This is a genomic window from Rhodomicrobium sp. Az07 (assembly GCF_018619475.1).
Classification (GTDB): Bacteria; Pseudomonadota; Alphaproteobacteria; order Rhizobiales; family Rhodomicrobiaceae; genus Rhodomicrobium.
This window is the reverse complement of sequence record NZ_JAHFZG010000008.1, coordinates 57,672-114,996: the sequence shown is the minus strand read 5'-3', so window position 1 is coordinate 114,996 and position 57,325 is coordinate 57,672. Positions and strand designations below refer to the sequence as shown.

At 63.4% G+C, this 57,325-nt stretch carries 49 protein-coding genes (1 of these 49 running past the window's edge); 25 read left to right on the top strand and 24 right to left on the bottom strand.

Annotated features, from left to right (window positions below; genetic code table 11):
• Positions 1-17: 17 nt before the first annotated feature.
• Both KKP04_RS08000 and KKP04_RS07995 read left to right on the top strand, forming a co-directional pair.
• A complete protein-coding gene (locus KKP04_RS08000) occupies positions 18-1,154 on the top strand; it encodes an efflux RND transporter periplasmic adaptor subunit (RefSeq protein ID WP_215028964.1) in 1,137 nt (378 codons plus the stop codon).
• Complete coding sequence (locus KKP04_RS07995) at positions 1,151-4,318, top strand: efflux RND transporter permease subunit (RefSeq protein ID WP_215028961.1); 3,168 nt, start codon at positions 1,151-1,153, stop codon at positions 4,316-4,318. The genes KKP04_RS08000 and KKP04_RS07995 overlap by 4 nt, the downstream gene beginning before the upstream one ends.
• Before the next feature lie 42 nt (positions 4,319-4,360).
• Here KKP04_RS07995 and KKP04_RS07990 read toward each other — a convergent pair whose 3' ends face one another.
• From KKP04_RS07990 to KKP04_RS07970, 5 genes are all read right to left on the bottom strand, one after another.
• A complete protein-coding gene (locus KKP04_RS07990; RefSeq protein WP_215028958.1) occupies positions 4,361-5,230 on the bottom strand; it encodes a murein L,D-transpeptidase family protein in 870 nt (289 codons plus the stop codon).
• A gap of 117 nt (positions 5,231-5,347) precedes the next feature.
• Positions 5,348-5,830 (bottom strand): Dps family protein, encoded by a 483-nt coding sequence (locus tag KKP04_RS07985; protein WP_215028955.1) that lies wholly within the window; start codon positions 5,828-5,830, stop codon positions 5,348-5,350.
• A 271-nt stretch (positions 5,831-6,101) separates the two neighbouring features.
• Positions 6,102-6,932: a HesA/MoeB/ThiF family protein gene (locus KKP04_RS07980; RefSeq protein WP_215028953.1), complete on the bottom strand. Its 831-nt coding sequence runs from the start codon at positions 6,930-6,932 to the stop codon at positions 6,102-6,104.
• Positions 6,933-7,075: 143 nt separating this feature from the next.
• Positions 7,076-7,603 carry a PAS domain-containing protein gene (locus KKP04_RS07975; protein ID WP_215028950.1) on the bottom strand — a complete coding sequence of 176 codons (528 nt, stop codon included), beginning with the start codon at positions 7,601-7,603 and terminating at the stop codon, positions 7,076-7,078.
• 196 nt (positions 7,604-7,799) lie between these two features.
• On the bottom strand, positions 7,800-8,213 hold the full coding sequence (locus KKP04_RS07970; RefSeq protein WP_215029090.1) for a MucR family transcriptional regulator: 414 nt from the start codon (positions 8,211-8,213) through the stop codon (positions 7,800-7,802).
• A gap of 633 nt (positions 8,214-8,846) precedes the next feature.
• Here KKP04_RS07970 and pxpB point away from each other — a divergent pair.
• On the top strand, positions 8,847-9,602 hold the full coding sequence (gene pxpB / locus KKP04_RS07965) for a 5-oxoprolinase subunit PxpB (RefSeq protein ID WP_215028947.1): 756 nt from the start codon (positions 8,847-8,849) through the stop codon (positions 9,600-9,602).
• A complete protein-coding gene (locus KKP04_RS07960; RefSeq protein WP_215028944.1) occupies positions 9,599-10,627 on the top strand; it encodes a biotin-dependent carboxyltransferase family protein in 1,029 nt (342 codons plus the stop codon). Before pxpB ends, KKP04_RS07960 begins: the two co-directional genes overlap by 4 nt.
• Positions 10,628-10,677: 50 nt before the next feature.
• On the opposite strand, the gene tesB is transcribed toward KKP04_RS07960, so the two are convergent.
• A complete protein-coding gene (tesB, locus tag KKP04_RS07955; protein ID WP_215028941.1) occupies positions 10,678-11,544 on the bottom strand; it encodes an acyl-CoA thioesterase II in 867 nt (288 codons plus the stop codon).
• Positions 11,545-11,632: 88 nt separating this feature from the next.
• Here tesB and KKP04_RS07950 point away from each other — a divergent pair, with 88 nt between their 5' ends.
• The gene (locus KKP04_RS07950; protein ID WP_215028938.1) at positions 11,633-12,889 is read left to right on the top strand and encodes an FAD-dependent monooxygenase; all 1,257 of its coding nucleotides are present in this window, start codon (positions 11,633-11,635) and stop codon (positions 12,887-12,889) included.
• Positions 12,890-12,910: 21 nt separating this feature from the next.
• On the opposite strand, the gene KKP04_RS07945 is transcribed toward KKP04_RS07950, so the two are convergent.
• The gene (locus tag KKP04_RS07945) at positions 12,911-13,924 is read right to left on the bottom strand and encodes an alpha/beta fold hydrolase (protein WP_215028925.1); all 1,014 of its coding nucleotides are present in this window, start codon (positions 13,922-13,924) and stop codon (positions 12,911-12,913) included.
• A 158-nt stretch (positions 13,925-14,082) separates the two neighbouring features.
• Between KKP04_RS07945 and KKP04_RS07940 the strand changes: the two genes are divergently transcribed.
• The gene (locus KKP04_RS07940; RefSeq protein WP_215028922.1) at positions 14,083-14,892 is read left to right on the top strand and encodes a TetR/AcrR family transcriptional regulator; all 810 of its coding nucleotides are present in this window, start codon (positions 14,083-14,085) and stop codon (positions 14,890-14,892) included.
• Here the strand turns inward: KKP04_RS07940 and murJ are convergent.
• Together murJ and KKP04_RS07930 are read right to left on the bottom strand one after the other, a co-directional pair.
• Positions 14,823-16,379, bottom strand: coding sequence for a murein biosynthesis integral membrane protein MurJ (gene murJ, locus KKP04_RS07935; protein WP_215028920.1), 1,557 nt, complete (start codon positions 16,377-16,379; stop codon positions 14,823-14,825). The genes KKP04_RS07940 and murJ overlap by 70 nt on opposite strands.
• A 106-nt stretch (positions 16,380-16,485) precedes the next feature.
• Positions 16,486-16,899, bottom strand: coding sequence for a hypothetical protein (locus tag KKP04_RS07930; RefSeq protein ID WP_215028917.1), 414 nt, complete (start codon positions 16,897-16,899; stop codon positions 16,486-16,488).
• 245 nt (positions 16,900-17,144) lie between these two features.
• Between KKP04_RS07930 and KKP04_RS07925 the strand changes: the two genes are divergently transcribed.
• From KKP04_RS07925 to KKP04_RS07910, 4 genes are all read left to right on the top strand, one after another.
• On the top strand, positions 17,145-22,478 hold the full coding sequence (locus KKP04_RS07925) for an alpha-2-macroglobulin (protein WP_215028914.1): 5,334 nt from the start codon (positions 17,145-17,147) through the stop codon (positions 22,476-22,478).
• Positions 22,479-22,691: 213 nt separating this feature from the next.
• Positions 22,692-24,743 (top strand): penicillin-binding protein 1C, encoded by a 2,052-nt coding sequence (gene pbpC / locus KKP04_RS07920; RefSeq protein WP_251133974.1) that lies wholly within the window; start codon positions 22,692-22,694, stop codon positions 24,741-24,743.
• Positions 24,744-25,231: 488 nt separating this feature from the next.
• Positions 25,232-26,851 carry a glucan biosynthesis protein gene (locus tag KKP04_RS07915; RefSeq protein WP_215028908.1) on the top strand — a complete coding sequence of 540 codons (1,620 nt, stop codon included), beginning with the start codon at positions 25,232-25,234 and terminating at the stop codon, positions 26,849-26,851.
• 369 nt (positions 26,852-27,220) lie between these two features.
• Positions 27,221-29,866, top strand: a complete 2,646-nt coding sequence (locus KKP04_RS07910) for a PAS domain-containing protein (RefSeq protein WP_215028905.1) — start codon at positions 27,221-27,223, stop codon at positions 29,864-29,866.
• Between the two features lie 3 nt (positions 29,867-29,869).
• Here KKP04_RS07910 and KKP04_RS07905 read toward each other — a convergent pair whose 3' ends face one another.
• Positions 29,870-30,244 carry a response regulator gene (locus KKP04_RS07905; protein ID WP_215028902.1) on the bottom strand — a complete coding sequence of 125 codons (375 nt, stop codon included), beginning with the start codon at positions 30,242-30,244 and terminating at the stop codon, positions 29,870-29,872.
• 248 nt (positions 30,245-30,492) lie between these two features.
• Complete coding sequence (locus KKP04_RS07900) at positions 30,493-31,383, bottom strand: polyprenyl synthetase family protein (RefSeq protein ID WP_215028899.1); 891 nt, start codon at positions 31,381-31,383, stop codon at positions 30,493-30,495.
• A 97-nt stretch (positions 31,384-31,480) separates the two neighbouring features.
• Here KKP04_RS07900 and mtgA point away from each other — a divergent pair, with 97 nt between their 5' ends.
• The gene (gene mtgA, locus KKP04_RS07895) at positions 31,481-32,272 is read left to right on the top strand and encodes a monofunctional biosynthetic peptidoglycan transglycosylase (protein ID WP_215028896.1); all 792 of its coding nucleotides are present in this window, start codon (positions 31,481-31,483) and stop codon (positions 32,270-32,272) included.
• 104 nt (positions 32,273-32,376) lie between these two features.
• Here mtgA and fdxA read toward each other — a convergent pair whose 3' ends face one another.
• Together fdxA and rpsD are read right to left on the bottom strand one after the other, a co-directional pair.
• Positions 32,377-32,721 carry a ferredoxin FdxA gene (gene fdxA / locus KKP04_RS07890; RefSeq protein ID WP_215028893.1) on the bottom strand — a complete coding sequence of 115 codons (345 nt, stop codon included), beginning with the start codon at positions 32,719-32,721 and terminating at the stop codon, positions 32,377-32,379.
• Between the two features lie 155 nt (positions 32,722-32,876).
• Positions 32,877-33,494 (bottom strand): 30S ribosomal protein S4, encoded by a 618-nt coding sequence (rpsD, locus tag KKP04_RS07885; protein WP_215028890.1) that lies wholly within the window; start codon positions 33,492-33,494, stop codon positions 32,877-32,879.
• Positions 33,495-33,857: 363 nt separating this feature from the next.
• Between rpsD and crtY the strand changes: the two genes are divergently transcribed.
• The 3 genes from crtY to KKP04_RS07870 all read left to right on the top strand — a co-directional run bounded on the left by crtY (position 33,858) and on the right by KKP04_RS07870 (position 36,867).
• Positions 33,858-35,048, top strand: a complete 1,191-nt coding sequence (crtY, locus tag KKP04_RS07880) for a lycopene beta-cyclase CrtY (protein WP_215028875.1) — start codon at positions 33,858-33,860, stop codon at positions 35,046-35,048.
• Positions 35,049-35,061: 13 nt separating this feature from the next.
• Positions 35,062-36,036 (top strand): phytoene/squalene synthase family protein, encoded by a 975-nt coding sequence (locus KKP04_RS07875; RefSeq protein WP_215028872.1) that lies wholly within the window; start codon positions 35,062-35,064, stop codon positions 36,034-36,036.
• Positions 36,037-36,219: 183 nt separating this feature from the next.
• On the top strand, positions 36,220-36,867 hold the full coding sequence (locus tag KKP04_RS07870; protein WP_215028870.1) for a GNAT family N-acetyltransferase: 648 nt from the start codon (positions 36,220-36,222) through the stop codon (positions 36,865-36,867).
• Positions 36,868-36,891: 24 nt separating this feature from the next.
• Here the strand turns inward: KKP04_RS07870 and KKP04_RS07865 are convergent, their stop codons facing one another.
• Positions 36,892-37,434: a sterol desaturase family protein gene (locus KKP04_RS07865; RefSeq protein ID WP_215028867.1), complete on the bottom strand. Its 543-nt coding sequence runs from the start codon at positions 37,432-37,434 to the stop codon at positions 36,892-36,894.
• Between the two features lie 22 nt (positions 37,435-37,456).
• Positions 37,457-38,383, bottom strand: coding sequence for a polyprenyl synthetase family protein (locus KKP04_RS07860; protein ID WP_215028864.1), 927 nt, complete (start codon positions 38,381-38,383; stop codon positions 37,457-37,459).
• Between the two features lie 186 nt (positions 38,384-38,569).
• On the opposite strand from KKP04_RS07860, the gene KKP04_RS07855 reads away from it, so the two are divergent.
• Together KKP04_RS07855 and crtI are read left to right on the top strand one after the other, a co-directional pair.
• On the top strand, positions 38,570-38,863 hold the full coding sequence (locus tag KKP04_RS07855; RefSeq protein WP_215028861.1) for a DUF1330 domain-containing protein: 294 nt from the start codon (positions 38,570-38,572) through the stop codon (positions 38,861-38,863).
• Positions 38,864-38,881: 18 nt separating this feature from the next.
• Complete coding sequence (gene crtI, locus KKP04_RS07850; protein ID WP_251133973.1) at positions 38,882-40,414, top strand: phytoene desaturase family protein; 1,533 nt, start codon at positions 38,882-38,884, stop codon at positions 40,412-40,414.
• A 115-nt stretch (positions 40,415-40,529) separates the two neighbouring features.
• On the opposite strand, the gene KKP04_RS07845 is transcribed toward crtI, so the two are convergent.
• Positions 40,530-41,087, bottom strand: a complete 558-nt coding sequence (locus KKP04_RS07845; RefSeq protein ID WP_215028858.1) for a hypothetical protein — start codon at positions 41,085-41,087, stop codon at positions 40,530-40,532.
• Positions 41,088-41,305: 218 nt separating this feature from the next.
• On the opposite strand from KKP04_RS07845, the gene KKP04_RS07840 reads away from it, so the two are divergent.
• Positions 41,306-41,542: a DUF2842 domain-containing protein gene (locus KKP04_RS07840; RefSeq protein WP_215028855.1), complete on the top strand. Its 237-nt coding sequence runs from the start codon at positions 41,306-41,308 to the stop codon at positions 41,540-41,542.
• Between the two features lie 19 nt (positions 41,543-41,561).
• Here KKP04_RS07840 and KKP04_RS07835 read toward each other — a convergent pair whose 3' ends face one another.
• Positions 41,562-42,161, bottom strand: coding sequence for a hypothetical protein (locus KKP04_RS07835; protein WP_215028852.1), 600 nt, complete (start codon positions 42,159-42,161; stop codon positions 41,562-41,564).
• A 492-nt stretch (positions 42,162-42,653) separates the two neighbouring features.
• Here KKP04_RS07835 and KKP04_RS07830 point away from each other — a divergent pair, with 492 nt between their 5' ends.
• Positions 42,654-42,929, top strand: coding sequence for a hypothetical protein (locus KKP04_RS07830; protein ID WP_215028849.1), 276 nt, complete (start codon positions 42,654-42,656; stop codon positions 42,927-42,929).
• Between the two features lie 259 nt (positions 42,930-43,188).
• On the opposite strand, the gene KKP04_RS07825 is transcribed toward KKP04_RS07830, so the two are convergent.
• A complete protein-coding gene (locus KKP04_RS07825) occupies positions 43,189-44,808 on the bottom strand; it encodes a CorA family divalent cation transporter (protein WP_215028846.1) in 1,620 nt (539 codons plus the stop codon).
• Positions 44,809-45,138: 330 nt separating this feature from the next.
• On the opposite strand from KKP04_RS07825, the gene KKP04_RS07820 reads away from it, so the two are divergent.
• Entirely contained in the window at positions 45,139-45,870 is a 732-nt protein-coding gene (locus KKP04_RS07820; RefSeq protein ID WP_215028843.1) for a DUF1614 domain-containing protein, read from the top strand.
• A gap of 17 nt (positions 45,871-45,887) precedes the next feature.
• Here KKP04_RS07820 and KKP04_RS07815 read toward each other — a convergent pair whose 3' ends face one another.
• The 3 genes from KKP04_RS07815 to KKP04_RS07805 form a co-directional block, all read right to left on the bottom strand.
• Positions 45,888-46,103, bottom strand: coding sequence for a hypothetical protein (locus KKP04_RS07815; RefSeq protein ID WP_215028840.1), 216 nt, complete (start codon positions 46,101-46,103; stop codon positions 45,888-45,890).
• 178 nt (positions 46,104-46,281) lie between these two features.
• Positions 46,282-46,920, bottom strand: a complete 639-nt coding sequence (locus tag KKP04_RS07810) for a TIGR02281 family clan AA aspartic protease (RefSeq protein WP_215028837.1) — start codon at positions 46,918-46,920, stop codon at positions 46,282-46,284.
• A 48-nt stretch (positions 46,921-46,968) separates the two neighbouring features.
• Positions 46,969-47,679: a TIGR02281 family clan AA aspartic protease gene (locus KKP04_RS07805; RefSeq protein ID WP_215028834.1), complete on the bottom strand. Its 711-nt coding sequence runs from the start codon at positions 47,677-47,679 to the stop codon at positions 46,969-46,971.
• A gap of 166 nt (positions 47,680-47,845) precedes the next feature.
• Between KKP04_RS07805 and dnaG the strand changes: the two genes are divergently transcribed.
• Complete coding sequence (dnaG, locus tag KKP04_RS07800) at positions 47,846-49,729, top strand: DNA primase (protein ID WP_215028831.1); 1,884 nt, start codon at positions 47,846-47,848, stop codon at positions 49,727-49,729.
• Positions 49,730-49,992: 263 nt separating this feature from the next.
• Positions 49,993-52,080 carry an RNA polymerase sigma factor RpoD gene (rpoD, locus tag KKP04_RS07795; protein WP_215028828.1) on the top strand — a complete coding sequence of 696 codons (2,088 nt, stop codon included), beginning with the start codon at positions 49,993-49,995 and terminating at the stop codon, positions 52,078-52,080.
• A gap of 108 nt (positions 52,081-52,188) precedes the next feature.
• On the opposite strand, the gene KKP04_RS07790 is transcribed toward rpoD, so the two are convergent.
• The 3 genes from KKP04_RS07790 to KKP04_RS07780 all read right to left on the bottom strand — a co-directional run bounded on the left by KKP04_RS07790 (position 52,189) and on the right by KKP04_RS07780 (position 53,905).
• Positions 52,189-52,659, bottom strand: a complete 471-nt coding sequence (locus KKP04_RS07790; protein WP_215028825.1) for an MgtC/SapB family protein — start codon at positions 52,657-52,659, stop codon at positions 52,189-52,191.
• 116 nt (positions 52,660-52,775) lie between these two features.
• The gene (locus KKP04_RS07785; protein ID WP_215028823.1) at positions 52,776-53,393 is read right to left on the bottom strand and encodes a hypothetical protein; all 618 of its coding nucleotides are present in this window, start codon (positions 53,391-53,393) and stop codon (positions 52,776-52,778) included.
• Entirely contained in the window at positions 53,390-53,905 is a 516-nt protein-coding gene (locus KKP04_RS07780; RefSeq protein ID WP_215028821.1) for a GcrA family cell cycle regulator, read from the bottom strand. Before KKP04_RS07780 ends, KKP04_RS07785 begins: the two co-directional genes overlap by 4 nt.
• A gap of 304 nt (positions 53,906-54,209) precedes the next feature.
• Between KKP04_RS07780 and KKP04_RS07775 the strand changes: the two genes are divergently transcribed.
• From KKP04_RS07775 to pgeF, 4 genes are all read left to right on the top strand, one after another.
• Positions 54,210-54,941, top strand: a complete 732-nt coding sequence (locus tag KKP04_RS07775) for a S24 family peptidase (protein WP_215028819.1) — start codon at positions 54,210-54,212, stop codon at positions 54,939-54,941.
• 121 nt (positions 54,942-55,062) lie between these two features.
• Positions 55,063-55,599 carry a CoA-binding protein gene (locus tag KKP04_RS07770; protein WP_215028817.1) on the top strand — a complete coding sequence of 179 codons (537 nt, stop codon included), beginning with the start codon at positions 55,063-55,065 and terminating at the stop codon, positions 55,597-55,599.
• Between the two features lie 9 nt (positions 55,600-55,608).
• Complete coding sequence (locus KKP04_RS07765; protein ID WP_215028815.1) at positions 55,609-56,730, top strand: class I SAM-dependent methyltransferase; 1,122 nt, start codon at positions 55,609-55,611, stop codon at positions 56,728-56,730.
• Positions 56,731-56,742: 12 nt separating this feature from the next.
• Positions 56,743-57,325, top strand: partial view of a peptidoglycan editing factor PgeF gene (gene pgeF, locus KKP04_RS07760; RefSeq protein WP_215028812.1) — the 5' portion only. It continues 194 nt past the right edge of the window; the window shows 583 of its 777 coding nt (coding positions 1-583); the start codon lies at positions 56,743-56,745; the stop codon falls past the right edge of the window.

Here is a 57,325-nt window from a genome sequence, read left to right as displayed (position 1 = left end):
TCTTGATGGTTCGTAAAGTGTTAGTGGGCATTGCGCTTCTCGCCCTCGCGGCGGCCGTCGCGCTGATGGCGGAACCTTCGCCGAAATCCGCCATGAAGGCTGCGACGGCGCCCGCCGCCGTCGTCGTCTCCACCGTGCCCGCGCGCGTCCGCGACGTGCCCGTTCTCTTGTCCGGTATCGGCGCGGTCGAAGCTTTCCAGACCGTGCAGATCCGCTCGCGGGTCGACGGCACGCTCAACAAGGTCAACTTCGCGGAAGGCCAATTCGTCAAGAAGGGCGACGTGCTTGCCATCATCGATCCGCGCCTCTACCGCGCGGCGCTCGACTCGGCCAAGGCAAAGCTCGCGCAGGACAAGGCTCAACTCGCATCCGACGAGAAAGACCTCAGCCGCAGTGTCCAGCTTTCGACCCAGCGCTTCGCCTCGCAGCAGACGGTGGATCAGCTCACCGCGAAAGTCGGCATAGGACGCGCGCTCGTGCAGGCCGACGAAGCCGCCATCCGAACCGCTGAAACCAACCTCAGCTATACCACGATTGCCGCTCCCTTTGACGGGCGTATCGGCATCTCGGCGGTTCACGTCGGCAATATCGTCCGCGCAAGCGACCAGAGCTTCATCGCGGAACTGACGCAGGTCGATCCGATCTCGCTCGTCTTCACCCTGCCGGAGGCGAGGCTGCCTTTGATCCGCGAGGCGCAGAAGGCGGGGCCCGTTTCGGTGGTCGCTCTCGATCACGATGCGAAAAAGCCGGTGGCGACTGGCAAGCTCACGGTCATCGACAACAAGGTCGATCAGACGACGGGCACGATCCGCCTCAAGGCGAAGTTCGACAACAAGAACGATGCGCTGTGGCCGGGCCAATATGCGCCCGTCCTCGTCGAGGCAGATATCCGCAGGAACGCAGTCACCGTGCCCTCCGCCGCGGTCCAGCGCGGGCCGAACGGCCTTTACGTCTGGGTTGCCACGCCTCAGGGGCGCGCCGAGATGGCCGCCGTGGAAATCGGGCCGAGCCATGAAGACGAAACGGTGATCGCCAAGGGCGTGACCGAAGGCGATGTCGTCATCGTGTCGAACCAGTATCGCCTCCGCCCCGGCATCCAGATCGAGCAAAAGACAAAGCCCGTCGCCGCGAACGACGCAGCGGGCCGCACATGAGCATTTCCACGCCTTTCATTCTTCGCCCGGTCGCGACCACTTTGATGATGGCGGCCATCGTGTTGTCGGGCGTGGCGGCGTTCTTCTATTTGCCTGTCGCGCCTCTCCCGCAGGTGGACTTCCCGACGATCCAGGTTTCGGCGCAGCTTCCGGGCGCGTCGGCGCAGACCATGGCTTCGTCGGTCGCCACTCCGCTCGAACAGCAGTTCGGCCAGATCGCGGGCGTGACGCAGCTCACTTCCACGAGCACGCTCGGCAATACGCAAATCAACATCCAGTTCGAGCTGGACCGCAGCATCGACGCGGCGGCGCAGGACGTGCAGGCGGCGATCACGGCCGCCGGTCGCAAGCTGCCCATCTCGCTCAGTTCGCCGCCGAGCTATCGCAAGTTCAATCCCGCCGATCCGCCCATCATCATCCTGTCGGTGACGGCGGACACACTGCCCATCACCGAAGTCAGCGACCAGGCGGAAAATATCCTCGCGCAGCAGATTTCGCAAATTCGCGGCGTCGCAAATATCATCATCGGCGGGCAGCAGAAGCCGTCGGTGCGCGTGCAGGTCGATCCGGAGCGGCTCGCCTCGCGCGGACTGACGCTGGAAGACGTGCGCGCCATGCTCGGCACCATCACCGCCGATGCCGCGAAGGGTACCGTTCAGGGCGTGGAACAGAGCTTCACCATCGCGGCGAACGACCAGATCGTGAAGCCGGAAGACTACGACAAGGTCATCCTCGCCTATCGCAAGGGCGCACCGATCCGCGTCTCGGATGTGGGGCGGGCCGTTGCGGGTCCGGAGAACACGCTTTCAGGCGCATGGGCCAACGGCAAGCGCGCCGTGCTGCTCGTCGTCTTCAAGCAACCGGGCGCCAATGTCATCGAGACGGTCGACGCGATCAAGGCGGCGCTTCCAAGGTTCGCGAGCGTGATCCCGGCGGGCGTCAACATCAAAGTCATGAACGACCGGACGGAGACCATCCGCGCCTCTGTCCACGAGGTCGAGTTCACGCTCGCGCTCACCATCGGGCTCGTGGTGCTTGTCGTTCTCCTGTTCCTGCGCGATCTCCGCGCCACGCTGATCGCGAGCGCCATCGTGCCGATCTCGCTGATCGGCACCTTCGCGGTGATGTATGTCGCGGGATTCAGCCTCGACAATCTCTCGCTCATGGCGCTCGTCATCGCGGTCGGCTTCGTGGTGGATGACGCCATCGTTGTCGTCGAAAACATCGTCCGACACGTCGAGAACGGCGAGACGCCGTTCCGCGCCGCCCTGAAAGGCGCGAGCGAAATCGGCTTCACCGTGTTGTCGATCAGCCTTTCGCTCGTCGCGGTGTTCATCCCGCTCCTGCTGATGGGCGGGATCATCGGGCGGCTGATGCATGAATTCGCGATGACCGTCAGCGTAACCATCGCGGTTTCGCTCATCGTGGCGCTGACGCTCACGCCGATGCTTTGCGCGCGCTACCTGACGCCGCACGCCGAGCAGCGGCCGGGCCTCGTCTCGCGCGCGATCAGCCGCTTTTTCGAGGCGCTTCAGGCGGGTTACGCGCGCACGCTCGACGTGGCGCTGCGCTTCCGCCTGTTCACGCTCATGGTCTTCTTCGCAACCCTCGGATTGACAATCTATCTGTTTGTCATCATCCCCAAGGGGTTCTTCCCGGTCCAGGATACGGGCATCCTCGTGGCGATCACCGACGCGCCGCAGGACATCTCGTTCGGCGAGATGGTGAAGCGTCAGCGCGCGCTGGCCGACATCATCGCCGAAGATCCCGACGTCGCCACTGTCGCCTCTTTTCTCGGCTCATCGCCCGGAGCAACGCTCAACTCCGGCCGCATCTTCATTCGGCTGAAGCCGTGGGGCGAGCGCCAGACGGGAGCGCTCGATATCGTAAACAGGCTGCGCCCGAAGCTCGCCGAGGTGCAGGGCGCGGCGGCGTTCCTGTCGCCCGCGCAGGACATTACTGTCGGGGCGAGGGCATCGCGCGCGCTCTACCAGTATACACTTCAGGACGCGAGCCTCGAAGAGCTGAACGAGTGGACGCCGCGCATCGTCGCGAAGCTCAAGACTCTGCCCGCGCTCGCCGACGTCTCGACCGATCTCCTGATCAACGCGCCGCAACTCTCGGTGAGGATCGACCGCGACCGCGCCTCGCTTTACGGCATCACGCCCCAGCATATCGACGCGACGCTGAACAGCGCGCTCGGCCAGCGTCAGGTTGTGCAATACTACACGCAGCTTTCCACCTACAATGTGGTGCTCGAAATCCTGCCGGAACTTCAGACGCAGCCGGACGTGTTGAACCGTCTCTATGTGCGCTCGCCAAATACCGGGCAGATGCTGCCGCTCTCGACGCTCGTGACTTTCGACACCGACAAGACGGGCTATCTGTCGATTACCCATCAGAGCCAGTTTCCATCCGCGACCGTGTTCTTCAACCTGAAGCCCGGCGTTTCGCTCGGCGAGGGTGTGGTGGCCGTGAACGCGGCGATGGCGGAAATCGGCGCGCCGAAAACGCTGATAGGCAGCTTCCAGGGCAATGCACAGGCCTTTCAGGATTCGCTGCGCACAACGCCGATCCTGATTTTGGCCGCGCTCATCACCGTCTACATCATCCTCGGCATGCTCTACGAGAGCTTCATCCACCCGCTCACGATCCTGTCGACGCTGCCTTCGGCGGGCGTCGGCGCGCTGCTCATGCTGATGGCGTTCGGCTTCGACCTGTCGGTGATCGGCATCATCGGCATCATCCTGCTGATCGGCATCGTGAAGAAGAACGGCATCATGATGGTGGACTTTGCCATCACGGCGGAGCGGCAACGCGGGCTATCGGCGGAAGAGTCGATCCGCGAGGCGGCGCTGCTCCGCTTCCGCCCGATCCTGATGACGACGGCGGCGGCGCTGCTCGGCGGCGTGCCCCTGATGCTCGGCACCGGCTCCGGCTCGGAACTGCGGCAGCCGCTCGGCTACGCCATGGTGGGCGGTCTGGCTCTCAGTCAGATCCTCACGCTCTACACGACGCCGGTGATCTATCTCTATCTCGACAAGTTGCAAAGCCGGCTGACGCGCGGCGCGAAAGCGCCGCCGGAGGCCACGCCGGACGAGGAGGCGCGGGAACCCGAGATGGCCGATGTCCTTCCCGAGCCGCCGCGCAAGGCCGCGGAGTAGGGCGGTCCTGAACTTGCAGGACGAGACAAGGCGTGAGCATGCTCACGGGCGTTGACTGGCTTCCCGGTCACAGCGTTCCGCCAAGGCAAGATCGCCGAGACTCCCCGGCGCCCCGCTTCTTGCAACATAGGCCTTGGCGCAAACGCCGATTTGCGGCGGCGTGAGCGACGCCTCGAAAAGATCGTACCCCCTCTTCAGGTCTCGCCAGAACCCGTCCCATTGATCCGAACTGTGGACGGCGAATTGCGTCTCCGTCATCCGGAACGGAAAGATATGCACGCTGAAGCGTTTCTGCCTCCCATCGAGAGCAGCGGTGACGAGATCCCATATCTCATCGATCACCGGGTCGGTCATGGCATAGCAACCCACGGAGAGGCAGGCGCCATGCACCATGAGAAATGAACCCGTGCGGCCGTTGGCGGCATCGTAGAGATTCGGGTAGCCGAGATTGAAGGAGCGGCGATAGCTGCTGTTCGGATTGAGTTGGCTGCGCCCTACCGTATAGAATCCCTCGGGCGCCTGACGGTCGCCTTCGCGGAGTTTGGGGCCAAGTCCGCCCGAATAGCGGCAAACAGGGTAGGACGCGAACAGGACGAAACGGTCTCCGCTCTTCATCCAGAGTTCGAGTTCGCGCTCGCGCTTGAAGATGCGGATGAAGACCGGCGCGCCCCGCGCGACGCCCTTTTCAGCAAGCCGTTCGTCGAGCCGACCAAGATCCGGCGTGCCCGGAAGCGGCCAGCCAAGCTTCGCGTAAAGAAGGCGTTGGGCGTCGTAGACGGCGAGACGGACGCGAACAAGGTTTTCTTCGCCGCGCCGGATGAGGTCCGGCCAAAGCGTCAGCGTCAGAACGGTCAGCGCTCCGGCAAGTGCGCCTGCGACTGAAACCCGGAAAATCGAGATAAGAACCTGCATCGGTCTCCGACGATCAAGAGGCGGCGAGACGCAGACTTATAACACTTTTTCTTAAAATCGACAGGTAGGATGCTTCGGAGCGTGAGGCGACCCACGCTCCGAAAAATCGATCCGCGACTACTCTTCCAGCAGCGAACGCAGCATCCACGCGGTCTTCTCGTGAACGTCGAGGCGCTGTGTCAGGAGATCGGCGGTCGGCTGGTCGTTCGCCTCTTCGAGAAGCGGGAACAGATCGCGGGCCGTGCGGGCGGTTGCCTCCTGCGCGTCGACGAGGTAGCGAACCATGTCGAGCGCCTTTGGCACGCCCGCCACTTCCTTGATCGATGTCAGCTTGCCGAACTCGGCATAGGTGCCGGGTGCCGGGAAGCCGAGCGCGCGGATGCGCTCCGCGATGAGGTCGAGCGCGTTCCACTGCTCGGTATATTGCTCCATGAACATGACGTGGAGCGTGTTGAACATCGGCCCCGTGACATTCCAGTGGAAATTGTGCGTCATGAGGTAGAGGCTGTAGCTATCGGCAAGAAGGTGCGACAACCCGTTCGCAATCTTCTCGCGCTGTTCTTCGGGGATACCGATGTTGATTTGCGGTGCGCGTTTCATATGATGTCCTTCCAGGTGAATGAGATCGAAAAGGCGGCTCCAGCGCCTGACTCATGCCGATGAACCAGTTTGGAAAATCCGCAGGAGCCGTATCCGGTCAGCCTTGATCGAGCTGATCACTGAACCGTCTCCAAACCCTCAACGAGAGACCGTTTTCCGGTCTGTCGTTCTGACCGAACCAGTCTCCGAGGGAATATAATGCTCGCCGTCACGCTTTGTGAGGTATGGCCGTTCATCTTCTAACGGAAACTTGGCAGCGAGGGTCTCGCGATCACGCGAGCCTTCCGGATGCGGCGGCGGCGTGAACCGACAGGTCTCGGATGGAAGGCGCGAGCCCCGTCAGCGGATTTTGCGGGTCCCATTTCAGCGCGATGGTCTGAAACCGGCATGCGAGCGCATCGTAGATCAGGAGCCTGCCGATGAGCGCGCCTTCGAGGCCGAGGATCGCCTTCACCACCTCCACCGCCTGCAAAGTGCCGATCACGCCCGCCACGGGGCCGAACACGCCCGCTTCCTCGCAACTCGGGATTTCGCCCGGCGCGGGCGGCTCTGGGAAAACGTCGCGATAGCTCGGGCGCGGCGTCCCCGCCTCGTCGGCCTCGAAGGCGCGAAAGGTGGAGACGTAGCCTTCCATCTGGCCGAGCGCCGCGAAGACGAGCGGCTTCCGCGCGAAATAGCAGGCGTCATTCACCAGATAGCGCGTGGCGAAATTGTCCGAGCCATCGGCCACGATGTCGTAGCGCGAGACGATGGAAAGCGCGTTTTCGGCGGTGAGGCGAAACGGCATCGCCTCGACTTCCACATGCGGGTTGAGCGCGCGCACGAGCGCCGCCGCGCGCTCCGCCTTCGGCTCGCCGATGTCGTCGGTGCGATAGGCGATTTGCCGCTGAAGATTGCCGAGCGAAACGCGGTCGTCGTCGATGATACCGAGCGCACCGACGCCCGCCGCCGCGAGATACATCAGGAGAGGCGAGCCGAGCCCGCCCGCGCCCACGACCAGCACGCGCGCCGCCTTGAGGCGTTGCTGCCCCTGTCCGCCTATGTCCTTGACGAGCAGATGGCGCTTGTAACGCTCGATTTCTTCGGGCGAGAGGTTTGTCATGTTCCTTGTCGGCCGGTGGCGCGCCTAATCTATGCGTAGATCGCGGCCATGTTAGTCGTCGCGATTGCGCCGCCCGCTTTTATTCGTCTGTCGTCTCGTCGCGTATGGTCAGCGTGGTCAAGGTCCGACCTCCCATCATGGCGCTAAAGCCGCGCGCGCCGTTTCTCGACCCGCTCCCCGACGATGTGCGCCTGCGGCGCAGCGTGCGCGAAGGTGGCGGGGACGGCGGCGTCGTAGCCGAGGATGCGCTCGACCTTGCCCGATAGGCCGCTCAACGGCAGCCGCAACCAGATCAGCAGCAGATGCTCGCGACCGGCGGCGGGACCGCGCACGGTTCCTTGCATCGGTAACTGCTGATCGATCACGCTGCGATAAACAGCACGCCAATAGTCTCGTTTGTGCTGAAAGCCGATGTCGAATACCGCGCGTCCGGTGATCTCCGCGCCGTAGATCTGGCCGACTCGCGTACCGGCGAGCCGGTAGCGCAGCGACTCGATGTCGTCGCCGCAATCGAGAAGACTCAAGCCCGAAAGAAGGTGAGGAATCGCAATCGGATCAATGTCGAAGCGTGACGGCAGCGGACGCGACTGCGCACAGGCCCGCCAATAGCCGTAAAGCTCCTGTTGCTCGCGCATGATCACCTGCGCCCGGAAAGCGATTTCCGAAGCCATCCGTCCCTCCGATGTCCGCGCGCAGGTCCGCCACCAGCGCCGACCACCATGTTTCGCGAACTATCGGTGATTTGCATGTTGCAGCGCAAGTCATTCGAACCGGGCTGCGCCCCTCAAATCAAAGAAGAGGTGTTCGAGGGGCGGAGCAGCGGCTGCAATAGGTGGCGAGGAAGGAAGGGCCGGCAAAAAACGTGCCTTAGCGGCCCTTGCGCTGACCGAGGCCCATCTTCTTCGCAAGATTGGAGCGAGCTTCGGCGTATTTCGGGGCGACCATCGGATAATTTGGCTCCAGACCCCACTTTTCCCGATATTCTTCGGGGGACATATTATAATGCGTGCGCAAGTGCCGCTTCAGCGACTTGAACTTCTTGCCATCTTCCAGACAGATAATGTAGTCGGGCGTCAATGATTTCTTCACGGCGACGGCTGGCTTCAGCTCTTCCTTCGGCACAGGAACGACATTGGACGACGCACGATTAAGGGCCGAGTGGACCTCGCCGATGAGGCTGGGCAAATCCCCCGCCACGACCGCATTATTGCTGACATAGGCAGAAACGATTTGGGTTGTGAATTCTACAAGCTCATTATTCTCGAATTTCTCATCAAGCATTTGCGGGCTCCTGGTACGGCCTTGAGCTGCACTTTCCAATCCTTTGTAGGAATTGCTCTGGATTTCGGCTTTGTCAAGCCAGCGCGGCTCGGATTTGCGTCTTGTGCCGAGATCCTTGACCTTATTTGCTTGTTTCACAATCGTCTGCCTTTCGGATTTGAACGGAATACATGCTATATATCATGTGAAGGGCGCTACTCAAGATTTCATTCAAGGAATCCGACTGAAATTTTGTACGCAGATTGAGTGCTTCTTCCGGAAAACAGGACCGTTTCGTTCAGATGGAAAACTCTGCTTCATGTGTACGCAATGTCGCAGCTGTAACGCGGTGGTATTCATGATGCGCCCGAATCGCCCGCGCGTATGCCCCGAGAAGTTGTATGCCGTTGCGGGAAAGATACAGGCTCGACTTCCGGCTCAGGCCCTATATTGCCCTCTTGCTTCGGTAGCCACCGCTTCGTTGAGGGTTGATTTCACTTCGATTGACACGATGCGATTGTATTGGTTTCGCCCGAAAACTAACTTCATCGAAAGTTGTGCGAAGACATTATCGTCGCGGATTGCGCAAGCGGTTGCAACGGTTGCACCTCCCGTTCCGACCCGGCCCGCTTAAGCTCTTGGGGTCACACCTATATGCCAGCAGAAGACAGAGTTGTCGCCCCCCCGTCACTCCTGAATCCGGAGGTATATGACTGCGGCGAAAGTGCCATCCTCGTCGATTTCGGTGCTGGCTACAGCAAATCGATCAGTCTTGCCATCCTTCAGATCTCGGAGCGGCTGCATGGCAGCCATCTCGAAGGCTATCGCGAAAGCATACCGGCCGTCACTTCTCTCACGATCTCCTACGATCCTCTTGTACTGTCGAAGGAACGCCTCGTCGCGGCCATCGAATCGGCGTGCGCGACGCCGCTCGGAACGGGTGCCGCCTCCCGCCTGTGGATAATCCCTTGCGTCTATGGTGGCGCCTCCGGGCCGGACCTGGGCGATATCGCCCGCGCGGCGCGGCTTTCGGAGACGGAAGCGGCGGGGCTGCATGCAAGCGAAACCTACGTCGTTTCCATGCTCGGCTTCCTTCCGGGCTTCGCCTATCTCGTCGAACTGCCGGAGCGACTGCGCGTGCCGCGTCGGGCCACGCCGCGTGCCCGCATTCCCGCCGGATCGATTGCCATCGCCGCCGACATGACGGCGATTTATCCGCTCGAAAGCCCCGGCGGCTGGCACCTCATCGGATGGACGCCCGTGCCGATGTGGGACATGGCGAGGCGCGATGAGCCGCTGCTTCGGCCCGGCGACCGCGTGCGCTTCAGGGCAATCGACGCGGGCGAATCGGAAACGCTGCGCGCCCGTGTCGCCGAGGGTTGGATGCCCAAGCCCGAGGATGTCGCGTGAGGCCCGCGCTGACTATTGTGGAACCGGGCTTCGCGGCGACCATCCAGGATCGCGGGCGCGAAGGCTGGCAGCGATTCGGCGTCCCCGTGTCGGGCGCCCTCGATCCGGAGGCGCTCGCGGCGGCGAACATCCTTGCGGGCAACGCGCCGGACAGCGCCGCAATCGAGGTGATGGGTGCGGGGCTGCGCCTGCGCGTCGACGCGGAGAGCGTGACGCTCGCCGTGGCGGGCTGCGCCGCGCCGGTCCGTATCGAACGGGAAAGGGCGCCGTCGTCGGCCGAGCCGCTGCGGAGCTTCATGGCGCATCGCGGCGAGGTGTTGCGGTTTCCGCCACCGAAAAATGGCGCGGTTTATTACATCGCGGCGGCGGGCGGCTTCGCCATCTCGGCTGTGCTCGGCAGCCGCTCGACCTACACGCGCGCCCGGCTCGGCGGTATCGAAGGCCGCGTGCTCCGGGCAGGCGATGCGATTGCGCTGATGCGGGGAACCGCGCCCGGCGCGCCGCCGCTTCTCCTCGACGCGCGTTTCGACGCCCCGGAAAAGCTTCGCGTCATGCGCGGACCGAACGCCGATTATTTCACGGAGCGTGCGTTCGATTCGCTGCTCGGCGCCGCATATACGGTTGCGCCCGCGTCGGACCGGATGGGCTTGCGCCTCGAAGGAACGGCGCTCGACCGCGCGAAGCCGGGGGAGGTGTCGCCACAGGGCACGACGGCGGGTGCGCTTCAGGTTCCGCCGGACGGGCAGCCGATTCTGCTGCTCCCTGACCGGCAGACGACGGGCGGTTATCCGCGCATCGCGACCGTGATCGGTGCGGACATCGCGGCGGCGGGGCGGCTTGCGGCGGGCATGGCGGTGCGCTTCGCCGAGGTCGGCCGCGAAGAGGCGGTAGCAGTGCTGAAAGCCCGCGCCGAGTGGCTGGCCGCGCTGGCGTCGTGCCTTCGCCCCGCGCCCGACCACGCAATCACCGCCGAACGCCTTCTCGGCGAAAACCTCATCGGCGGCGTGACATCCGGCGAGATCTGAGCGATGTCTCCGGCGCGATGCATCGCATCGCTGCTGTCAGCTTTGCGAAGCTACTTCGCGGCCTTCTCGCGGATCAGCCCTTCCTGCGCCACCGATGCGACGAGCGTGCCGTCGCGCGAGAAGATGCTGCCCCGGCAGAAGCCGCGCGCGCCTTGCGCGCTCGGACTGTCCATCGCGTAGAGCAGCCACTCGTCTGCCTTGAACGGGCGATGGAGCCACACGGCGTGGTCGAGGCTCGCGAGCATCAGGTCCGGCTCGAACAGCGAGCGGCCATGCGCCACGAGCGCCGTGTCGAGCAGCGAAAAATCCGACGCGTAAGCCAGCACACACTGATGCAGCCGGAAATTGTCCGGCAGCGCGCCGTTCGCGCGAAACCAGATATATTGCTTTGGCTCGACCTTCTCCTTGCAGAAGAAGCGCGAAAGGTCCACCGGGCGCAGCTCGATCGGCCGGTCCCGCTCCCAATAAAGGCGCATGACTTCGGGCAGAATCGGCAGCAGGCGCGCCTTCAATTCTTCTTCCGAGGGCAGATCTTCCGGCTGGGCAACTTTCGGCATCTCGACCTGATGCTCGAAGCCGGTCTCGGGCGCGTGGAACGAGACCGCCATGGTATAGATCGGCCGCCCGTGCTGAATGGCGGTCACGCGCCGCGTCGTGAAGCTGCCGCCATCGCGGATGCGGTCGACGTGATAGACGATCGGCACTTTCGGGTCGCCGCCGAGCAGGAAATAGGCGTGCAGCGAATGCGCCACGCGGTCTTCATCCTCGACCGTGCGATAGGCGGCCGTGAGCGCTTGGCCGACCACCTGACCGCCGAAAACGCGCTGCCAGCCGTTTTGCGGGCTTCGCCCACGGAACAGATTGTGTTCCAGTTGTTCAAGATCGAGTATCGACAGAAGTTGATCGACCGCCGGCATGGGTGCCCTTCCTAAGCTTCTCCATCCGAGATAACGGTCCTCCTTCGAAATCTGTCAAGTTAGTCGGAAGCCTGACGCGAGGTTGGCTGTGAGCGAGATTCAGAATAGTCGGTTCGATATCGTCATCAGTGGCGGAAGTTTCGTCGGGCTCGCGCTGGCGCGCGCGCTCGAAGCGTCGGCGCCCGGCGCGTTTGCCATCGCGGTGATCGAGCAACGCACGCTCGCCGCCGCAACCGCCGACCCCCGCACCGTCGCGCTCACGGCCAGCGCCAAGGCGATGCTCGAAGCGACCGGCATATGGGAGCGGATCGCGGACAAGGCGGAGCCGATCCGCCGCATCGTGCTCACCGATTCGCCGCTCGAATCGCCCGTGCGGCCCGGCCTGATCGGCCTCGACGCCGACGATACGCCCACGGGCGCGCCGACCGCCTATGTCATCGAGAACGCGGCGCTGCTTCCGGCGCTTCTCGCCTCGCTCGAAGGCCTGCCGAACGTCTCCTTCTTCGCGCCCGACGCCATCGACCATTTCGAAACGCGCGATGAGGTTGTGTCCATCGGGCTGCGGTCCGGGGCGGCGCTCTCGGCAAGGTTGCTCGTGGCGGCGGACGGGCGCAATTCGGCGGCGCGCGAGACGATCGGCATCGGAACGCAAAGCTGGCCGTCGGACAAGGTGGGCATCGTGGCGACCGTCGGCACCGAGCGGCCGCACAATGGCACGGCGTGGCAGCATTTTTTGCCCGCGGGACCGTTCGCGATTTTGCCCATGACCACGGCCCCCGATGGCGGCAATCGCGCGTCGGTCGTGTGGACCGAGGATGCGGCCGTTGCTCGCGGCATCCTCGCTCAGGATCGCGAAACGGTGCTGACCGAGTTGTCGCGCCGCTTCGGGCCGGAACTCGGCGCGCTGACGCTTCTGTCGAACCCGCTGGCGTTCCCGCTGTCGATGGTGCTCGCGCGCGAGTTCGTGCGGCCGCGATTTGCGCTTGTCGGCGACGCAGCGCATGGGCTGAACTGGATCGCGGGGCAGGGGCTGAACCATGGGCTCAAGGATGTCGCGGCGCTGGCCGAAACGCTCGTCGATGCGGCGCGCCTCGGCCTCGACATCGGCGATGTGACGATCCTTCGCCGCTACGAGCGCTGGCGGCGGTTCGATGTCGTGACTTCGGCCTTTTCCGGCGCGGCGCTCAACGCGTTCTTCTCCAACGACTGGACCGGCCTTCGCATGCTGCGCAATGCCGGTCTGCGCACACTCGACGGCATCGGGCGGCTGAAGACGCTGTTCATGAACGAGGCGGCGGGCCGCACGGGCGAGGTGCCGAAGCTTTTGCGCGGCGAGGCGCTTTAAGCTTGGCACCGAGCCGCGCACTTATTTCGCGGCGTCCGAGCGTTCAAAGCGGGACCAGAACAGTTTGAGCAACGCCGCGGTGCGCGCGGGCGCTTCGAGCATCGGCAGGTGGCCGACGTCCTTCATCATGAGGATTTCGCTGCCGGGAATGAGGCTGGCCAGGACGCTGGCTTCCGCCGGGTCGAGGATCTTGTCGGCTTCGCCCCATACGACGAGCGTGGGCGCGGCGATTTTCGGCGCCCAGTGCGTGGCGGGAAGCTCGGGCGACAGGATCATCTCGCGAAAAAGATGACGATAGACGGGCGCGCGGGCGATCTGATCGCGCGCCACGAGCGCCGCGAGGATGGCATTCTGGAAGCCGCCGCCGTTCTTGCCGGAAAGAAGCTTGAAGATCGCTTCCATGTCCTCCGGCTTCTCGGCGATGAGGCCGTTCCTGCCATCGAGGAGGCCCGCTTCGAACGGGCTCAATCCTTCGCCCGCGACGCCGGCGCTGTCCATCAGGATGAGGCTTCGCACGAGGTCGGGGCTTTTCGCCGCGACCAGCCCCGCGAGCGCGCCGCCCATCGAACTGCCGATCCAGTGAGCCCTGCCGGCGCCGGTCTGCGCGAACCATGCCTCAAGTCGCTCCGCCTGCGCATCAAGACGATACGAAGCCTCCGGCACGAAGCTGCTTTCGCCGAAGCCGGGGATGTCCGGCACGAGGAGGCGATGCAAGCGCGCGAGGAAGAACACGACGTTGAGCCAATTTTCCTTGGAAGCCGAAAAGCCGTGAAGAAGCACGGCCGCAGGTTTGTCGGCGGGACCGGCGTCCCAGTAGCGAAGCTCGTGTCCGTCCACCGTCGTTGAGCGCGCACGAATTCCGGGCAGGAAGCCGATAGCGCGGCGGACGCGACGATAAAATCCGCCCGGCTGCCGCCAGTCCCGCAGGAGCATGGGATCGACGCTTGCGGCTTTACTCAAATATTCCGTCGCCGCGTGTTCGAAAAGCGCCGATTGCTCCGGGCCGGTGGCGCCGCGAGACGTGAAATGAGTCATGAATGTCTGCGCAGCCCCAGATTGTTTTCCTATAGTTGGCGTCCGCCGACGGAACAAAAAGGCCCGAAAACGTCTTTTTGCCTCTAAATATAATCGAGCGAATTCTCACAAAACATAAGAAAAGGGCGCTCATGGGGGGGCGGAAAATGAGGGCGGGCATGCAAGAAAGCCATTCGGCTTGCGGGGCGCTGAAATATCCTTCCGGAAAGGCCGATCTCATCGACGCGGCCGTCAAGCTGGCGGCGGAAAAACGCGGCTTCGCGGCGCTTGGGCTTCGCGAGGTGTGCCGGGAAGCGCAACTGACGCCCAACACCCTTTACAGGCATTTTTCGTGCTTCGACGAACTCTGTTTCGCCGCGCTCGAAAGAACGATTTGCGTCTGGCGGCCGAAGCTGAAGGCGTTTCGCAGGGCGGCCGCCGCAGATGCGCTGGCCCGTGTTCCGTTCGGGCCCGACGAGGAGGAATGGGAGAAATCCCTGATCAGGGCCAGCATCGTCGTGCGCATGACCATGGAAAGCTTCTTCGACTACGTAGCGGAGAAGCCCCAGTCTTTCGTCATCGGGATGAGCGTCTCGACCGGGCCGTCGCCGGAGCAGAGGCGGCGGCTCAGGGAAGAGATCGAGCAGATGGCCATCGACCTCTATCGCGACATTCGTCTTTTCAACCTCATCCCCGCCGTGAGCGATGCAGGCGTCGGAGAGATTGCCGCAAACATCATCAGGCAGCATCTTCCGCTCTCAGCCGAATATCTCGACATGCCCGAGCGGCGCGAGGAAGTGAAAGCGGCGGGAATCCGTGAGATGATCCGGCTCGCCGCCGGCGTCATCGCGATAGAAATCACGGATTCCGAAAGGCTCATGAGTCTGATCGATGTGGCGCGCTCGGACGGCCTCTACACTCACGCGCGCATGGCCCGCCTGAGCGAAGACAGCCGCACAGCGCCGGTGGACAGGATAATTGCTGCGTAAACGGCAGCGCCCGAGGTCACGAGCAGGAGCAACGCGCCCGCCTTCGTCATGGTCGAGCGGTCGGCGGCGAAGTAAGGCGCCAGCGCGGGTTCGAGCCAGTAAAGCGCGGCGCCCATGGCAACACTGGCGGCGGCGATGCGGGGCGCGCGGCGCTTCAGCGCGTCGTCGAAGCGGAAATGGCCGCGCCGCATCAACGTGATCATGAGAAGCAGCGCGTTCGTCCAGCCGGAAAGGCTGGTCGCGATGGCGATGCCGACATGGCCGATGTAGGGAAACATCAGGAGCGAGCCGCCGATGTTCACCGCGACGGCGGCGGCAACAAACCGCATCGGGGTGGCCGTATCCTCGCGGGCGAAAAAGCCGGGCAGAAAAACCTTCGTCACCACGAAGGCCGTCAGCCCCGCGGCATAGGCCGCGAGCGCGAGCGACACCTGCCGCGTTGCTTCCGAAGTGAAACTGCCGCGCTGGAACAGCACCTGAATGATCGGATCAGGGATCATGATCAGCGCGACCGAGGCGGGCAGCGTAAGCAGCAGCGCGAATTCGAGGCTGCGGTTCTGGCTCGCGAGCGCGGCGGTTTCGTCGGCGTCGGCGAGGTGGCGCGTGAGCGTCGGCAGCAACACGACGCCGATGGCAATGCCTACCATGCCGAGCGGAAGCTGCATCACGCGATCCGCATAATAAAGATACGACACCGCGCTCGCCTGAAGCGAGGCAATCATCGTCCCGATGAAGATGTTCACCTGATTGATGCCGCCGGTGAGAAGTCCGGGCACCGCGAGCTTCACAAGGCGGCGCATGTCGGGCGTGAGGCGCGGCAACCGGAAGCGTAGATCCATGCCAAGTCCGCGCGCGGCCCATGCGACGAACAGAAGCTGCGCGAAACCGGCGATGGCCACGCCCCACGCCAGAACGATCCCGCCTTCGGGCTGGTCGCGGAAGCCGCTCGCCGCCGCGAACAGCGTCACCGCGATCAGCACGAGGTTGAGAAGGATCGGCGTTGCGGCGGGCGCGCGGAACTTCTGATGCGCGTTGAGCACGCCCGCGGCGAGCGCCACGAGCGACATGCAGACGAGGTAGGGGAAGGTGATGCGCGTGAGCAGCACCGCGAGTTCAAATTTCTTTGGGTCGTCGCTGAAGCCCGGCGCGATGGCGCTGACGAGATACGGCATGAAGATTTCCGCGAGGATCACGGTCGCGGTCACGCCGACGAGCAGAATGGACAGCGCCTCCTCCGCGAATTCGCGGGCGCGCGTGTCGCCTTCGCCGCGCAGTCGCTTCGTGAACAGCGGCACGAAAGCGGAGTTGAACGCGCCTTCCGCGAATAGCGCGCGGAAGAGATTCGGAAACCGGAACGCGACGAAAAATGCGTCCGCCACCCAGCCGGTACCCATCACGGCGGCGAGCAACACGTCGCGCACGAAGCCGAACACGCGGCTAATGGCCGTCAAACCGCCAACAGTGAGAAAACCGCGATAAAGGCTCATCTACAACCGGGAGTGTGCGTTTACAAAGCTATGGGCGACGATTCCTCTCGAAGCAAGCGCGCGCTTTCCGGCGCGGCGGCGTTGGTAGGCCCGCGCGCTGTGCGCGTCATTCCTTCGGCAGGGGCCAGGCGGCCGCCGAACCCCGCTTGCGCGCCGCATCGTAGGCCACGCGAAGATCCTGCTTCATCGCGTCGCGGTTCGGATAATCCGTCGGCAGATGACCCACGACGCACGCCTGAAGGCACAGCTTCGCCTCGGCGCGGGCGCGGTCGGCGGCGGCAACGTTGGGGAATGTCGTGTTGCCGAACGAGTCGACGCAGAGAAACTGGCAGAAGCCGCCGATGCGCTTGAAGGCGGTGGTCTTCTGATCGTCGCTCCAGCTTCTGTAGGGGCCGTTCGGAAGGCCGGAAATCGGCGCGGTGGCAATGTAGCCGATGGAGTCCGCGACCTGGGCGAACGCCGGCGCGGCGGGCACTGCGATCATCGCTGTCGCGACGAGGAGGGAAAGGCGGGAGGTCATCGGTGGCCGGTCGGTTTCGGAAGGGTCGGTTAGCCTTGAGGGCGCTTTTGGGCGATTTCGTGGGAGCTTCGAGGTCCGAAAGCACAACCGCTCATCCGTTTGACGCGTATTCACAGAAACGTCAGTCGAGCCGGATCGTCGCGCCCTGTTTTCTCGCGGTTTCGGCCTTGCCCAAGCCCAAATTTCGGGGCATCAGTCCGATCTTAGGTTGTATCCAATGTCCTTGAGGTCGCGCGATGTATTTGATGCGTGTTTTGCTCGCTTGTTTCATCACTTTCAGCACGGTCGTGGCCGCAAACGCCGATCCGCGATCCCCGATTGAGGACTTCGTCGTCCGCGAGTCCGAGAGCTTCGAAAACACGCTCACCGCCACATGGCCCACAAAGGGCAAGGATGCCAGGGGCTGGAAAGCCGAGGGCGTCAAGGCCATCGCCGCAAACAATCCGCGCGCGGCCACCGGCTATTTCGCATCGTCGGCGCTGCTCGACCGCAAGAACGCGGACACGTGGCTGCAACTCGCGCGCGCCTATCTCGCCATCGAGACGGAAAAATACGGCGAGAAGATCGCGTTCGCCCGCAATGCCGGTTCGTCGGCCTATATCGCGTATGCGCGCGCGTCCATGCCCGGCGCCAAGGCAGCCGCTCTCGCGGTGCTCGCGGAGAGTCTCGGCGCGCGCGAACAATGGCGCCCCGCGCTCCGCGTGTACAAGATCAGCCTCGGACTCGATGCGAACCCGGATGTGCAGACAGCCTATGACGAAGCCTTCAACGAGCACGGCTTCCGCATGCTCGACTACACGGCCGACAACGAGTCGAACGCGCCACGCATCTGCGTGCAATTCTCCGACAGCCTCGCCAAAGGCCGCGTCGACTACACGAATTACGTCACCGTCAACAATGCGAAGCCCGGCTCCGTCCGCGTCGACGGGCGGCAGCTTTGCGTCGAGGAACTGCTGCACGGCAAGCGCTATGAGGTGAAGATCAGGAGCGGTATCCCGTCCACCGAGGACGATCTCCTGCCGAAGCCCGTCGATCTTACCGTCTACATCCGCGACCGCTCGCCTTCGGTGCGCCTGTCGGGCCGCAATTACGTGCTGCCGCGCACGGGCCAGCAGGGCATCCCCGTCGTCAGCATCAATACGAAGCTCGTGAAGGCTTCGATCTATCGCATCGGCGACCGCCGCCTCGCAGACGAAGTGCTCGACGGCAATTTCCAGTCTTCGCTCGAAGGCTATCAGCTGAACCAGATCGCCAACACCAAGGGTGAAAAGCTCTGGTCGGGCGAGATGCCGGTCGAGATGAAGCCGAATGAGGAAGTGACGACCGCATTTCCCGTCGACACGTTGCTGCCGAATTTGAAGCCCGGCCTTTATGTCATCGCGGCGTCCTCCGCCGAAGAAGCCGCGAAGGTCGATGCCGACAGCGCCGACGCCTCGGACGATTATTCGACGAAATCGACGCAATGGTTCGTGGTGTCGGACCTTGGCCTGACTGCGTTTAGCGGTGCGGATAGCGTGCATGTCTATGTGCGCTCGCTCGGCTCGGCGGCGCCGGTCGAGGGCGCGGAAATCCGTCTCCTCGCGCGCAACAACGAAGTGCTCGGCACGGCAAAGACCGACGCAAATGGCGAAGCGGTGTTCGACGCTGGCCTCGCCAAAGGCACGGGCGGCCTAGCCCCCGCGCTCGTGATCGCACGCGGTGCCGACAAGGATTACGGCTTCCTCGACGTCACGAAGCAGGCGTTCGACCTGTCCGATCGCGGCGTCGGCGGACGCACGCCCCCCGGCCCGCTCGACGCGTTCGTGTTCACAGAGCGCGGCGTCTATCGCTCGGGCGAAACGGTGTACGTCACGGCGCTGTTGCGCGATCAGGCGGCCAACGCCGCGCCCTCCACGCCGCTCATCGTGAAGCTTTTCCGCCCCGATGGCGTGGAGGACCGCCGCGAGACTCTCGCCGATCAGGGCAATGGCGGCAGAAGCTGGCAGATCGCGCTGCCCGAAACGGCGATGACGGGCTCGTGGCGCATCGCGGCGTATGTCGATCCGAAAGCGCCGTCGCTCTACGAGAAGACGTTCCTCGTGGAAGATTACGTGCCGGAGCGGCTGGAGATGAAGCTCAAGGCCGAGCAGCCGCTGATTTCGGCGGCGAAGCCCGGCGTGATCGCGCTGGACGGCCGCTATCTCTACGGCGCGCCCGCCTCCAATCTCGGCCTTGAAGGCGAAATCGCGGTCTCGGCGGCGAGCGAAGTCGCGGGCTTCCCCGGCTTCCGCGTGGGGATCGAGAGCGAGAAGTTCACCACGGTTCGCACCGCGCTCGACGGCCTGCCGACGACCGATGCGCAAGGCGCGGCGAAGCTTTCCATCGCGCTGCCGGAACTGCCTCAGACGACGAAGCCGCTATCCGCCGACATCACCGTGCGCCTGCGCGAGCCGTCGGGCCGCGCGCTGACCGACCGCATCGGCCTCAAGGTCGACACGGGCAAGAGCTTCGTCGGCGTGAAGCCGCTTTTCCAGGGCTCCGTGCCGGACGGCGACGACGCCGCGTTCGAGGTGGTCGGCATCAGCACCGACGGCAAACAGGCCGAAATCAAGGGCCTGAAATGGGATCTGCTGCGCGTCGAAAACCAGTTCCAGTGGTATAACCGCGACAACCGCTGGTCCTACGAACTCGTCACCTATGAAAGCCGTGTCGCGGGCGGCACGCTCGACACGCCCGAAAGCGGCACGGTGAAGATCTCCGCGCCCGTGAAGCCCGGCAATTACCGCCTCGACATCGCATCCACCGATGCGAAGGGCCCGGCCACGAGCGTCACCTTCTCTGCGGGATGGTACGTCTCCGAAGCTTCCGAAACGCCGGAAATCCTGAACCTCGCGCTCGACAAGGCGTCCTACGGTCCCGGCGACGACATCAAGGTGTCGATCCTGCCGCGCATGGCGGGCAAGGCGCTCGTCGCCATCGTGAGCGACAAGGTGCTGGCGACCCAGTTCGTCGATGTGGCAGCCTCGGGCGGGTCGGCGACGTTCAAGGTCGATCCGGCATGGGGACCGGGCGCGTATGCGACCGCGATCCTCTACCGGCCGATGGATAGCGCCGCGAAGCGGATGCCGAGCCGCGCGGTCGGGGTGAAGTGGATCGCGCTCGACGCCAAGCCGCGCACGCTGTCCGTCGCGCTCGATACGCCGCCGGCCGTTCGGCCCGCCGGTCCCGTCACCGTCACGGCCTCCGTCGCCGGTCTCGACGCGGGCGAAAGCGCGACGCTCGTCGTCTCGGGCGTCGACCTCGGCATCCTCAACATTACGCGTTACAAGACGCCGCAGCCCGCCGCCTACTATTTCGGCCAGCGCCGCCTCGGTCTCGAAATGCGCGATCTCTACGGCAAGCTCATCGACGGCATGCAGGGTGTGCGCGGTCAGGTCCGCTCCGGCGGCGACGAAGGTGGCCTCGACATGAACGGCCGCCCGCTGGCCGAAACGCCGCTCGCGGTTTATTCCGGCCCGGTCAAGGTCGACGCGGACGGCAAGGCGCAGGTCACGTTCGAGCTTCCGGCCTTCAACGGCACGATGCGGCTTTCCGCGCAAGCCTGGTCGCCGACGAAACTCGGCACGGGCGAGAAGGATGTCATCGTGCGCGATACGGTCGTCGCGCAGGCGACCGCGCCGAAGTATCTGCTGCTCGGCGACCGCTCAAACCTGCATCTTTCCATCGAGAACGTCGAAGCGCCCGCCGGAGCCTACCAACTCGCGGTCAAGGGCGAGGGCGGCGTCGAGGTGGAAGGCGAAGGCCAAAGCACGCTTCAGCTCGATCTCGAAAAGCGCGTTTCGGCGGTTATCCCGCTGCGCGCGGCGTCCGTCGGCGAAGGCAGCGTGAGCTTCTCGCTCACCGGCCCCGGCAATGTCGCCATCGAGCGCACCTACGCCATCCCCGTCGAGCCGCCCGCGCCGAATGTGCGCCGCCGCTCCACGGTGACGCTCGCGGCGAACACCGGCTCGCTGCGCGTCGGGCCTGAACTCGTGGCCGATCTGGTGCCCGCAACCTCGCGCATCTCGCTTACCGCAAGCCGCACGGCGTCGTTCGACGTGCCCGGCCTGCTGCTCGGCCTCGACCGCTACCCCTATGGCTGCGCCGAGCAGACGACGAGCCGCGCGCTGCCGCTCCTTTATTATGATGAGGTCGCCTCGCGCGCCCGCGTCTCGAAGGAGCCGAAAGCGAAGGTCGCCATCGAAAAGGCGATCGCGCGCCTCTATGAGATGCAGGGATCGAACGGCACTTTCGGCCTGTGGGGGCCGGGCGGCGAGGATATCTGGCTCACCGCCTATGGCGCCGAATTCATGACCCGCGCGAAGGAAAAGGGATACGCCGTGCGCGACGGCAATTACGCCCTCGCGCTCGACCGGCTCAGGAACGCGGTCAACAATGCGGGCGATTTCAAGAAGGGCGGCGAGGATCTGGCCTATGCGCTATACGTGCTGGCGCGTTCCGGCCGTGGTGTGCTGGGCGACCTTCGCTATTACGCCGACACCAAGATCGACGCCTTCTCGACGCCGATTGCCCGCGCCCAGCTCGCCGCCGCGCTTGCCATGATGGGCGACCGCGAGCGCGCAACGCTGACTTTCGCCTCCGCGCTGGACCTTCTTACGAAGCCGGATGCCAAAACGCCGCTCGCAAACCGGGCCGACTACGGCACCGAGCTTCGCGACGCGGCGGCGGTTCTGGCGCTGCTCGGCGAAAGCAACGCCGCGACGCCGCAGCTTCAGAAGGCGTTCGATATCGTGACGAAGCTTCGCGCGCAGCAGAAGGAGACGACGACGCAGGAAAGCCTTTGGCTGCTTCTCGCCGCGCGCACGCTCGATGCGCAGAACAAGGATCTCGCGCTCGAAGTCAACGGCCGGCCGGTGAAGGGCTCCTTCCAGACGGTGCTTGCGGGCAGCGACTTCAAGGGCGACCGCATCGCCGTCACCAATGTCAGTGCGATCCTGCCGAACGCGACGGCTGCGCAGTTCGAGACGGCGCTCACGCGCGCCCAATTTGCCGCCGATGGGTTGGTGGTCAAGAACGCAGGCTCCGACACGGTGCCCGCTTCCGTGCTTGTCACGGGCGAGGGCCTCGAACCGGAGCCGTCGGCCGAAAGCGGGTTCAGGATCGAGCGCAAGACCTACGCCCCCGACGGGAAGGAAATCGCCTTCGACAGACTGAAGCAGAACGACCGCGTCGTCGTGGTGCTGAAGGTGACGGAAGTCGAGGCGAAGACGGGCCAGATCGTCGTTGAGGATCGCTTGCCCGCGGGCTTCGACATCGAGAATCCGGCGCTGTTGAAGGGGAGCGACCTCAAGGCGTTTTCGTGGCTGCCGTCGACCTGGACGCCCGCTTTCTCGTCCTTCCGCGACGACCGCTTCGTGGCGGCGTATTCGCTGACGGACGCGAGCCGCAAGCAACCCGCGCAACTCACGATGGCTTACGTGATGCGCGCGGTTACGCCCGGTGCATACACGCATGCCGGTGCGCGCGTTGAGGACATGTATCGCCCCGATCGCTTCGCCCGCACGTCGGGTGCGACGGTCGAGATCGACGCGGCTCAATAAGATCGGCAGGGCGGTGCGGCGTCGCGCCGCCCTGAACAATTATTGATGGAAAGTCCATCGTTCCACAACGATAGCGTGACTATATAAGCTTCGGGACGGGTTCCTCATTTACTTCTGTTTTTAAGGAACGCGCCCAGCCTGGAGCGAGTTTCGCGTGCGATTGGATCGATGATGTTGCGTGGTATGGTGCGGAATAGACGAGTTTGGCTTGTATTGGCCCTGTTTGCGTGTCTCGCCGCTGTTTCCGCATATGCGCTGAAGCTGTTCGAACCGCTGCCTCTCGATGCGGCGGCTTCCTCCTCTCGCCTCGTGCTCGACCGCGACGGACGCCTGCTTCGCGCGTTCACTACGCCCGAGGGCCGCTGGCGGCTCGACGCCCGCCGCGAGGATGTCAGCCCGACCTACCTCAACTTGCTGTTCACGTTCGAAGACAAGCGGTTCAACACTCATTATGGCGTCGATCCTCTTGCATTCGGCCGCGCCGCGCTTCAGGCCGCGCGCCACGGCAAGGCGATCTCCGGCGGCTCGACGCTGACCATGCAGGTCGCGCGGCTCCTTCGCGGCTCGCCGACGCGTTCCATCCCGGCGAAGTTCCAGCAGATCGCCGACGCGATCCGCCTCGAATGGGCGCTTACGAAAGATGAAATCCTCGCGCTGTACCTGAAGCTTGCGCCCTACGGGGGCAACCTCGAAGGCGTTCGCGCCGCCTCGCTCGCCTATTTCGGCAAGGAGCCCCATCGCCTCTCCATCGCGGAAGCGGCGTTGCTCGTGGCGATCCCGCAGTCGCCGGAGACGCGCCGCCCTGATCGCGGCTATGCCTCGCTCGTTGCCGGGCGCAACCGTGTGATACGGCGGGCGGCGACGGCGGGACTTATCGCGGAGGCGGACGCTCGCGTGGCCATCGCGAGCGTCGCGCCACGCGGTCGGCTGGATTTCCGGGCGCTTGCGCCGCATATTTCGGAACGCCTGATCGCGCAAAATCCCGGCGTACCCGTCATCGCCACCACCATCGACCGCACCTTGCAGGAACAGGCCGAGGCCGTTGTGCGGCGAAATGCCGAGACCTTCGGCGAAAAGATATCCATCGCCGCGCTCATCGTCCGGAGCCGGACCGGCGAAGTGCTCGCGCATGTCGGCTCGGCGGGATATTTCGACGGCGACCGCCTCGGCGCCATCGACATGACAAGCGCGATCCGCTCGCCGGGCTCCGCCCTGAAGCCATTCATCTACGGTCTCGCCTTCGAGGAAGGGGTCGCCCATCCCGAAACGCTGATCGACGACAGGCCCGTTCGCTTCGGCACCTATGCGCCGGTGAATTTCGACAACGTCTTCCACGGCACGGTCACGGTGCGCTCGGCGCTCCAGCTTTCGCTGAACATTCCGGCCGTGAAGGTGCTGAACGAGGTCGGCCCGGTGCGGCTCGCCGCACGGTTTCGCGAGGTCGGCATGCCGTTCGCGATGCCGCGTAACCTGACGGTCGCGCTTGGTGGCGCCGGGCTAACGCTCGAAAATCTGACGACGCTCTATGCCGCGCTCGGCCGTGGCGGCACGCTGGTTCCGATCCGCTACCAGAAGGATGACGGCCCCGTTTGGGGGACGAGCGAGCCGCCCGCGCTGCTTCAGCCGGCAGCCGTCTGGTATGTCACGGATATTTTGCGCGGCGCTCCCGTGCCGCCCAACGTCACGCCGGGGCGGGTGGCTTTCAAGACCGGCACCTCTTACGGCTTCCGGGACGCCTGGGCGGCGGGCTACGATGGCGAATATACGGTGGCCGTATGGGCTGGGCGGGCCGACGCCAGCGCCGCTCCCGGGCTCGTCGGCTTGCGCGTTGCGGCTCCGGCGATGTTCGAACTTTTCGCCGCCATCGGCCCGCGCCGGGCGCCATTCGGTTCGCCGCCGCCGAACCTCATCGGATCGCGCAGGAATTCGGATCTGCCGCCCCCGCTTCGCGTCTTCCGCGAGCAAAGGCGGGAGGGTTCGGGAGGGGCCGTCGAACAGGCGCTTCATATCGCCTTTCCGCCGCCGAACTCCGAGGTGGAACTCGCGCACACGGAAGGCGGGGACGGAGATGAGGTTGCCATGCCGGTGGCGCTGAAGGCAGAGGGTGGCGCGTTGCCGCTAACCTGGCTCGTGGATGGCACGCCGCTTGCCTCGTCGCCGCATCGACGCGATGCCTTTCTCAGACCGCGCGGGCCCGGCTTCGTGCAGATTACCGTCGTCGACGCGGAGGGAAGGTCCGACCGCACGCAAATCCGCCTTCGGTAGGCATGCCGGGGAACATAAGGGCCGCGTTTTCGCGGCGCCCGAGCGTCATCTCCGGCGTGCAACTGCCAAGCCAGCGGCTCGGCCGCGCCTGTCAGGCCGCGGCACGGGTGCCAGCCGCGAAGGGACTGAGGCCAAGGGCGACGAATTTGCAGCGACGGCGCCCGATATCCCGGCGGTCCGATCCGTCCGGCTGATGACTTGATCATCGAATATTAATTCAAGCTGCACCGGCATCGACAAAGGTGCTCGCGCTCTTAAGACGCAACTTTGCCTGAGATCGTGCAGCGAGGGTTGGCAAACGTATGCGCCGGAACACCGAAAGCTTGGAAAGCCGCCCGCCTGATCGCAGGCGCCGCGAATTTGACGCCGCGCCCGCTACAACCCGATTGCAAATTGCGCCTTCCCATTTCCCAAAAGCCCCGCTAGAGACATCGCCACAAGGCGGGCGGCTGACCCGCATCCGGGATTTCACGAGGGGCACTTCTTCCATGCTCGATCGCCGCAGTTTTATGAAACTCGCGCTGGCTGCCCAGGCTGCCGCAGCGCTTCCCGCGTTTGCCGGTACGCCCGCGCCCGGCCTTCGTTTCGGCGATCCGCAGCCGTTTTCCTTCGACTGGCTGAAGGCGCACGCGGAAGCACGGTCGAAAGCGCCTTATTCGCCGCCCCCGCGCCCCGATCCCGCGACCGTCGCCGCCATCGACTACGATGCGCACGGCAAGCTCAAATACAGACACGATTACGCGCTCTATGGCGACGGCCACGAGGCGGCCTTCCCGATCACGTTCCAGCATGTGGGCTACTACTTCCCGAAAACGGTGCGCATGCATGCGCTGGAGCCGAACGCGGGCGGCGCCCTTTCGCGCGAAATCATCTACGATCCGGCCTATTTCACCATAGCCGAGAGCAGCCCCGCCGCGCGCCTCGCGCCGACGCCGTCCTCCTTGGCGGGCTTCTGGGTGATGGAGCCGCGCGACGGCAAGGAAGACTGGAAGAAGGCGGAGCCGTGGGCGACCTTCCTCGGCGCGTCCTATTTCCGCGCGAAGGGCGAACTCGGACAGGTGGGCATGTCGGCTCGCGGCATCGCGTTGTCGCCCGGTGGCTCAGGGCACGAAGAATTCCCGGATTTCGTCTCCTTCTGGTTCATGCCGGCGCCGCCCGCCTCACGCACCGTCACGGTCTACGCCCTGCTCGACAGCCCGAGCGTGTCCGGCGCGTACAAGTTCGACCTGCATCGCACGAGCGGCGTGGTGATGGACATCGAACTCACGCTGTTCTTCCGCGAAGCCGTGGAGCGGCTGGGCCTCGCGCCGCTCACCTCCATGTTCTGGTATGGCGAAAAGGCAAAGCCCGCCGGGATCGACTGGCGGCCCGAGGTGCATGATTCCGACGGGCTTTCGCTGGCGACCGGGCAGGGCGAGCGCATCTGGCGACCGCTCAACAATCCGTCGCACATCACGATTTCAAGCTTCGCCGACGAGCACCCGCGCGGCTTCGGCCTGCTTCAGCGCGACCGCGTCTTCGACCATTATCAGGATGGCGTCGGCTATGAAAAGCGCCCGTCGACCTGGGTCGAGCCGAGAGGCAACGGCTGGGGCAAGGGCGCCGTCCAACTGGTGGAAATTCCGACCGACGACGAGATCAACGACAACATCGTCGCCTACTGGAACCCGGAGAAGCGGCCCGAACCCGGCGACCGCATCGACCTCGCCTACAGGCTGCATTGGCTCTCCGACGAGCCCTATCCGACGCCGCTCGCGCGCTGCGTCGCCACAAGGTTCGGGCGTGGCGGCGAACCCGGAACGGTCCGGCCTTACGGTGTGCGCAAGTTCACGGTCGAATTCCTTGGCGGCCCGCTCAAGGACTTGCCGAGCGGCGTGAAGCCGGAGGTTGTGGCCTGGGCGTCGCGCGGCAATGTCCGCTCGTCGGTCGCGGAGGCCGTCCCGGACGATGTGCCGGGGCACTGGCGCGCGCATTTCGACCTCAGCGTCGATGGCCGCGAGCCGGTCGAACTCCGCCTTTACCTGCGGGCCGAGGAAAAGGTGTTGAGCGAGACCTGGCTCTATCAATACCATCCCTTCGTGACGGATGCCCGGCCACTGGGCTACTGAGAGCCTTGAGGCGCGGGCGTCGACGCGATCCCCGCCGCGCTGTTTCAAGCGCGTGCTGCCCGTGGTGGTCGTGTCTGACGCCGCTTCTCCGGTCGGCGCCCTTCGCGCGTCCGCAGGTCCGATGGAGCGCGCCCTCGGACTTCTTTCCAAGACAAGATCGGAGCGTGGCGTTCGACGCGCGTTCCCTGATGGGTGCAAAATCTCTTGCATGCGTTCATTGCCTCGGGAACATCATTTCATACTAACCGTTTACCTTAGCCGAACGGCCGTAAGTTTTGCCTCTCTTTCGCCGCACCTTGCCGTCGTTCTGAACTCCAAGCTTCGCCACCGTGTTAAGCGCAGGAAACGTCTTCTGTTGTTCATGACAAGATGAGAGAGACGATTGACCGGCCCAAGGACGCTGCGAGCGGCAAGCCGTGTCGGGCGGGCCTGCCACCCTATGCAACTCTTGACGCCAATGGCTATTTCCTGGGCGCGAACGAGAGGTTCTGCGCCCTTGTCGGCCGCTCCGAGGCGGATCTGCTCCGGTTGCGCCTTTGCGATCTCGCCACGGGAGAGTTGGCGGAACCGGCCCCGCTCGGCGCGATCATCGAGCGAGGGCTCGAAACACGAACCCATCTCATGAACGGCGATGGTAGCGCGGTTCCGGTGACGGCAACGCTGACGCCCGTTTGCGGCGGCAAGGAACTCTGCTTTCATGTTCTGGTGCGGCCCGAAGCGAGCGTCGCCGAAAGCGAGACCGAGGATCGCCGTTGCCGCGCCGTCGTGGACGCCGTGCGGGGCGTCCTCTGGACGAACAACGCGGCAGGCGAGATGTGGGGCGATCAGCCCGGCTGGGCTGCTTTGACCGGCCAGCGCTTCGAAGACTATCAGGGATTCGGCTGGAAGCACGCGCTTCATCCCGACGATGTACAACCGACGCTCGACGCCTGGACAGCGGCGGTTTCGACAAAGAGCATGTTCGTTTTCGAGCATCGCGTCCGCCGCCCGGATGGGCAGTGGCGGCGCTATTCCGTCAGGGCGCTTCCGGTTCTCGACGATGCCGGGGACGTGTTCGAATGGGTCGGCATTCACACCGATATCACCGAACAACGCTCGGCGGAGCGGGCTTGGCTCGATCTGACCGCCAATCTGACGCAGCGCGCGCGGGCGGCGGACGAGGCCCGAGAGCGGACCTGGAACAACGCCCGCGACATGGTCCTCATCACCGACAGCGAGGGCATATTTCGAGCGGCAAACCCCGCGTGGACCGTCACGCTCGGCTGGCTGCCCGAGGAGATCGTCGGCAAGTCCATGCGCGACTTCCTGCACCCGGACGACGATTCGGCGGCGACGGGCGCGGCATTTTTTGCCCGTGACGGCTCCAAAGAGATCGAGGTTCGCTTTCGGCACAAGGACGGAAGCTATCGCTGGACTTCCTGGCTGATTGCCCCCGAGGGCGACCTCATGTACGCCAACGGTCGCGACGTCACCGCCGAGAAGGAGGTGGCGGAGGCGTTGGAGCGCTCCGAGGCTCGCATGCGGGCCATCTTTCACACGAGCTATCAATCGAAGTGCATCTCGGCGCTCGATGGCACGCTGCTCGATGCCAACTCCACTTCGCTCGCCGACATCCGCGCCGACACGGTCGACGGCCTCGTCGGGCGGGCGTTCTGGGACACGCCCTGGTTTTCCGAAACGCCGGGTATGGCGGAGTTTATCCGGTCTTCCTTCGCGGATGTCGTGAAAGGCGAGGCCGTTCGCCGCGAGATACTCCTGACCCTGCCGGGCGGCCCGCGCTGGTTCGATTTCACCATGCGGCCCATTCGCGGCCCGCGCGGGCAGGTTGTCTCGGTCGTCTCGGAAGCCGCAGACATCACGACCCGACGGCAGGCACAGGAGGCGCTTCTGCGAAGCCAGCGGCTCGAAGCCGTTGGCCAGATCACGGGCGGGATCGCGCACGACTTCAACAATCTGCTGACGCCCATCATGGGCGCGTTCGAGCTTCTTCAGCGCCGGATTTCCCCGGACGAGCGGCTTCATGCGCTGATCGCCAACGCAATGCAGTCGGCGGAAAGCGCCCGCGTTCTCGTTCAGCGGTTGCTTGCTTTCGCGCGCCGCCAGCATCTCGATGCGCGTGCGGTCGATCTGAAGAGCCTCGTTCTCGGCATGCGCGACCTCATCGCGCGCGCGCTTGGCTCGCATATCGTCGTTCACGTCGAAATTCCCGATGGTCTGCCCCGCGCGCGCGTCGATCCGAGCCAATTCGAGGTGGCGCTGCTGAATCTCGCGGTGAATGGGCGCGACGCGATGCCGGAAGGCGGCACGATCACAATTTCGGCTTCGGAGAAGACGGTCGACGAGGGGATGGTCGTGGACCTGGCACCCGGCCGTTACGTCGCGTTTGCGTTCGAGGATACCGGCGTAGGAATGACGCAGGAGATGCTCGCGCGCGCGGTGGAGCCGTTCTATTCGACGAAGGGTATCGGCAAGGGAACGGGGCTCGGCCTTTCCATGATCCATGGGCTTGCCGGGCAATCCGGCGGAAAGCTCGATCTTGAAAGCGAGCCCGGCCGAGGCACGCGCGCGATGCTGTGGCTTCCGGTGGCGGAAGCGGAGGAGGTCGTGGATAGCGCGCCCGACCCGGAACCGGCAGGCACCGAGCCGCTTGCCGTGCTTCTCACCGACGACAACGACTTTGCGCGCGGCGGCGCGGCGGCGATCCTGGAGGCCATGGGCCACACGGTCGTTCAGGCGGAAAGCGGCGCGTGCGCGCTCGACCATCTGGCAAATGGCTGCGCTTGCGATGTGCTGGTCACAGATCAGCGTATGCCGGAAATGCTTGGAACCGAACTCGTGCGGCGCGCGCGCGACTTGCGGCCAGGCTTGCCCGCTGTGCTGATTACCGGGTTTGCCCACGAAGAGGACGCGGAAGTTAACGCGCTTCCCCGTGTTTCGAAGCCTTTTCGCTTCGTGGAACTCAAGCGCGTCCTTGCCTCGGCGCTCGGCGACAAAGGCACCCCCCCGGAAGCCTGACCTCTACTGCACCTTTTGCGTGATCGCCCGACTGAGGGCTTGTGCAAGCGCGGCCACCGTATAGGGCTTGTCCACCACCGGGATATTCATGCCGGGCAGCTTGATGTCGTAACCGCTGCAAATGATGAAGGGCAGATTCTGCTGCAAAAGATAGGTTGCGATATCGCTCGACAGTTCACGGCCGAGGCGAACGTCCAGCATCACGCAATCGAGCGGCTGTTTGCGGTTGATCTCGGCAAGAGCCTGATCCACTGAAACGGCCACGCCCGTGACGCTACATCCGAGTTCTGCGAGCATCTCCTGCGCCACGAGCGCGGATAAGGCGTCGTCCTCTACGATCAGAACGCGCGCACCCGCGAGTTTTTGTTGCTCCATCATATCGATACGCTGTCTCCTACCCGCTTTCGGTGTCGTCGCTAGTGCGACAGCGCCGAAATACTTGATCTTGACGCTCGGTCTTTGGATGATGCAACCCTGCAACAATCGAGTCTACAACATTCCTGAAGCGCCGAAAAGTTTTGGCTCATATGCGCTTCAAGGTCGCGTGAAGAAGACCGGCGAACGGTCGGAATTACTCGCATGACGCGACCCATGGGCGGAATTGCGCGCCCAAGTTGCTGCTCCCCTCAGAACTTGCGCGCGACCACGAATTCCGCCGCGTCGGCAAGCATGGCATCGCGGCCCTTGAACGGCGCCAACGCGGCAAGCGCTTGCGCCTTCAAGTCCTGAAGCTTTGCATGCGCGGCTTCGAGGCCCAGCAACGAAACCAGCGTGCCCTTGCCTGCTTCCTGATCCTTGCCGGTCGCCTTTCCGACGACGGCGGCATCGCCTTCGGCGTCGAGCAGGTCGTCGGCTAGCTGGAAGGCAGCACCCAGCGCATCGCCGTAAGTTTTCAGCGCGGCAAGCTCTGCCTTGCCGGCTTCGCCGAGTATGCCGCCCGCGACGCAAGCGTAGGTGATCAGCGCGCCGGTCTTCATCGCCTGAAGCGTGCGGATGTCCGTCTCGCCGAGCGTCTTGCCGGGCGCCATCAGGTCGAGCATCTGTCCGCCAGCCATGCCGGCGCCGCCGCTGGCGCGCGCGAGTTCGAGGCCGAGGGCTGCACGCACGCCGGGGTTCGGATGCGTCGATCCGTGAGCGATGATTTCAAAGGCGACCGTGAGCAGCGTATCGCCCGCGAGGATTGCCGTTGCGTCGTCGAACGCCTTGTGTACGGTCGGGCGCCCGCGCCGCAAGTCGTCGTTGTCCATCGCGGGCAGATCGTCATGAACGAGCGAATAGCAATGAATGCACTCAAGCGCGCAGCCCGCGTTCAGCGCCTTTTCGACCGGCACGTCGAACAGCGCGGCGCTCTCGATGACAAGAAACGGCCGAAAGCGCTTGCCGCCGCCGAGCGTCCCGTAGCGCATGGCGTCGAGCAGCCTGTCCGGCACGGCACCAAGTTTCTCTGTGGAAAGCCATGCGTCGAGATGGCGTTCGACACGGCTTGCGTGGTCTTCGAGGCGTTCTGTAAAGGTCATGACAGGATTGGGATTTATTGTTGGATGCCGGGTATTTCTGCGGGCGCACCATGGACCAGATGAGTATGATCCTCAAGCCCGATTTGCGAGCTGCGTCATGACGGATTTAGCGCCAGAGACCTTCGAGCGGCCGACCGAGGCGACACGCCCGAGCGACGGCCAGGGTCCGGAGCACCGATCGAGATGGCGCGCGCTGCGCGTCGTTCTCATTGCGCTCGCGGTCTTTATCCTTGCACCTTATGTGCTGACGCTCGTCTACACGGTGCTCAATCCGCCGCTGTCGGCGCTGATGGCGAGGCAGGCGCTGCTGGGGCGCTCCGTTGCGCATGAGTGGCGCGATCTCGACGAGATTTCGCCGAACCTCATCGCGCAGGTGATCGTGTCGGAGGATGGCCGCTTCTGCCAGCATCATGGCGTCGACTGGCAGGCGCTCGACAAGGCGGTCGATGCGGTAAAAGCCGGGAAGCCGAAGGGTGGCGGCAGCACCATCACCATGCAGACGGCGAAAAATCTCTTTCTATGGAGCGATCCGGCGTGGCTCAGGAAGCCGTTTGAAATTCCCCTTGCGACCTTCATGGACGCGGTTCTCGGCAAGCGGCGGGTGATGGAGATTTATCTCAACATCGTCGAGTGGGCGCCGGGGGTGTATGGCGCTCAGGCGGCTGCGCGGCACCATTTCAAGATTTCGGCGGACGATCTCACGATGCAGCAGGCCGCGCAACTCGCCGCGGCGCTGCCGAACCCGAAACGGCGCAATGCGGGCAAGCCGGGTCCGCGCGTGGCGGCGCTTGCCAACAGGCTGCGCGTGCGCGCGGCGCGGGAGAGCGACGGCTCGTTCTGTGTGCTTGAGGAAGAATCGCCGGTCGAGGAAGAGGCAAGCCAGGAGTGACCGGCACGCCTCCAAGGCGACAGATCGCGCAGCGTGTCGGCACGCGCGGGCCTGAGCCCGTTTGCGATGGAACGCAAAAGGGCCATAGGCGAGAATAAGGGTGCTTATTGAGCGTCGCCTTCGCCGGGCTCGGGCGAGAAGTATTTCTCGAACTTTTCGGCTTCCTGCTGAAACTTCTCGTAGTCCGGCAGGGGCGTCTTCTTGACGGTGATGTTCGGCCAAAGCGCGGCGTATTCGCGGTTCACTTCGAGGAGCTTCTCAAGGCCCGGCTCGGTATCGGGCTTGATCGCGTCCACCGGGCATTCCGGTTCGCAGACGCCGCAATCGATGCATTCGTCGGGGTTGATCACCAGCATGGTCGCACCCTCGTAGAAGCAATCTACAGGGCAAACCTCGACGCAATCGGTGAATTTGCACTTGATGCAGGCATCCAGCACAACGTAGGTCATGGAACTTCTCCGAAGCCGAGCCGCTCGGCTTGTCCTTTGAAGCGTCTCGATAGCGCATTCGATAAAGGGAAACAAGCCGGGAGGTGATTGATCCGAATGGCCTTATGGCATTCGAAAAAATCACGCTGCCGGCCCGGTATTCCCGGAAACGAAACTTACCGCGAGTAGAATTCGACGACCAGATTCGGCTCCATGACCACCGGATAGGGAACATCCGACAGTTGCGGAATGCGCGAAAGCCGCGCGGTCAACTTGCCGTGGTCGACTTCGAGGTAATCCGGCACATCGCGCTCGTTGCTCTGGGTCGCCTCAAGAATGAAAGTGAGGCTCTTCGACTTCTCGCGCACTTCGATCACGTCGCCCGCGCGGCAGCGATAGCTCGGGATGTTGACGCGGCGGCCGTTGACGGAGATGTGGCCGTGGCTGATGAACTGGCGGGCGGCGAACGGCGTCGCGACGAACTTCGCGCGATATACGACGGCGTCGAGGCGGCGTTCGAGAAGGCCGATCAGGTTCTCCGAAGTGTCGCCGCGAAGGCGGGTCGCTTCGGCGTAGATCAGGCGGAACTGCCGTTCGGTGATGTTGCCGTAATAGCCCTTGAGCTTCTGCTTCGCCTTGAGCTGCGTGCCGAAGTCCGACGTCTTGCCGCGGCGGCGCTGACCGTGCTGGCCGGGGCCGTATTCGCGCTTGTTGAGCGGGCTCTTCGGGCGGCCCCAGAGGTTTTCGCCAAGGCGGCGGTCGATCTTGTGTTTCGCGGAAGCGCGCTTCGTCATGTCTGTGCTCCAGAATGAGGATGAATGTTGGAGCAGGCCCTTCCTTTGCAGGTTTCCCTGCCGACAGACGGCGCTTGAGCCGTCACGGGCATGCAAAAAAGGCGGCTGAAACGCCGCCTTCGGGCAGAGATAGCGCTTCGGATGGGGCGAGGCAAGCGCAAAACAATCGCAAGAAGCGATCACGACGGCGTCGAATGAAAGACAACGAGTGTGACCGACATCGGCCGCTGCCGCAAGCTCGGGCCTGACAAAGCCCCAACACGAAAAAGTCAAGCGAGCAAACTGGATTTAGAACAGGTTTCCGGGAAACCTTATAGGCGTAGCGCCGTTGACATAGGTCAATTTGAGGACAGAGCCACCCGTATGAGCGACCGCGATTTCGACGTCATCTTTGCTGGCGGTGGCCTTGCCGCCACGCTGGCAGCCTATCGTCTCCGCCAAATCCGGCCGGAGTTGTCCGTCCTCGTTCTGGAAGCCGATGAAAAACTCGGCGGGAACCACACCTGGTCGTTCCACACTACCGATATATCAGAGGATGCGTGGTCGTGGATTGCGCCCTTTGTCGCACATTCATGGTCGGAGCAGCAGGTTCGCTTCCCGAAACACACGCGCATGCTGAAATCGGGATACAATTCCATCTTCTCCGAAACGTTGCGCGACGCGGCTTATCCGGTTCTCAAGGACAGCGTGCGGTTTTCGGCGCGGGTCCTGAGCGTGTCGCCTCATCAGGTCGTCCTTTCGGGCGGGGAGGTGTTGCGCGCGCCATGTGTGATCGATGCGCGCGGCATCGGGCGCATCGATAACCTGACCATCGGCTATCAGAAGTTCCTCGGCCTGGTCGTCCGCTTCGAACGGCCGCACGATCAGCCCTATCCCATCATCATGGATGCGACGGTTCGCCAGCGTGACGGATATCGTTTCGTGTATACGCTGCCATTCACGGACGACACCATGCTGATCGAAGACACCTATTACAGCGACAACCCCGCCATCGATGCGCACACGCATCGGGAACTGTGCCTCGGCTATGCGCGAGAGCGCGGATGGAGGATTGCGGAGATCGTGCGCGAGGAGCGAGGCGTCTTGCCCATCGTGCTTGGCGGCGACGTGAACGACATTCTCGACAAGAACGCGGACGGTGTCCCCGCGCTCGGTCTTCGCGGCGGCTTTTTTCACCACACCACGAGCTATTCCTTTCCTTTCGCGGTGCGCTGCGCCGATGCTATCGCCGCCATGGATCATCTGACGAGCGAGTCGCTTCATCGCCTTACCCACAAATGGGCGCATCAGCACTGGGGCGAGCAGCGGTTTTTCCGCCTGCTGAACCGTATGCTGTTCTGGGCGGCAAAGCCGGAGACGCGCTACCGTGTGCTGCAACGCTTCTACGATCTGCACGAGCCGCTCATCGAGCGCTTTTACAGCTCAAGCCTTACTCTTGCGGATCAGGCCCGGATTCTTATAGGCTGGCCACCTGTGCCTATTCATAAAGCCGTAAGGGTTATGGGGGAAACCCGAGTTAACCCCATCCCTCAGCCTGTATCATCGCCAAGCTAACCGAGCTGAAAATATGGACCCGATCATCGCACTCAGCCACGAGCTTATCGAGAAAGGTTCCAAGAGCTTTGCCATGGCGGCGAAGCTCTTGCCGCGTGACGCGCGTTACGACTCAATGATGCTGTATGCGTGGTGCCGTCACTGCGACGATGTCATCGACGATCAGATCCTTGGTTTCAACCGGGAAACCGGCAGCGAAGAATCGCCGCAGGAGCGTCTCGAAGGGCTGCGCCGCGATACGGCCGCTGCGCTTGCCGGAACGGCGACCGAGCCTGTTTTCGTGGCGCTGGGTCGCGTGGCGCACAAGCATCACATCCCCGAGCGCCATCCGATGGAGCTGCTTCGCGGCTTCGAGATGGACGTGAACGAACGGGCTTACGAGACGCTCGAAGACACGCTCGACTATTGCTATCACGTCGCGGGCGTTGTCGGCGTGATGATGGCCATGATCATGGGCGTGCGCGACCGGCCGACGCTGAACCGCGCGTCCGATCTCGGCATCGCCTTCCAGCTCACGAATATCTGCCGCGACGTCGTGGAAGACGCGAAGGCCGGTCGCCTTTATCTCCCGCGCCAGTGGCTTCGCGAGGCGGGAGTTCCAGAGGATAAGGTCGCCGATCCGCAATATCGCCGCCAGGTCTATGAGGTGACGAAGCGTCTTCTGTGTGAGGCAGATCAATATTATCGCTCGGCCATGTTCGGCATGCAGCGGCTGCCACTTGGCGCGGCGGTCGGCATCGGCGCGGCGCGGCGCGTCTATCGCGATATCGGCAGGCTTGTCGCAAACAGGGGCGAGAACGCCTGGGACGGACGCGCCATCGTCGGCCCGATGCGCAAGCTCGCGGCGGCGCTATCGGGAGCGACGGCGGCGGTTCGCGCACATACGACGCTCAGGATCGGCTATGCACCTCCGCGCGATGGGCTGTGGACTGTGCCCGAGCTTGGCAAGCCGACGCGGCGGAACAGGCCGTTCGCCTTCCTGCGATAAGAGCGCGCCGCTTTTTCGATGTCACGTGCGGGCGGGGGCAACCTCGCCCGTTATTTTTTGCTTATCTAGCCTCTGCCGCCCACATTTCGCGGACGCGCCTCGCGTTACAGTTTTGGAACTGCTGCGCTCTGTGATGTCGCGCTCCGCTTTGCCGGCGAGGGTTTCACGCAAGCAGGTTGAAATATGGAATTTGCCGTACTCGGTCGCGGCGATGAAGAACGCCTCGAACAGCTCATCGCGATCTATCGCGTCTCCATCGCGCGCGCCGAGCAGAAGCCGGAATGGATGGTGCGGGCGATGTTGGGCGACTCAAGCCGTCGGCTTCTCGTGGCCATCGACAATGACCGCGTGATCGCGTTCGCCATCTGCTATTTCGCTCCGGACGACTCGTTCTGGCTCCTCGAATATCTCGCGGTGGATTCGAACGAGCGGTCGGGCGGCGTCGGTGGGAAGACCTATGCTGCGGCGCGCGCGCTGGCAGCCGAAGTGGCGCCCGGCGCGCCGTGTCTGCTCGAAGTCGACGCGCCCCCAACCGATGCACCCGATTCCGACGAGGCAAGGAGGCGCTTGAGCTTCTACCGGAGGTTTGGTTGTCGGCGGGTTGATGGGCTGATTTATGCGCTCCCCTTCGGGCTTCCCGGCGAGGTCCCACCCATGTGGCTCCTGGTCGACGGGTTGAAAGGGCAGGACGCTGTGTCGCCCGGCGTGGTGGCCACATGGCTGCGGGGGATTTACGCGGGCGTTTACGCGCAAAGCCCAAAACATTCGATGATCGGGGCTATGATGCAGCCGCTCGAAGGCAAGGAGGCAGTTCGCTTGACGGCGCTTTGACGCGCGCCGCTCTCGCGCGACTCATCAGTGTAGCGTCTTGCCTTCGGGGTTGAAGCGCTTGCCGTCCACCTTGCTGCGTTGAGCCGCGCGAAGGGGCGCGAGTTCCTGAAGCTTCTTCTTGAGGCGTTCGGGCGATGGCGCGAAGACGAAGCCGAACGATACGCAACCCGCCTTGCCGTCCACCGCATGGTGCAAGCGATGCGCCTGATACAGGCGGCGCAGATAGCCGCTCTTCGGATGGATGTTCACGCCGAGGCGGTGATGAACCAGCACGTCATGCGCGAGGAAATAGACAAAGCCGTAGGCCGTTACGCCCGCGCCGACGACCCAGGCCCATGTCGGGCCGCCGAACTGCACGCCCCAAGCGATCAGCGCGATGGCGATGCCCGCGAAGAAAATTCCGAACGCGTCGTTCAGCTCCCACGCGCCGGTTCTCGGCTCGTGGTGGCTCTTGTGCAGCACCCAGAGGAAGCCATGCATGACGTATTTGTGGAGGAACCAGGCGGTGCCCTCCATGAAGAAGAAAACGGCGAAGAACAATGCGATGTAAAATAGCCAGTCGCTCATCGATCCTCGCCGTTGTTTTATCCTAGGCGCTGACGACGAGCTTCCCCTGAAACTCCGGCATCAGCTCGGAAAATGCTTCTGCAAGACGCGAGGCGAACGCCGTGAAAAGACGCCCGTCGCTGCCGGCTGCCTGAGCCGCAGCAACCGCCGCGCCCACGCCGCCTTCGATCTTCGCGCGGCCGATTTCCGCCGCTTCCGTCACGCCGATCAGGCTTGGGAAAGTTGTACGCCCCGAGTCCTTGGACGTATCCTTGCCTGCGCGGTCGCTCGTCGCATGCGCGTCGAGCACATCATCTAAGATCTGGAATCCTACGCCGAGATCAAGACCGAATTTGCGCATTGCGGCGCGCGCGGCTTGATTATTCGCAACTATCGCGCCGCATTCGGCCGCGGCGGCGAACAGCGCGCCGGTTTTCTGCGCATACATGGTTTCGAGCTGCGCTTCGTTCATGGTCGCGCGGTAATCGGCGAGGTCGTCATGCTGACCGCGAACCAGCCCTTCGAGGCCGACCGACCATTCGAGCACGCCCACGGCGTCGGCGCGCTGCTCGGCTGAGAGCCTTGGTGAGGCGGCCGCGACGCCATAGGCGCGGTTCATCAGGCCGATCGAGGCGAGAATCGCCGTCGCCTCTCCGAAGACTCGGTGATTGGAAGGGATACCGCGCCGCGTGGCCGCGTTATCCATGCAGGGCAGATCGTCGAGGATCAGCGACGAGGTGTGGATCATCTCCACAGCGCAGGCGAGGTCGAGCGCATCGCTTTCACGGCCGCCGAGTTCGCGGGCGGCGACGAGCGTCAGAACGGCGCGGACGCGTTTCGCGGGGGCGAGAAGGCTATGCCGCAGCGAGCCCTGCAATGGATCGAGTCGCCCGTTCAACTCTACCAGTTCGGCAAGCCGCGACTCGATTTTCGCCCGCAGCATCATGTAAACGTCTAGCTGGCCGCCCATGTAAGATTCCCGTAGTGGTAACTTGACGATGGCTTGATGTTGGCCTCTATCTCTCCGATGCCCGTTGAAAGACTACGTAAAAACAGCTTGGCCATCAAAACGGTATGGCCTATGAGCCTTGGCTTGTAAACTGAACTTTACACACTGCGGCATTCGGGGCCAAGGTGTTCGGGGAGGTTGACACCCATGCCGAAAGCGTACTGGATCGCTCGCGTCGATGTGAAAGACGCTGACGCCTACACGGCCTATGTCACGGGCGCCGCTGACGCTTTCAAAGCTCACGGCGCGCGCTTCCTCGCCAGGGGAGGACGCTTTACCGCAGCGGAGGGCACCGCCCGCGCGCGTAATGTCGTCATCGAATTTCCGTCCTTCGAAGCGGCGGTGAATTGCTATAACTCGCCGGAATATCAGGCCGCCCGCGCGCAGCGGGACGGTTTTTCCGAAGGCGAGATCGTCATCGTCGAAGGCGTCGAACCGTAAGATCATAAGGGAACAGCCATGGACCAGATCGTCGCGAACACTGAAGCGCCCGCGCGCTCACGCGCGACTAGCGCCGAGACCGCTCTCGTCGTCGGCGCAGGATTCGGCGGCATCGCGGCGGCGCTCCGGCTCGCGGCCAAGGGCTATCGCGTGACGCTGATCGACCGGGGCCGCATGCTCGGCGGGCGCGCGCAGGTGTTCGAGAAGGACGGTTTCAAGCACGACGCCGGGCCGACGGTGATCACCGCGCCGTTTCTGATCGAGGAATTGTTCGAGCTGTTCGGCAAGAAGAGCGACGACTACCTCACGCTGAAGCCGCTCACGCCCTGGTATCGCTTCTTCTTCGATGAGGACGGCTCGACCTTCGATTACGGCGGCACGCTCGAAGAGACGCTCGCCGCGATGAACAGCCTCGATCCGCGCGACGGAGACGGTTATCTGCGCATGCTGAAGCACTCGAAGCAGCTCTTCGACGCGGGCTTCACCAATCTCGCGGACCAGCCGTTCCACAACCCCTTCATCATGTTCGGCCAGATCCCTCGCCTCGTGCAGCTCGGCAGCTACCGCACGGTGTGGGATTTCGTGACGAAATATTTCCACAGCCCGAAGCTTCGGCAGGCGCTATCGATCCAGCCGCTGCTCGTCGGCGGCAGCCCGTTCAGCACCACGAGCATTTACGGGCTGATCCACTATCTGGAACGCAAGTGGGGCGTGTTCTATGCCGAGGGCGGCACGGGCGCGATTGTCGCGGCGCTGGGCAAGCTGATGGAAGAGGAGGGCGTCGACATTCGCCTCGGCGAAACGGTGTCTTCGGTCGTCATCGAGAACGGGACCGCCAAGGGCGTCCGCCTCGTCAACGGCGATACGGTCTCCGCCGACATCGTGGTGTCGGACGTGGACCCGATGCATCTGTTCGGCGACATGATCCCCAACAGCGAAATTGGGCTTTCCGCGCGCCTCAAGCGCAAGACCGCGCGGCTCTCGATGGGCCTGTTCGTTCTCTATTTCGGCACCGACCGGCAATATCCCGACGTCGCGCGCCACACGATCTGGCTCGGCAAGCGCTACAAGGGGCTGCTCGACGACATCTTCAACAGGAAGGTGCTCGCGGACGATTTCTCGCTCTACGTGCACCGCCCTACGGCGACAGACCCGACCTTCGCGCCGGACGGCTGCGACGCGTTCTATGCGCTGTGCCCGGTGCCCAACCTCAAGGGCGACATCGACTGGAGCGTTGAGGGGCCGAAACTGCGCGACCGCATCGTGGCGGGCCTCGAACGCACGATCCTGCCGGGGCTTTCGGAGACGATCCGCGCCGAGATGGTCATGACGCCGCGCGACTTCAAACACGGCTATCTCAGCCACGAGGGCGCTGGCTTCTCGATCGCGCCGCACTTCACGCAGTCTGCCTATTTCCGGTTCCATAACAAGGCGGAAGGCATCAGGAATCTGTTCCTCACCGGGGCGGGCACGCATCCGGGCGCGGGCATTCCCGGCGTGATCTGTTCGGCGAAGGTGATCGACAAACTCGTTCCGCAGGCGCGGTCTTGAGGGGTTTTGAGCCGCCGCCTGCTTCATATGCGCGAACGGCGGGTCTTCCGTCATGGGAAAGCCCGCCTGTTCCTGATTCGTCTTACCCGAACCGGGTCTCGACCGCCGTCACGTTTCACCAGAAGAAAGGTGCCATGGTGGCGGGATGCGCGACGTGCAACGCCCGCTGTGCCCTGTATTTCCGGTGATGGCGCTTGTGCGAGCGGTGAAGATGGCGATGCTTCCGGTAAAGCCGTTTCGCGTGACGCTTGCCGGAGCGCTTGGACCACTTCTTCTTCTTCGCCTTATTCACCTTGGCTTTCTTCGCGGCGGCAGGCTTCGCTGCGGCCGCGCTCGCGGGTTTCGCATCCTTGGCCGCTACTGCGGGGTTCGTGGACGCGAGCGGCTTCTTGTCCTCAGCCTTCGTCGCGGCTTTCACGTCGGGCTGCTTCTCCGCAGGCTTTGCCACGGGCGTGACTTCAGCCGTGGCCTCGGCAGGCTTCACGGCGGCGGCTTGCGTGGGAGCGGCCTTTTCGGCCACGGCCTTCAGGGCTGCCTTCGGGTTCTGTGTTTGCAAAGCGCCGCCGTTCTGCGTCGCGCTTGCCCCATCCTGCTTCGATTTGGAAGGATCGGCGGAATAGCTCACGCTCGCGATCATGGCAAAGGCCGCGATACCAACTGGTACAAAAAACAACAACTTTTTCATCGAGTCACCGGAGTTGGGGTTGAGAAACGGCGTCCGTCGCCGGATGCGGCGGACGCCGCCGGCCACCGGGCACGCTTCCCCTTCCCCCCGGACAGGAGTGCGCTCCCAGCTTGGTCTTGAGCTAAAAAGAAAATTTGCGAAGCCTACAAGCCTCGACTATCAACGCGGGTGGCTTTTGCACATGCGAATGGACAGGACGGAAAAGCATGACCCCGCGATTGAGAAAACTGATCGGCGTTACCGTTTTCGTCGCCGGATCCTTGCTCTACTTCCTGTTCACCATCTCCATCGCGCTCGCGCGCCTGCCCGGCACGGAGCTTTGGCGGCACCTGCTGTTTTACCTGGTTATCACGCTGATCTGGCTTGTATGGGCCGGCATCCTCGTCAAGTGGATGCTGAAACCCCGCCCAGGCGAGGCCGGACAAAAGAAGAGGGCCGCCTGAGCAGCCCTCTCAATCGACGTCAGTAGCAGTAATTCATCGCGTAGTTCGTGCAATAGGCGGGGCCGTAGCCCTCGTTGATGCAGTTCCAGTAGCAACTGTCGTACAGGCCATACGCACCAAGCCCGATCACCGGCGCGGCGTACCAGAACCAGCGCCCATTGCGCCAGTATCCGCGACGGTTATGCCGCCAGCGTTTCGCGTAAGCTGGGTGCTTGCCGCCCGCGAACGGGGGCCTCCCACGGTAATACGGCTTGCCGAAAGGCGAGCGATACGCCTTGCCGGAGAAATTGGGCCTTCCATACGACCTGAAGCGGCCGGACTGTCCCCTGAAGGCTCTGCCGGATGGCATTCCCCGGAACATGGGCGCGGAGCCGCCATGCGACCGGAACCCACCGCGAAATCCACCGCCTCCGCGAAACCCGCCGCCTCCGCGAAATCCGCCGCCGCCGCGAAAGTGGCCGCCGCCTCCCTGTCCGCGCCCGCGGATCAGGGTAAGCGTACTCACTCCATGCTTCGCGATCGCCTTTTGTACGCCGCTTTCGATCGTTGCGGCAGACGCGCCGCCCGCGCACAGGCCGACGGCGGCAATCGCGGCGATAATCGTTACTCTCAACATCATGGCAGTCCCTTCTTTCGTCCCGGAATATCCGGCGCCCCGATCATCGGGCATTGAAGCGCGACGGGGGACCAAGAAAACGCACGGCATGGCCGTTTGCTGCATGTGAACACTGGAGAATATAGCCTGCAAAGGCGCCGCTTCTAAAGATTTTCGTCACAAACTGTAACTCGCGACGGATCGGGACGCTGTTTCACACAAAAAGGGCACCCTGATCCGCCGCCGTTCTGCCGGTGACGGAAAGGTGTCTTGCCCGAAATATCCGGTTTGAAAAATTTACGGTCGAATAGAGAGTTTGCACAGCGTGTGCGCAGAGTAATTTCACAATATTTTCGTCATTATTGAGAGAAAAATGCGAATATATAAGGCGAGTACAAACGTTTAATCGGAAGCCGGCGAATGAATATCTCAGCTTAATGGAACTGTTATTGGCCAAGCCATAGGATGAGTTGCAGCCTGGAGGCTGCCCATATCTGAAATCCTGTAGAGGATAAAATGAAGAAACTCGTCGTTGCTATCGCAGCCCTCTCGGCTGCAACTTTCGCTTCCGGCAGCGCCTTTGCGCTTCCGCTCGCAACAACTGGCGTCGACGCCTCCGCTTCCAGCGCCATTGTGAAGGTTGGCTGCCACAAGAGGCGCGTTGTCACAACCACCACCTGCACCACCTGCTGCACCAGGACGACGACCTATGTGAGGGTTGTGAACCCGTGCGGCTGCGGCTGCGGCGGCGGCGGCGGCGGCCTGTTCGGCGTCGGCTTCCTCTTCTTCTAGCCGAAATGCACGGGCAACTGCAAAAAGGGGAGGCGCAAGCCTCCCTCGGACTACTGACAAAGCTCTCGCCTTGGCGGGAGCTTTTTGATCAGTGGGTCATGCTGAAGAAGCCGATTCCACCCTCTGCGCAAGATGGAAGCGGCGGCCGAGTTCTCCTTCATCCGCGACCGGGTTGCGGGCTTTACAACGACAAGACCCATCTGAAGGCGAGCGCCAACAGAACTGAAGCCCCGGCTATGATTGGTTCGGCGCGGTGCTGTTACGGCATTGGCTCGTTGCGGTCGCGCTGGTTCTCGCCGGACAATGTGTCGAAGAGATCGGTCAGACGCCGCGAATAGATGATGGTCAGACCCACGAATATCGTGACCGCGACCAGCACGGCGAGGAAATATTCGATCCTGAAATACATCGACTCTTCGGCATAGGCGATCAGATTTATCCCGAGGAAGCCTGTCACGATGGTGCCGACGAGGCCGACCGTCGTCACTACCGTAAGCCGGTGCATCGAGGCGTTCTGCTTTCGCAGCGCGTTGCTGTCGAGATACTTCACCAGATCGAAGAGTTCGCTCCGGACCTCGGCAAAAAGCGCGTCGATGGCGAGATGTTTGCGCAGCATGCGGAACAGGTCGCGGACATGCGCACGGCCGGAAAGCTCGGTGAAGAAATAGCGTTGCGAGAAGCGCAGGAAGTTCTCCTGCAACAAGAGCGTCTCGTCGCGGAAAGCAATGCGCGAGTCGGGTTTCGACGGATCGAGCCGCTTCAGCGTCGCCACGAGCTGATCCGAAATCATCAGGAGCGATGCCTTGTGGAAGTGGGCGACGAGAAACAGCCGGAAATACTGATGCCGGAACTGGCTCAACAGCCCGCGCTGGTCGTCCGTCAGGCTCGGATTGCTGCCCGCCGAGACGATGGCGAAGGCTTCGCCGGACGTGAGAAAGCGCGTTTCGAGTTCCGGCGCGTCGAGGCCGCCCGAATACATGCGGTCGTAGACGTGATTGGCCTCGAACTTCTGCACGAAGCGCTTCGAATAGGGCATGATGCCGGTCTTCGATGGCCGCGTGGCGAGCGTCAGCGCGATATAGTCGCGCTTTGTCAGCACGTCGAGCGATTGCAGCGTGATGTATGTCATCACCGGCATGCGGTAATATTCGATCTCGCGGAACCGCAGCCGCCCCGCATCGCTCGACGCGGCGTTCACGATCGGCGACAGCACGAATTCCCAATGACGGGCGATGCAAGGCGAGCGGCGGCGGCCGACGAAGTCGATATAGCGCTCGCGATCCTCATAATCCGACGCGCACAGCACGGCGCCGCTTTCATCGAGCCATTCGACCCTCGCGGCGCAGTGAACGGGCTGGCCGTCCTTCGTCCAGCCTGCCGGATAGGCTCGCCCGAAGGTTTGCGTAATGCCCTGCGCGATTTCGAGCGGAATATTTTCGGCCCCGATTTCGCACACGAGAATGGCCGTGTTCACCTCGTAGAAGAAATACAGGTCGATATGCGAAACGTCGCAGACCACAGGCGTTGCGCCGCGCTCCGTCGTTATGCGCACCTTCTTGATGTCGCTGCGCCGATAGACGTTCATCGGCAGGTCGCCGGGGTTCTTGCGCGCGGCATCCGGCGCGTCGCCATACAGAAAGCGCTGCGCATGCGGCAGGAACGAAATGAACTCGCGATAATGGCGCTCTTCGAAATGATCGCCGCCGAACGGACCCGCGGACCGCCACGGCGTGTCCTCGCATTCCTTGTCGAACAACGCGCCGCAACCTCCGAATCCGCTTTTTTCGCCCGAGGTGACGATCTGAAGCGGCCAGAGCACGATTTCGCGGAAATGGTGCGCTATGCGCGCGGGAGGCGTTTTCGCTTCCTCTGGAAGCATCACCTTTTCTTGCATGCAAACCTGCGGCCTTCCTGAATCTCGCGACAAGCTAACTCAGATTCAGGACAGTTTCACGAAACGAACGCGAGACAATTCGAAATAGTCGCAAGGTTGGCATCGCAGGCGCGAAGGCGGGGGGATTTCTAAACGGTTTTCTCAGCCCCCGCCGCTTAGGATCGCGACAGGTCGCGGCTTTCGGCAATGGAGGCGAAGGCCACGCGGGCTGAAGCGGAGTCGATTGAGGGCGTCGACGGATCGCGAGCATCACTTCATACGTTCTTGAAGGGCCGTGGCGGATCTCGCCCGGCGGTCAGCCGCGAGGAAGACGCAATGCCGTGGAGCCATCTCGATTACCTGCCGGTATCAAGCACGCTGTACATCGTATTGATGGCGGCCCTGTTCGTGCTCGGCGTCCTCATCAAGGTCGGCCTGATCCGCTACGTCTACACCCGTCTCGGCATCTCGCCGCTGTCGGCGATCCTCTTGCTCCTGGCGAGCCTCGCCGGGTCTTACGTCAACGTTCCGCTCGCCCATTTCCCAGACGAGACGGTGGTGGTCGTTCACCAATATGTCGACTTTTTCGGCATGGAAGTCGAACTGCCGAGGCAAGTCGACTGGCCCGGAACGATCATCGCCATCAACATCGGCGGCGCTGTCATTCCGATCCTGCTCTCCCTCTATCTCCTGACGACGAACAGGATCTGGCTGCCCAGCATCGCCGCGACAGCCGTCGTCAGCGCCGTGTGCTACATGGTGGCCGAGCCGGTGCCCGGCGCCGGCATCATGATCCCGATCTTCATTCCGCCGCTGTTCGCCTGCGCGGCGGCCCTGATCGTCGCGTGGAACAAGGCGCCCGCCGTCGCCTATGTGAGCGGAAGTCTCGGCACGCTGATCGGCGCCGACCTTCTCAACCTCGACGAGATCCGCAAGATCGGGACGCCGGTGGCGTCCATCGGCGGCGCGGGGACGTTCGACGGGATCTTCGTGACGGGAATCTTCGCCGTTATCCTTGCGACGCTCGTTGGCGCGATCAGCGAGCGGCGGGCCGCGCAACGGGTGTAAGCCGCGGCGCGCGTTCGTCACATCGCCCCGTAACGCTTGACGAGTTCCCGCTCGACTTCGTCGCTCATGACACCGCCGCGTTGCCGAATGAAGCTCTCGATATGGCTGTCACGGTGCAGCAACCTTGCGACGCCGCGCGCCGCGCTTCGCACGGTCTTGGCGACATCGATGCGGTGGTGCCGGCCCTTGCCCGGAAGGGCGTGAAGATCGATTGCGCCGACGGTCCTGACCATTTGGGCGCTCCTTTTCCTTCGAGATTAAAGGAAAGTGTACGCCCATCGGCATGGAGCGGCAATGCGTGGCGCTTCAGGGTTGGCATGCGCAGGCTGCATGACGTCGCGAATGCACGTATCGCTTGCGTCGCCATCAGTGCGCGGAATTCCGCCACCCGCCGAAGGCTACGCGCCTGCGCTATTCGATCATCGTCAGCTTCGCGCCGTTCAGCTCGAAGCCTGAGAGTTGCTTGATGAAGCTCATGCCGAGGAGGTTCTGGGCCATGCGGCCGGGTTCGGCCACAACGGCCTGAACGTCGCGCACGGTGATATCGCCGATGCGCACCTGATCGAGCGTCACCGACGCCACACGCGCCACCCCGTTTGCGGTGGTGGACCTGCCGTTGAACCGCAAGGACTGCGGCTGAAGACCGAGCTTCTGCGCCGTCTCATACGACAGCGCGACATAGGTCGCGCCCGTGTCCGTCATGAATTCGACCTGCTGGCCGCGAATCGTCGCAAAGGCATGAAAATGGCCGTAATCGTTCGCGCTCAACACCACTTTTCGCGCCGTCGAGGCCTGATCGGTCTGGCCCGCGTTGATCGTTCCGCGCAACGGCAGCGTCGAGGCGGAAAGCACGCGCGTGTTGAAGCGCGACACGCCCGGCGAGGTCTGCTCGAAGCTGAAAACATGCGAAAACCCGGCGTCGGCGGCCGCCTGCCGGACGCGCTCGTAAAGCGGCTCGAAGGAGTGGAACGTGGCATAGGCGCCAGCCAGTGCAATCGCCCAGACGAACATTTCCTTTGCGATCAAACGCTGAAACGACCGGCTTTCCATCGGCGGCTACCAATCCCCGTGACGAGCGCCCCGATGAAGACCGTCGCTCTAACTCTTCATCACGAGCCTGTTCCCTGAAAATTCATATGACCGCAATCGGCTTAAAAAACTCATACCGAGAAGGCTCTGATGCAGCGCGCCGGGGCGCGTGATCAGCGCATCGACCTTCTCAAGCGTCACCGCGCCGAGCGAGACCTTGTCGAGCTTCACCCGTGCGGCGAATGCGCGGCCGTTCGCCGTATCGACCGGCACGGTGTAATCGAGCGCGCTGAGAAGAATGCCGGCGCGGCGCGCGTCCTCCGGGCGAAGCACGACCGTGGACGCGCCGGTGTCGACGATCATGCGCACCATCTTGCCGTTCACCTTCACCTTGGCGATGAAATGACCGTCGCCCTGCCGCCTGACGGACACGACGGCGCCCTTTCTCGCCGCTCCCGCACCCGGCGAAACGGTTTGCACCGTGCCGGGGTTGAGTTCTTCAACGACGCGGTCGCGCACCTCGGCCAGTTCGGTGCGATAGGTATAAAGCGAGATGACGACGAGGAAGATCGCGGCCCAGCTTCCAAGCGCCTTCAGCGCTTCGGCTACGCGTCCGGCGGTGAGCCGTGTGACGCCCGCCATCAGGAAGATGAGAAGCGCAAGCAGCGCGGCGACGCGCGGAAACTCCTCCCGCGGAAGGCCCGCGATCGTGTCGCCGTCGCCGGTCAGCATGTAAAGCGCGAAACTGACGGCCAGAAGCCCTATCGCCAGGAAGATCATGGAGCCAACCATCTTTCAACGCGTGGAATATGGAGGATATCGCGTAAAAGTCAGCCCCTGTCGCGCAAACAGGGATACCACTTGGCGAATCGATCCATAATCGCCGCCAAGCGTAACCTTTCTGCGTCGTCAGGTGACGACAGAATGCGCTGTGAGGCCCTGTCGAATGCGTTACCCGCCCGATCTGCTCGACGAAATCCGAAGCCGTCTGCCCGTCAGCCGCGTCGTGGAACGGCGCGTGAAGCTGAAGCGGCAGGGGCGCGAATATATCGGTCTGTCACCTTTCAAGATCGAGCGCTCGCCTTCCTTCACGGTGAACGACCACAAGGGCTTTTACCATTGCTTCGCCACGGGCGAGCATGGCGATGTGTTCACCTTCCTGATGAAGGTCGAGGGCCTTTCCTTCCCCGAATCGGTGGAGCGGCTCGCGGCCGAAGCGGGCGTGACGCTCCCGGCACCGGAACCCGTGGACGCGGTCAGGGAGAGCCACGAAAACCGCGTCCGCGCGGCGCTTGAGGAAGCGTGCCGCTTCTTCGAGGTCGCGCTGTCGAGCCTCGATGGAATCGCCGCGCGCGCCTATCTCGAAAAGCGCGGCGTCGGCGGGGCTGAAATCGCGGCGTTCCGGCTCGGCTACGCACCCGACTCAAAAACGCGCCTGAAGCAGCATCTTTCGGGCAAGGGCTTCACGCTCGCCGAGATGCAGGACGCAGGGCTCCTCATCCATGGCGACGATATCCCGGTTCCTTACGACCGATTTCGCGGCCGCCTCATCTTTCCGATCACCGACGCGAAACGCCGCGTCATCGCTTTCGGCGGCCGCGCGCTGCAACCCGACCAGCAGCCGAAATATCTGAACTCGCCCGAGACGCTGCTCTTCCACAAGGGGCATGTGCTGTTCAACCACGCCGCCGCGCGCGACGCCTCGAAGGCCGAGCGCGCCGTGATCCTCGCCGAAGGCTACATGGACGTGATCGCGCTGGCCCGTGGCGGCTTCCCGAACGCGGTCGCGCCGCTCGGTACCGCACTCACCGCCGATCAGCTTCGGCTTCTATGGGCGATGTCACCGCTGCCGACGCTTTGCTTCGACGGCGACGCGGCGGGCCGCAAGGCCGCGCATCGCGCGCTCGACACGGCGCTGCCGTTCCTCGAACCGGGCCGGTCGCTGCAATTTGCGTTCCTGCCCGAAGGCCGCGACCCCGACGACATGGTGTCCGGCGGCGCGAGGGACGCCCTGGCGAAGCTTCTGGCCGAGCCGCTGCCGTTTATCGATGTCCTCTGGGCGCGCGAGGCCGAGAAGCACGCCCTCGATACGCCGGAACAGCGCGCGGCCTTCGAAGCGCGCCTCACGGAAGCCGCGCAGAAGATCGAGCACAAGAGCCTTCGCTTCCATTATCTGGCGGGGTTCCGCGAAAGGCTTCGCGGCATCGGCCAGAGGAGCGGCGGCTTGCCGCGTCCGCGCCTCGATGCTGAGAGCTGGCGCGCCCGCTCGATGCTCGCGCCGACCGGTGGCGCGCGCAAGCCGCGCGCTCAGACCGGCGGCCGATCCATGCTCCCGCAGCGCACGAGCGAGCTTCTTTCAAGTGCTCTGACGCAAGCGGCGGCACCTGTCAGCGCGCCTCGCGAAGCGGTGATCGTCAGCGCCATCCTCGCCCACCCGTGGCTCATCGACGAGCACATGGAGGAGATCGCACGCATCCCGTTCATCGACCCCGATTGCAACCGTCTTCGTGACGCTGTGTTAACCGTGCATCAGTTCGATGAATCACTTGACAACAAATTATTGTTAGAGCACCTCTCAAAGGAGGGCTATGAGGCGGAGCTAGAGCGCCTGGATAAGGCGTGCGCTCATAAAGCTGATCCACACTTCGCGCCGGATGCAGAAAGAGAGCAGGTCCTGGAGGGCTGGCGTCATGTCATGATGCTCCATGACAAGGCAGGCATTCCGAGTTCGCTGCTTGAAGCGGAGAGCGAGTGGATGAGCGACCAGTCCGACGAGAATGCGGTTCGGCTCATTGCCGTGAAACAGCAGGTTGAAATTGTGTCGACTTAATCAACTCGCCCTATATTGCGAGCGGCACAAACATTCACCAGATAGTATATGAGGCGCGTCGAAGGGCGTGAAAACGAGCTTCATGAGTAACGGCACATTAAGCACAACCGCTTATCTCTTCAAGTGGTTCGGCGATGTGGATCGCCAGCTCTCCAGCGAGCACCGCTATACGTCTTGAACGTACAAAACGAGATTGACCCGACGATATCCTGACGGGGTGGCAGCCCGGCGAGCCCCGTTCCCCGGCATTTCTGGAGTGCATAATGGCAACAGCGACGACAAAAAACGAGGACCAGGAGACGCAAGCGTCCGAATCCACGGACAGCCCGGTTCTTGATCTTTTGGATGCCGCCGTAAAACGCCTGATCAAGACCGCAAAGGCACGCGGTTACGTCACCTATGACGAGATCAACGAAGTCTTGCCGCCCGAGGATGTGTCCCCGGACCAGATCGAAGACATCATGACGATGTTCTCGGATCTCGGCATCAACGTCGTCGACGCGGAAGAGGTCGAGGAAGCCTCGGCCGAGCATCTCGACGACGAGGAAGACGATCGCGCGGCGCCCGCCAATCTGCCCGTCAAGCAGGAACGGTCCACCGAGGTGGGCGAGCGTACCGACGACCCGGTGCGCATGTATCTGCGCGAAATGGGCTCCGTCGAGCTTCTGTCGCGCGAAGGCGAAATCGCCATCGCGAAGCGCATCGAGGCCGGCCGCGAAGCCATGATCGGCGGCCTGTGCGAAAGCCCGCTGACCTTCCAGGCCATCATCATCTGGCGCGACGAGTTGAACGAGGGGAAGATTCTTCTCCGCGACATCATCGATCTCGAAGCCACATATTCCGGTCCGTTCTCGCGTCCCGAGGAGGGCGACGGCTCCGAAGAAGAATTCGAACCTGAGCCGCCGCATCCGCAGCCGCAGCCCGTGAATGGCGTCCGAACGGCTACGAACGGCGCGGCGAACGGTGCGATCGGCCTAAACGGTGCTAACGGTCACGCGCGCGGCGACGACGCGGGGGCGGTCGGCCCGGAGGGCGAAGCTGCTGAATTCCGCGGCGACGACGACGACGACGACCTCGAAAACAGCCTGTCGCTCGCGGCAATGGAAGCCGAACTCAAGCCGAAGGTGCTCGAAACCTTCGACCGCATCGCGACCGAATACAAGAAGCTGCGCAAGCTTCAGGATCAGCATGTCGAGCGCAAACTGGCCGACGACGCGCTGTCCCCGCAGCAGGAGAAACGCTCCCGCAAGCTTCGCGACGCCGTCATTCAGGACGTGAAGAGCCTGTCGCTCAACCCTGCGCGTATCGAGTCGCTGGTCGAGCAGCTTTACGACATCAACAAGCGCCTGATCGGCTATGAAGGCCGCCTTCTGCGCCTTGCCGACGGTTTCGGCGTCCGCCGCGACGAGTTCCTGTCTCATTATCAGGGCAGCGAACTCGATCCGAACTGGATCGACCGCATCGGCACTCTGAAGGGCAAGGGTTGGCAGAAATTCGTCGAGAAAGAGCGCCAGCGCATCGATGAAATCCGTCAGGAAATCTACGCGCTTGCCACGGAAACCGGGCTCGATATCGCCGAATTCCGCCGTATCGTAAAGATTGTGCAAAAGGGCGAACGCGAAGCCCGGCAGGCGAAGAAGGAAATGGTCGAGGCAAATCTTCGCCTCGTGATATCCATCGCCAAGAAATACACGAACCGCGGCCTGCAATTCCTCGACCTTATTCAGGAAGGCAACATCGGCCTGATGAAAGCGGTCGACAAGTTCGAATACCGGCGCGGGTACAAGTTCTCGACCTATGCGACGTGGTGGATCAGGCAGGCGATTACACGGTCCATCGCGGATCAGGCGCGCACCATCCGTATTCCCGTGCACATGATCGAGACGATCAACAAGATCGTCCGCACCTCGCGCCAGATGATGCACGAGATCGGCCGCGAACCGACACCGGAAGAACTCGCCGAAAAGCTTTCCATGCCGCTCGAAAAGGTGCGGAAGGTGCTGAAGATCGCGAAGGAGCCGATCAGCCTCGAAACGCCCATCGGCGACGAGGAAGACAGCCATCTCGGCGACTTCATCGAGGACAAGAACGCGATACTGCCGATCGACGCGGCGATCCAGTCGAACCTGCGCGAAACGACGACGCGCGTGCTCGCCTCGCTCACGCCTCGCGAGGAACGTGTGCTGCGCATGCGCTTCGGCATCGGCATGAACACCGATCACACGCTGGAGGAAGTCGGCCAGCAATTCTCGGTGACGCGCGAACGCATTCGCCAGATCGAGGCGAAGGCACTGCGCAAGCTCAAGCATCCGAGCCGCTCCAGAAAGCTGAGAAGCTTCCTCGACAATTAAGAGCCCCAAGCTCCGCATCTTCCTGACAATCCATCGACCCGATTCGGAAACCCGGCTTCGCGCCGGGTTTTCTGCGCCAAGGGCGTTGAGTACCCTGCGACGATCAAATCAGTTCGCGGCGTTCTGGTCGGGCGGGGAATCAGCATCCTTTTTGTCCGGCTTAAGCAGCAAACGTTCGAGCCGCTTCCCCAACGCGAGGATCAGCGCAACCAGCACGGCGGCGGTGACGACGATGGGCCAGGCGCCGAGTCCGCATGCCATACCGATGCATGCCGTGAACCAGATGGTGGCGGCGGTCGTCAGGCCCTGCACCTTGTCGCTTTCTTTCTCGCGAAGGATTACGCCCGCGCCGAGAAAGCCGATGCCGGTGATAACGCCTTGAATCACTCGGCTGTATGCATCAGCGTGGACGCCGGATGGATAGTCGCTCAGAAGGATCGCCAGCGCCGAGCCGAGCGCGACGATCGAGAGCGTGCGGACACCCGTCGGCTTGCCTCGGGCTTCGCGGTCGAGGCCGATGGCCGCGCCCACCGCAGCGGCAGCGGTGAGACGCAGAGCGGCATCGGGCCAGTCGATCATGCGAAACCTCAAATCGGAACAGCCGGAGCAATCCAACGCTGACGGTGGATGCCAAAACGCGGCCTCCCATAGAGTTCCGCACCCGGAATCGTAGCGGCGTCCGATTTACGGCAGGGTTACGCCGGCTTGCGCTCGACCGGGTCGCCCCGTTTTCGACGCGCCGCCGCGAAGGCGTCATATAGGCTGACGGCCGCCACAGCCGCTTTCGTTACGCCCGCAATGAACGTTTCGTCCGGCTTGTAAACGCCGCTATAGCCCGGATCCAGAAGGGCGACGAGCCGCAGCACGGTAGCGCGATCCTCCGCACCGAGGCCCTTCAGCACGTAGCTGACGCCCGCAATCTCCCGCCTTTGCCGCTCGCCGAACGGCACACGTCCCCCCGACGGCGGCGAGCGTACCTCCGACCGGAGATAATCGATCGCTCCGGCATTGGAGAGCGCGGCGATGCAGGACGATAAACGTTCGAGAGCTTCCGCTTCGCGATCGGACAGCGCGCGGTCGAGCACGGTCAGTCGACGGCGAAGCGAGCGGATGCGCACGGCTTCGGGCTTCCCGGCTGCGTCTTCGAGGATCGCGAGCCGCATTTCGAGCGGCGTCAGGATCGGCCGGGCCCGGTGGCGTGCAACGGGAGGCGCGCCCGGCGGTGTCAGCACATCCCGCGTGAACGCGGAATGCTGGCATCGCCATGGAGATGGGCCTTCGGAAAGGTGGCGTGGTTTCTTTCGCGCCGTCATGCCCGTCCCGGCTCTTCCTGACGCTGGAAAGCCAACAGACGATGCTTCTTGCAGTATGGGCGTCCGGGTTCAGCCTTGCAGCCGCAGAACGAAAAGCCGGGCTCTGCCGGGTCGCCAACCGGCCAGCGGCAGGCGCCGTCGGGCAAGTGCTCCAGAGCGGCTGCCCCGTACACGGCCGATGGTCCGGCCAGCGAGCGCCGGACGATGAGACCGCCGTCTTGCGGCTCGTCCCGTCTCGCGTGGTCCCGCAAGGCGCGCAGGCTGATGCCGTTGCGGCGAAGAAGCGACCGCAGCGCCTTTGGATTGACGCCAAGCGTTCTCGCGATATCGCTTGTCCTGAGCGTCGCGAGCGCGGCAATGATTTCGGTGAGATCGCCCGTCGTCCAGCGCCGCCGTCCATGGATGGGTGGCGGAGCGGGCTGAGACAACCGCGAGATAGCAAGGGCAGGAAGGGCGGGGTGAGCGGCCTGCACGACTTCGCGGGGATAATGAAGCGGGGTGAGATTACACATACAGCACAAAACCCGAATGAGTGAACGCCTAATTGTGAAAACCTACACATAACGTGTAAAATTATCGTAAGTGTCATTCGGTTTTGGAATAAATGCGACGGTGCCCGGTCTTGCGGGTGGGGCACTTCTGGAAAAAAAAGATTCATGCTGGAAACGATCTTAAGGGGAGCGGCAAGGCACCGCCGGATCGCTATACGGGCGGTTGCATCACAAAGGCCTGCGAATCAGATCAAACTCCTGCGTTCCCTCACCATGCCTCGTTCGGCACACGTGTTACACAGTACGTGTAGGTAGGCAAAGCACGATGCGAAACTGGACCCCCGACGAACTCAGATCGATCGCGGATCGCCTTCGGCGAGCGCGCATCGGCGCTGGGTATGACAAGGCGAGCGACGCGGTCCGCAAATTCGGCTGGGGTTACAGCCGCTACATGAACTACGAGAACGGCGAGCGCGCCGTTCCGCCGAAACAGGCCATCCTGTTTGCCGCCGCATTTGGCGTCACGGTGGACTATATATATTTCGGAAAAGGATCTGATTTAAATAAAGTTGAAGGGGTGAAGGCGTTATCGATCCGTCACATACCCTTGCTGGCGCTCGATAACATGGACGAATTGAAACGTATCGCTGAGGGATCCGAGCCCGCCTCTTGCACGGCCGTGCCGGTCTTCGGCGAGGAGGTACTGCCCGGCCGCTGCATCTTCATCGACATCCGCGACAAGTCGATGTCCCACGCCTACGAGCCGGTATCCTTCGAGCCGGGCGACAAGGCGCTCATTGATCTCGACGCCAGGCCATCACCGTCCGACTTTGTGCTGGCGCTCGTACCCGAAGAGCAGACCGCCCTGTTCCGCCTCTATCGCGAGATCGGGCGCGCGAAGGACGGCTCCATCGTCATCGATCTCGTGCCCCTGAACCCCAACTTTCGCACGATACGCATTTCGAGCGTAGCGGCCGGACAGATCATCGGGGTTTGCCGAAGTATCCACCGCGTTTTCGATCTCACGGCGCCGGCGCAGCGCCCACGCCTGGGCTGAAGCGGCAAGAATGCCTCGCATCGCAGGCCGTCTCCTCGAACATCGCGCATAAGCAAGCGGCGCGCTTGAAAAGCGGCGCTTCGCGCTATATGGCGGAGTCGACACGCGGCGGGAGAGCACGATGAACCACGACTCATACCCCGACACCTATATCGCGAGCATCCTTCACGACGCGAAGACATTCGCCATGATCGGTGCGAGCGCGAACACCGTTCGCCCGAGCTTTTTCGTGCTGAAGTATCTGCTCGCGAAGGGCTATCGCGTATTCCCGATAAATCCCGGACGTGCGGGCGGTGAAATCCTCGGTCAGCGGGTCTTTGCGAGCCTCGCCGATCTGACGGAGCCGGTGGACGTGGTGGAAATCTTCCGCAGCTCGGGCGCGGCGCAGGGCGTCGTGGAAGAAGCGATCGCGCTGAAAAACGAACTTGCGATCAAGATGATCTGGATGCAGCTCGGCGTGCGCAACGACGAGGCCGCGCGGCTCGCCGAGAAGGAAGGGCTCAAGGTGGTGATGAATCGCTGCCCGAAAATCGAATATGGCAGGCTGTCGGGCGAGATCGGCTGGGTTGGCGTCAACAACAACCGCATCTCGAGCCGGAAGCCCGTCATGCTCGGCAAGGGCTACCAACAGCTTTCCATCAGCCGCGACAAATCGTAAAACGGTCGCATGTCGTCCGACGCATCCAATACCGATCCAACGCCGCTCGCGCTGAAACTCCGCCGCGCGATTTCGGAGCGTGGCCCGATCCCGCTTCACGACTATATGCAAGCGTGCCTGTACGACCCGGAGCACGGCTATTACCGCAAGCGCGATCCGCTCGGGCGCGGCGGAGACTTCATAACCGCGCCTGAAATCTCGCAGGTGTTCGGCGAGTTGACAGGGCTGTGGGCGGCGCAGGTCTGGATGCAGATGGGCCGCCCGCAACCGGTTCGCCTCGTCGAGCTTGGGCCGGGGCGCGGTACGCTCATGGCCGACGCGCTTCGCGCGGCCCGCGTCGCACCGGGCTTTTTGCAGGCCGTCGCGGTGCATCTCGTGGAAAGCTCAGAGGTGCTGCGCGACGCGCAGAAGGCTACGCTGGCGGGCGTTCCAGTTCAGGTGCATTGGCATGACGACGCGGCGGAGCTGCCGAACGGCCCTGCCATCGTCATCGCGAACGAATTTTTCGACTGCCTGCCGGTCCGGCAATTTGTCTTCGACGGCGCGGCCGATGTCTGGCGCGAGCGCGTGGTGGCCTTCAGCGACGGCGCTTTCGGTCTCGCGACATCGACCGCCGTTGCACAGCCGCCGCTGACAGCCGCATCGCATGGTGAACCGCGCGACGGCGACATCCTCGAATTCTGCCCCGGCGTGGAGCCGGTTCTCGCCACCTTCGCCGCGCGCGCGGGCCACGCTCCCCTCGCAGCGCTCGCCATCGATTACGGCTACACGAACCCGGCCTTCGGCGATACGCTGCAAGCCGTCCGCCGCCACAAGTTCGCCGGGCTGTTCGACGCTCCGGGCGAAACGGATCTCACCGCGCATGTGGACTTCTCCCGGCTCGCGCGGCTTTCCGAAGCAGCGGGGTTCGACGTTTTCGGGCCTATGCCGATGGGGGAATGGCTTCTGCGGCTCGGCGTCGAGGCGCGCGCGAACCAGCTTCTCGCCCGCGCTTCGGCCGAGGAAGCGCGCGCCATCGCACAAAGCGTCGCCCGGCTCGTCGATCCGGCGCAGATGGGCGCGCTTTTCAAGATCCTTTCATGGACGCGTGGCATATCGGACCCGCCGCCTCCTTTCGGCGGGCACGGCTGATGGGGGACCGAGATGGCTGACGCAGTGACGTTCAAAGCGGCTGACGGGCTGCTCGTTCCGGGCATCAGGCACGGCTTCTTTCTGCGCGCGGGTGGCGTTTCCGAGGGCATCTATGCGTCGCTCAATTGCGGGCGCGGCTCCCGCGACCAACGCGAGGCCGTCGAGGAAAATCGGGCGCGCGTCGCGTCGGCACTCGGCGTTTCGTCGACATCGCTGATCGGGGCTTACCAGATCCATTCGCCGACAGCGGTGATCGCGCACGAGCCGTGGGAGCCCGACGAAGCGCCGCAGGCGGACGCCGTGGTAACGGCAACGCCCGGGCTTGCCGTAAGCGTGCTCACGGCCGATTGTGTGCCTGTCCTTCTGGCAGACGCGGAGGCTGGCGTTGTCGGCGCCGCGCATGCGGGCTGGAAGGGCGCGAAAGCGGGTATCCTCGAAGCCACCATCGAGGCCATGGAGAGCCTCGGCGCGAAGACGTCGCGCATCTCGGCTGCCATCGGCCCCGCCATCTCGCAACGCGCGTACGAGGTGGGGCCTGAGTTCCGCGCTGCCTTCACCGAGGGCGCGCCCGAAAACGACAAGTATTTCTCGGATG

Bases quoted from the DNA above. Each gene is read 5' to 3' on its own strand.
- KKP04_RS07995 (WP_215028961.1), top strand. From the start codon at position 1,151: ATGAGCATTTCCACGCCTTTCATTCTTCGCCCGGTCGCGACCACTTTG.
- KKP04_RS07990 (WP_215028958.1), bottom strand. From the start codon at position 5,230: ATGCAGGTTCTTATCTCGATTTTCCGGGTTTCAGTCGCAGGCGCACTT.
- KKP04_RS07985 (WP_215028955.1), bottom strand. From the start codon at position 5,830: ATGAAACGCGCACCGCAAATCAACATCGGTATCCCCGAAGAACAGCGC.
- KKP04_RS07980 (WP_215028953.1), bottom strand. From the start codon at position 6,932: ATGACAAACCTCTCGCCCGAAGAAATCGAGCGTTACAAGCGCCATCTG.
- KKP04_RS07975 (WP_215028950.1), bottom strand. From the start codon at position 7,603: ATGGCTTCGGAAATCGCTTTCCGGGCGCAGGTGATCATGCGCGAGCAA.
- KKP04_RS07970 (WP_215029090.1), bottom strand. From the start codon at position 8,213: ATGCTTGATGAGAAATTCGAGAATAATGAGCTTGTAGAATTCACAACC.
- pxpB (WP_215028947.1), top strand. From the start codon at position 8,847: ATGCCAGCAGAAGACAGAGTTGTCGCCCCCCCGTCACTCCTGAATCCG.
- tesB (WP_215028941.1), bottom strand. From the start codon at position 11,544: ATGCCGGCGGTCGATCAACTTCTGTCGATACTCGATCTTGAACAACTG.
- KKP04_RS07945 (WP_215028925.1), bottom strand. From the start codon at position 13,924: ATGACTCATTTCACGTCTCGCGGCGCCACCGGCCCGGAGCAATCGGCG.
- KKP04_RS07940 (WP_215028922.1), top strand. From the start codon at position 14,083: ATGCAAGAAAGCCATTCGGCTTGCGGGGCGCTGAAATATCCTTCCGGA.
- murJ (WP_215028920.1), bottom strand. From the start codon at position 16,379: ATGAGCCTTTATCGCGGTTTTCTCACTGTTGGCGGTTTGACGGCCATT.
- KKP04_RS07930 (WP_215028917.1), bottom strand. From the start codon at position 16,899: ATGACCTCCCGCCTTTCCCTCCTCGTCGCGACAGCGATGATCGCAGTG.
- KKP04_RS07925 (WP_215028914.1), top strand. From the start codon at position 17,145: ATGCGTGTTTTGCTCGCTTGTTTCATCACTTTCAGCACGGTCGTGGCC.
- KKP04_RS07915 (WP_215028908.1), top strand. From the start codon at position 25,232: ATGCTCGATCGCCGCAGTTTTATGAAACTCGCGCTGGCTGCCCAGGCT.
- KKP04_RS07910 (WP_215028905.1), top strand. From the start codon at position 27,221: ATGAGAGAGACGATTGACCGGCCCAAGGACGCTGCGAGCGGCAAGCCG.
- KKP04_RS07905 (WP_215028902.1), bottom strand. From the start codon at position 30,244: ATGATGGAGCAACAAAAACTCGCGGGTGCGCGCGTTCTGATCGTAGAG.
- KKP04_RS07900 (WP_215028899.1), bottom strand. From the start codon at position 31,383: ATGACCTTTACAGAACGCCTCGAAGACCACGCAAGCCGTGTCGAACGC.
- mtgA (WP_215028896.1), top strand. From the start codon at position 31,481: ATGACGGATTTAGCGCCAGAGACCTTCGAGCGGCCGACCGAGGCGACA.
- fdxA (WP_215028893.1), bottom strand. From the start codon at position 32,721: ATGACCTACGTTGTGCTGGATGCCTGCATCAAGTGCAAATTCACCGAT.
- rpsD (WP_215028890.1), bottom strand. From the start codon at position 33,494: ATGACGAAGCGCGCTTCCGCGAAACACAAGATCGACCGCCGCCTTGGC.
- crtY (WP_215028875.1), top strand. From the start codon at position 33,858: ATGAGCGACCGCGATTTCGACGTCATCTTTGCTGGCGGTGGCCTTGCC.
- KKP04_RS07875 (WP_215028872.1), top strand. From the start codon at position 35,062: ATGGACCCGATCATCGCACTCAGCCACGAGCTTATCGAGAAAGGTTCC.
- KKP04_RS07870 (WP_215028870.1), top strand. From the start codon at position 36,220: ATGGAATTTGCCGTACTCGGTCGCGGCGATGAAGAACGCCTCGAACAG.
- KKP04_RS07865 (WP_215028867.1), bottom strand. From the start codon at position 37,434: ATGAGCGACTGGCTATTTTACATCGCATTGTTCTTCGCCGTTTTCTTC.
- KKP04_RS07860 (WP_215028864.1), bottom strand. From the start codon at position 38,383: ATGGGCGGCCAGCTAGACGTTTACATGATGCTGCGGGCGAAAATCGAG.
- KKP04_RS07855 (WP_215028861.1), top strand. From the start codon at position 38,570: ATGCCGAAAGCGTACTGGATCGCTCGCGTCGATGTGAAAGACGCTGAC.
- crtI (WP_251133973.1), top strand. From the start codon at position 38,882: ATGGACCAGATCGTCGCGAACACTGAAGCGCCCGCGCGCTCACGCGCG.
- KKP04_RS07840 (WP_215028855.1), top strand. From the start codon at position 41,306: ATGACCCCGCGATTGAGAAAACTGATCGGCGTTACCGTTTTCGTCGCC.
- KKP04_RS07835 (WP_215028852.1), bottom strand. From the start codon at position 42,161: ATGATGTTGAGAGTAACGATTATCGCCGCGATTGCCGCCGTCGGCCTG.
- KKP04_RS07830 (WP_215028849.1), top strand. From the start codon at position 42,654: ATGAAGAAACTCGTCGTTGCTATCGCAGCCCTCTCGGCTGCAACTTTC.
- KKP04_RS07825 (WP_215028846.1), bottom strand. From the start codon at position 44,808: ATGCTTCCAGAGGAAGCGAAAACGCCTCCCGCGCGCATAGCGCACCAT.
- KKP04_RS07820 (WP_215028843.1), top strand. From the start codon at position 45,139: ATGCCGTGGAGCCATCTCGATTACCTGCCGGTATCAAGCACGCTGTAC.
- KKP04_RS07815 (WP_215028840.1), bottom strand. From the start codon at position 46,103: ATGGTCAGGACCGTCGGCGCAATCGATCTTCACGCCCTTCCGGGCAAG.
- KKP04_RS07810 (WP_215028837.1), bottom strand. From the start codon at position 46,920: ATGGAAAGCCGGTCGTTTCAGCGTTTGATCGCAAAGGAAATGTTCGTC.
- KKP04_RS07805 (WP_215028834.1), bottom strand. From the start codon at position 47,679: ATGATCTTCCTGGCGATAGGGCTTCTGGCCGTCAGTTTCGCGCTTTAC.
- dnaG (WP_215028831.1), top strand. From the start codon at position 47,846: ATGCGTTACCCGCCCGATCTGCTCGACGAAATCCGAAGCCGTCTGCCC.
- rpoD (WP_215028828.1), top strand. From the start codon at position 49,993: ATGGCAACAGCGACGACAAAAAACGAGGACCAGGAGACGCAAGCGTCC.
- KKP04_RS07790 (WP_215028825.1), bottom strand. From the start codon at position 52,659: ATGATCGACTGGCCCGATGCCGCTCTGCGTCTCACCGCTGCCGCTGCG.
- KKP04_RS07785 (WP_215028823.1), bottom strand. From the start codon at position 53,393: ATGACGGCGCGAAAGAAACCACGCCACCTTTCCGAAGGCCCATCTCCA.
- KKP04_RS07780 (WP_215028821.1), bottom strand. From the start codon at position 53,905: ATGTGTAATCTCACCCCGCTTCATTATCCCCGCGAAGTCGTGCAGGCC.
- KKP04_RS07775 (WP_215028819.1), top strand. From the start codon at position 54,210: ATGCGAAACTGGACCCCCGACGAACTCAGATCGATCGCGGATCGCCTT.
- KKP04_RS07770 (WP_215028817.1), top strand. From the start codon at position 55,063: ATGAACCACGACTCATACCCCGACACCTATATCGCGAGCATCCTTCAC.
- KKP04_RS07765 (WP_215028815.1), top strand. From the start codon at position 55,609: ATGTCGTCCGACGCATCCAATACCGATCCAACGCCGCTCGCGCTGAAA.